Source organism: Streptomyces sp. ASQP_92 (assembly GCF_025399895.1).
GTDB lineage: Bacteria > Actinomycetota > Actinomycetes > Streptomycetales > Streptomycetaceae > Streptomyces.
Genome location: NZ_JAODUA010000007.1, coordinates 230,687 through 288,357, shown reverse-complemented (window position 1 = coordinate 288,357; position 57,671 = coordinate 230,687). Strand labels below are relative to the sequence as shown.

Annotated in this window: 49 protein-coding genes and 1 pseudogene (1 of these 50 cut by a window edge); 33 read left to right on the top strand and 17 right to left on the bottom strand. The window is 71.7% G+C overall.

The features are described 5' to 3' along the window. The first annotated feature begins 150 nt into the window (after positions 1–150). The 9 genes from N4G70_RS18615 (at position 151) to N4G70_RS18575 (ending at position 9,111) form a co-directional block, all read left to right on the top strand. Positions 151–825 carry a two-component system response regulator gene (locus N4G70_RS18615; RefSeq protein WP_261713775.1) on the top strand — a complete coding sequence of 225 codons (675 nt, stop codon included), beginning with the start codon at positions 151–153 and terminating at the stop codon, positions 823–825. Between the two features lie 146 nt (positions 826–971). Further along, positions 972–3,719 (top strand): DNA translocase FtsK, encoded by a 2,748-nt coding sequence (locus N4G70_RS18610; protein ID WP_261713774.1) that lies wholly within the window; start codon positions 972–974, stop codon positions 3,717–3,719. A gap of 270 nt (positions 3,720–3,989) precedes the next feature. Continuing rightward, positions 3,990–4,826, top strand: coding sequence for a helix-turn-helix domain-containing protein (locus tag N4G70_RS18605; RefSeq protein WP_261713773.1), 837 nt, complete (start codon positions 3,990–3,992; stop codon positions 4,824–4,826). A gap of 73 nt (positions 4,827–4,899) precedes the next feature. Further along, positions 4,900–6,369, top strand: a complete 1,470-nt coding sequence (rimO, locus tag N4G70_RS18600; RefSeq protein ID WP_261713772.1) for a 30S ribosomal protein S12 methylthiotransferase RimO — start codon at positions 4,900–4,902, stop codon at positions 6,367–6,369. After that, positions 6,366–7,034: a CDP-diacylglycerol--glycerol-3-phosphate 3-phosphatidyltransferase gene (pgsA, locus tag N4G70_RS18595; protein ID WP_261713771.1), complete on the top strand. Its 669-nt coding sequence runs from the start codon at positions 6,366–6,368 to the stop codon at positions 7,032–7,034. The genes rimO and pgsA overlap by 4 nt, the downstream gene beginning before the upstream one ends. Continuing rightward, on the top strand, positions 7,031–7,540 hold the full coding sequence (locus tag N4G70_RS18590) for a CinA family protein (protein WP_261713770.1): 510 nt from the start codon (positions 7,031–7,033) through the stop codon (positions 7,538–7,540). Before pgsA ends, N4G70_RS18590 begins: the two co-directional genes overlap by 4 nt. A gap of 109 nt (positions 7,541–7,649) precedes the next feature. Then, positions 7,650–8,033: a helix-turn-helix domain-containing protein gene (locus N4G70_RS18585; protein ID WP_120721030.1), complete on the top strand. Its 384-nt coding sequence runs from the start codon at positions 7,650–7,652 to the stop codon at positions 8,031–8,033. Positions 8,034–8,233: 200 nt separating this feature from the next. Continuing rightward, complete coding sequence (locus N4G70_RS18580; protein WP_261713769.1) at positions 8,234–8,704, top strand: Dps family protein; 471 nt, start codon at positions 8,234–8,236, stop codon at positions 8,702–8,704. Between the two features lie 161 nt (positions 8,705–8,865). Continuing rightward, positions 8,866–9,111: a hypothetical protein gene (locus tag N4G70_RS18575; protein WP_399035932.1), complete on the top strand. Its 246-nt coding sequence runs from the start codon at positions 8,866–8,868 to the stop codon at positions 9,109–9,111. Here N4G70_RS18575 and N4G70_RS18570 read toward each other — a convergent pair. The 3 genes from N4G70_RS18570 to N4G70_RS18560 form a co-directional block, all read right to left on the bottom strand. Then, a complete protein-coding gene (locus N4G70_RS18570; RefSeq protein WP_261713768.1) occupies positions 9,059–9,823 on the bottom strand; it encodes an SDR family NAD(P)-dependent oxidoreductase in 765 nt (254 codons plus the stop codon). The genes N4G70_RS18575 and N4G70_RS18570 overlap by 53 nt on opposite strands. Positions 9,824–9,896: 73 nt before the next feature. Beyond that, positions 9,897–10,664 (bottom strand): Fpg/Nei family DNA glycosylase, encoded by a 768-nt coding sequence (locus N4G70_RS18565; protein WP_261713767.1) that lies wholly within the window; start codon positions 10,662–10,664, stop codon positions 9,897–9,899. A 96-nt stretch (positions 10,665–10,760) separates the two neighbouring features. Then, the gene (locus tag N4G70_RS18560) at positions 10,761–15,386 is read right to left on the bottom strand and encodes an ATP-dependent helicase (RefSeq protein WP_261713766.1); all 4,626 of its coding nucleotides are present in this window, start codon (positions 15,384–15,386) and stop codon (positions 10,761–10,763) included. 56 nt (positions 15,387–15,442) lie between these two features. Here N4G70_RS18560 and N4G70_RS18555 point away from each other — a divergent pair, with 56 nt between their 5' ends. From N4G70_RS18555 to N4G70_RS18545, 3 genes are all read left to right on the top strand, one after another. After that, positions 15,443–16,270: an AraC family transcriptional regulator gene (locus N4G70_RS18555; RefSeq protein ID WP_261713765.1), complete on the top strand. Its 828-nt coding sequence runs from the start codon at positions 15,443–15,445 to the stop codon at positions 16,268–16,270. A 125-nt stretch (positions 16,271–16,395) separates the two neighbouring features. Next, positions 16,396–17,214: an AzlC family ABC transporter permease gene (locus N4G70_RS18550; protein WP_261713764.1), complete on the top strand. Its 819-nt coding sequence runs from the start codon at positions 16,396–16,398 to the stop codon at positions 17,212–17,214. Continuing rightward, the gene (locus tag N4G70_RS18545) at positions 17,211–17,519 is read left to right on the top strand and encodes an AzlD domain-containing protein (protein WP_261713763.1); all 309 of its coding nucleotides are present in this window, start codon (positions 17,211–17,213) and stop codon (positions 17,517–17,519) included. The genes N4G70_RS18550 and N4G70_RS18545 overlap by 4 nt, the downstream gene beginning before the upstream one ends. Before the next feature lie 25 nt (positions 17,520–17,544). Here N4G70_RS18545 and N4G70_RS18540 read toward each other — a convergent pair whose 3' ends face one another. Further along, on the bottom strand, positions 17,545–18,477 hold the full coding sequence (locus N4G70_RS18540; protein ID WP_261713762.1) for a hypothetical protein: 933 nt from the start codon (positions 18,475–18,477) through the stop codon (positions 17,545–17,547). A gap of 80 nt (positions 18,478–18,557) precedes the next feature. Here N4G70_RS18540 and N4G70_RS18535 point away from each other — a divergent pair, with 80 nt between their 5' ends. The 4 genes and pseudogenes from N4G70_RS18535 to recX all read left to right on the top strand — a co-directional run. Beyond that, positions 18,558–18,752 carry a DUF3046 domain-containing protein gene (locus tag N4G70_RS18535; protein WP_261713761.1) on the top strand — a complete coding sequence of 65 codons (195 nt, stop codon included), beginning with the start codon at positions 18,558–18,560 and terminating at the stop codon, positions 18,750–18,752. Between the two features lie 384 nt (positions 18,753–19,136). Beyond that, positions 19,137–20,225 (top strand): AI-2E family transporter, encoded by a 1,089-nt coding sequence (locus N4G70_RS18530; protein WP_315904269.1) that lies wholly within the window; start codon positions 19,137–19,139, stop codon positions 20,223–20,225. 192 nt (positions 20,226–20,417) lie between these two features. Next, positions 20,418–21,542, top strand: a complete 1,125-nt coding sequence (gene recA, locus N4G70_RS18525; protein ID WP_261713759.1) for a recombinase RecA — start codon at positions 20,418–20,420, stop codon at positions 21,540–21,542. After that, positions 21,476–22,168, top strand: a pseudogene (gene recX / locus N4G70_RS18520) (recombination regulator RecX); the annotation flags it as partial. The gene recA and the pseudogene recX, both read left to right, overlap by 67 nt. A 73-nt stretch (positions 22,169–22,241) precedes the next feature. Here the strand turns inward: recX and N4G70_RS18515 are convergent. The 8 genes from N4G70_RS18515 to N4G70_RS18485 all read right to left on the bottom strand — a co-directional run bounded on the left by N4G70_RS18515 (position 22,242) and on the right by N4G70_RS18485 (position 28,835). After that, positions 22,242–22,649 carry a rhodanese-like domain-containing protein gene (locus tag N4G70_RS18515; RefSeq protein ID WP_261713758.1) on the bottom strand — a complete coding sequence of 136 codons (408 nt, stop codon included), beginning with the start codon at positions 22,647–22,649 and terminating at the stop codon, positions 22,242–22,244. Then, positions 22,646–23,155: a cysteine dioxygenase gene (locus N4G70_RS18510; protein ID WP_261713757.1), complete on the bottom strand. Its 510-nt coding sequence runs from the start codon at positions 23,153–23,155 to the stop codon at positions 22,646–22,648. The genes N4G70_RS18515 and N4G70_RS18510 overlap by 4 nt, the downstream gene beginning before the upstream one ends. A 150-nt stretch (positions 23,156–23,305) precedes the next feature. Beyond that, the gene (locus tag N4G70_RS37030; RefSeq protein WP_309544753.1) at positions 23,306–23,377 is read right to left on the bottom strand and encodes a putative leader peptide; all 72 of its coding nucleotides are present in this window, start codon (positions 23,375–23,377) and stop codon (positions 23,306–23,308) included. 54 nt (positions 23,378–23,431) lie between these two features. Continuing rightward, entirely contained in the window at positions 23,432–25,129 is a 1,698-nt protein-coding gene (locus N4G70_RS18505) for an FAD-dependent monooxygenase (protein WP_261713756.1), read from the bottom strand. A gap of 143 nt (positions 25,130–25,272) precedes the next feature. After that, positions 25,273–26,187, bottom strand: a complete 915-nt coding sequence (locus N4G70_RS18500; RefSeq protein ID WP_261713755.1) for an amino acid ABC transporter permease — start codon at positions 26,185–26,187, stop codon at positions 25,273–25,275. Next, positions 26,184–26,831 carry an amino acid ABC transporter permease gene (locus N4G70_RS18495; protein ID WP_261713754.1) on the bottom strand — a complete coding sequence of 216 codons (648 nt, stop codon included), beginning with the start codon at positions 26,829–26,831 and terminating at the stop codon, positions 26,184–26,186. Before N4G70_RS18495 ends, N4G70_RS18500 begins: the two co-directional genes overlap by 4 nt. 93 nt (positions 26,832–26,924) lie before the next feature. Then, positions 26,925–27,845 carry a glutamate ABC transporter substrate-binding protein gene (locus N4G70_RS18490; protein ID WP_261713753.1) on the bottom strand — a complete coding sequence of 307 codons (921 nt, stop codon included), beginning with the start codon at positions 27,843–27,845 and terminating at the stop codon, positions 26,925–26,927. 204 nt (positions 27,846–28,049) lie between these two features. Then, on the bottom strand, positions 28,050–28,835 hold the full coding sequence (locus tag N4G70_RS18485; protein WP_261713752.1) for an amino acid ABC transporter ATP-binding protein: 786 nt from the start codon (positions 28,833–28,835) through the stop codon (positions 28,050–28,052). 294 nt (positions 28,836–29,129) lie between these two features. On the opposite strand from N4G70_RS18485, the gene N4G70_RS18480 reads away from it, so the two are divergent. Together N4G70_RS18480 and N4G70_RS18475 are read left to right on the top strand one after the other, a co-directional pair. Next, positions 29,130–29,831 carry a response regulator transcription factor gene (locus tag N4G70_RS18480; protein WP_261713751.1) on the top strand — a complete coding sequence of 234 codons (702 nt, stop codon included), beginning with the start codon at positions 29,130–29,132 and terminating at the stop codon, positions 29,829–29,831. A gap of 15 nt (positions 29,832–29,846) precedes the next feature. Further along, positions 29,847–31,250 (top strand): ATP-binding protein, encoded by a 1,404-nt coding sequence (locus N4G70_RS18475; RefSeq protein WP_261713750.1) that lies wholly within the window; start codon positions 29,847–29,849, stop codon positions 31,248–31,250. Positions 31,251–31,289: 39 nt separating this feature from the next. On the opposite strand, the gene N4G70_RS18470 is transcribed toward N4G70_RS18475, so the two are convergent. Continuing rightward, entirely contained in the window at positions 31,290–32,285 is a 996-nt protein-coding gene (locus tag N4G70_RS18470) for a TAXI family TRAP transporter solute-binding subunit (RefSeq protein ID WP_261713749.1), read from the bottom strand. 69 nt (positions 32,286–32,354) lie between these two features. Here N4G70_RS18470 and miaB point away from each other — a divergent pair, with 69 nt between their 5' ends. Together miaB and N4G70_RS18460 are read left to right on the top strand one after the other, a co-directional pair. Next, positions 32,355–33,842 carry a tRNA (N6-isopentenyl adenosine(37)-C2)-methylthiotransferase MiaB gene (gene miaB / locus N4G70_RS18465; protein WP_261713748.1) on the top strand — a complete coding sequence of 496 codons (1,488 nt, stop codon included), beginning with the start codon at positions 32,355–32,357 and terminating at the stop codon, positions 33,840–33,842. 67 nt (positions 33,843–33,909) lie between these two features. Next, entirely contained in the window at positions 33,910–34,611 is a 702-nt protein-coding gene (locus N4G70_RS18460; protein ID WP_261713747.1) for a class III extradiol dioxygenase subunit B-like domain-containing protein, read from the top strand. A gap of 183 nt (positions 34,612–34,794) precedes the next feature. On the opposite strand, the gene N4G70_RS18455 is transcribed toward N4G70_RS18460, so the two are convergent. Next, entirely contained in the window at positions 34,795–35,082 is a 288-nt protein-coding gene (locus tag N4G70_RS18455; RefSeq protein ID WP_261713746.1) for a hypothetical protein, read from the bottom strand. Positions 35,083–35,264: 182 nt separating this feature from the next. Between N4G70_RS18455 and miaA the strand changes: the two genes are divergently transcribed. The 6 genes from miaA (at position 35,265) to hflX (ending at position 43,341) form a co-directional block, all read left to right on the top strand. Next, positions 35,265–36,203 carry a tRNA (adenosine(37)-N6)-dimethylallyltransferase MiaA gene (miaA, locus tag N4G70_RS18450; protein ID WP_261713745.1) on the top strand — a complete coding sequence of 313 codons (939 nt, stop codon included), beginning with the start codon at positions 35,265–35,267 and terminating at the stop codon, positions 36,201–36,203. Between the two features lie 107 nt (positions 36,204–36,310). Next, positions 36,311–36,889, top strand: a complete 579-nt coding sequence (locus tag N4G70_RS18445) for a hypothetical protein (RefSeq protein ID WP_399035947.1) — start codon at positions 36,311–36,313, stop codon at positions 36,887–36,889. Positions 36,890–36,950: 61 nt separating this feature from the next. Further along, the gene (gene dapF / locus N4G70_RS18440; protein ID WP_261713744.1) at positions 36,951–37,814 is read left to right on the top strand and encodes a diaminopimelate epimerase; all 864 of its coding nucleotides are present in this window, start codon (positions 36,951–36,953) and stop codon (positions 37,812–37,814) included. Between the two features lie 195 nt (positions 37,815–38,009). Further along, positions 38,010–40,094: a bifunctional (p)ppGpp synthetase/guanosine-3',5'-bis(diphosphate) 3'-pyrophosphohydrolase gene (locus N4G70_RS18435; protein ID WP_261713743.1), complete on the top strand. Its 2,085-nt coding sequence runs from the start codon at positions 38,010–38,012 to the stop codon at positions 40,092–40,094. 89 nt (positions 40,095–40,183) lie between these two features. Further along, positions 40,184–41,647, top strand: a complete 1,464-nt coding sequence (locus N4G70_RS18430) for a M1 family metallopeptidase (protein WP_261713742.1) — start codon at positions 40,184–40,186, stop codon at positions 41,645–41,647. Between the two features lie 191 nt (positions 41,648–41,838). Beyond that, the gene (gene hflX / locus N4G70_RS18425) at positions 41,839–43,341 is read left to right on the top strand and encodes a GTPase HflX (RefSeq protein ID WP_261713741.1); all 1,503 of its coding nucleotides are present in this window, start codon (positions 41,839–41,841) and stop codon (positions 43,339–43,341) included. Positions 43,342–43,451: 110 nt separating this feature from the next. Here hflX and N4G70_RS18420 read toward each other — a convergent pair whose 3' ends face one another. Together N4G70_RS18420 and N4G70_RS18415 are read right to left on the bottom strand one after the other, a co-directional pair. After that, positions 43,452–44,621, bottom strand: coding sequence for a serine protease (locus N4G70_RS18420; RefSeq protein ID WP_261713740.1), 1,170 nt, complete (start codon positions 44,619–44,621; stop codon positions 43,452–43,454). 174 nt (positions 44,622–44,795) lie between these two features. Beyond that, positions 44,796–46,019 (bottom strand): serine protease, encoded by a 1,224-nt coding sequence (locus tag N4G70_RS18415; RefSeq protein ID WP_261713739.1) that lies wholly within the window; start codon positions 46,017–46,019, stop codon positions 44,796–44,798. Positions 46,020–46,398: 379 nt separating this feature from the next. Here N4G70_RS18415 and N4G70_RS18410 point away from each other — a divergent pair, with 379 nt between their 5' ends. From N4G70_RS18410 to N4G70_RS18390, 5 genes are read left to right on the top strand one after another with little or no spacing between them, the layout of a single operon-like run. Further along, complete coding sequence (locus tag N4G70_RS18410) at positions 46,399–47,808, top strand: diaminobutyrate--2-oxoglutarate transaminase family protein (protein WP_261713738.1); 1,410 nt, start codon at positions 46,399–46,401, stop codon at positions 47,806–47,808. A 35-nt stretch (positions 47,809–47,843) separates the two neighbouring features. Continuing rightward, positions 47,844–49,709: an IucA/IucC family siderophore biosynthesis protein gene (locus tag N4G70_RS18405; RefSeq protein ID WP_261713737.1), complete on the top strand. Its 1,866-nt coding sequence runs from the start codon at positions 47,844–47,846 to the stop codon at positions 49,707–49,709. Between the two features lie 30 nt (positions 49,710–49,739). Beyond that, entirely contained in the window at positions 49,740–50,675 is a 936-nt protein-coding gene (locus tag N4G70_RS18400) for a GNAT family N-acetyltransferase (RefSeq protein ID WP_261713736.1), read from the top strand. Between the two features lie 57 nt (positions 50,676–50,732). Then, positions 50,733–52,700, top strand: a complete 1,968-nt coding sequence (locus tag N4G70_RS18395) for an IucA/IucC family protein (protein WP_399035911.1) — start codon at positions 50,733–50,735, stop codon at positions 52,698–52,700. Positions 52,701–52,738: 38 nt separating this feature from the next. After that, the gene (locus tag N4G70_RS18390; protein WP_261713735.1) at positions 52,739–54,709 is read left to right on the top strand and encodes an ATP-dependent DNA helicase; all 1,971 of its coding nucleotides are present in this window, start codon (positions 52,739–52,741) and stop codon (positions 54,707–54,709) included. 95 nt (positions 54,710–54,804) lie between these two features. Here N4G70_RS18390 and lexA read toward each other — a convergent pair whose 3' ends face one another. Then, positions 54,805–55,596: a transcriptional repressor LexA gene (lexA, locus tag N4G70_RS18385; RefSeq protein ID WP_261713734.1), complete on the bottom strand. Its 792-nt coding sequence runs from the start codon at positions 55,594–55,596 to the stop codon at positions 54,805–54,807. Positions 55,597–56,153: 557 nt separating this feature from the next. Between lexA and nrdR the strand changes: the two genes are divergently transcribed. After that, positions 56,154–56,675 carry a transcriptional regulator NrdR gene (nrdR, locus tag N4G70_RS18380; protein WP_261713733.1) on the top strand — a complete coding sequence of 174 codons (522 nt, stop codon included), beginning with the start codon at positions 56,154–56,156 and terminating at the stop codon, positions 56,673–56,675. Between the two features lie 154 nt (positions 56,676–56,829). Beyond that, positions 56,830–57,671, top strand: the 5' portion of a protein-coding gene (locus tag N4G70_RS18375) for a vitamin B12-dependent ribonucleotide reductase (protein ID WP_261713732.1). 2,062 nt of this gene lie beyond the right edge of the window; only the first 842 of its 2,904 coding nucleotides appear in the window; its start codon is at positions 56,830–56,832; its stop codon lies beyond the right edge, outside the window.

The window sequence follows — 57,671 nt, the reverse complement described above, 5'->3', positions numbered from 1 at the left end:
CGTTTCTGCTACGTGCACAGTGACATCGCGGTGACAGGGTGTGGCGACCGGCGGGGTGCGGCTACCATGACCGGCACAAGGGCGGGCGGCGCAAGGGAGTCGTCCCCTGGGGCGGCGCCCGGTGCACTGCCGGGACGAGGAGGGCGGGCCATGGTGCAGAAGGCCAAGATCCTCCTGGTCGATGACCGGCCGGAGAATCTGCTGGCGCTGGAGGCCATCCTCTCTGCGCTCGATCAGACACTGGTGCGGGCATCGTCAGGGGAGGAAGCGCTCAAAGCGCTGCTTACGGACGATTTCGCGGTCATTCTGCTGGACGTCCAGATGCCGGGGATGGACGGGTTCGAGACCGCCGCGCACATCAAGCGGCGCGAGCGCACGCGGGACATCCCGATCATCTTCCTCACGGCCATCAACCACGGCCCCCACCACACCTTCCGCGGGTACGCGGCGGGCGCCGTGGACTACATCTCGAAGCCGTTCGACCCCTGGGTGCTGCGCGCCAAGGTGTCCGTCTTCGTCGAGCTGTACATGAAGAACTGCCAACTGCGCGAGCAGGCGGCCCTGCTGCGGCTCCAGTTGGAGGGCGGCGCCCAGGGTGGCGCGGCCAAGGAGTCGGCGGGGCTGCTCGCCGAACTGTCCGCGCGGCTCGCGGCAGTTGAGGAACAGGCCGAGGCGCTGTCCAAGCAGCTCGACGACGACTCGGCGGACGCCGCGGCGGTCGCCACCGCCGCCCACCTGGAGCGCAAGCTCACCGGTCTGCGGCGGGCGTTGGACGCCCTGGAGCCCGGCACCGGCGGCGCGCCCACGCTCCCCTCGCAGAACTGACGCCCCAGGACCTGACGCCGCGTCCACCTGACGTGGCGTCAGCACCCTTGGCGCGCACGGCACCCAACCCCCGGGATGGACGACACGGACGGGTGAAGCCGTAGGCACACGTGTCCACCGGCGCCGACCCAGGTAACCTCAGCACCATGGCCTCACGTACGTCCGGCAAGGGTTCCCAGGGCACGGCGGGCACCGCGAAGCGCACCGGCCGTACCCCGGCGAAGAAGGTCGCGCCCGCGAAGGCCGCGGCCCCCAAGGCACCCGCCAAGAAGACCGCCCCCAGGAGAGCGCCCGCGAAGAAGGCGGCCGCTCCCAGGCCCGCGCCCAAGGCGGCGGCGTCCCCGACCGGAGGCGTGTACCGGCTCGCCCGCGCCGTCTGGCTCGGCGCGGCCCACGCGGTCGGCGCGCTGTTCCGCGGAATAGGACGCGGCGCCAAGGGACTCGACCCCGCCCACCGCAAGGACGGCGTCGCGCTGCTGCTGCTCGGCCTCGCGCTGATCGTCGCCGCCGGCACCTGGTCGAATCTGCGCGGCCCGGTCGGCGAGCTCGTACAGATGCTGGTGACCGGCGCCTTCGGCCGGCTCGACGTGGTGGTGCCGCTGCTCCTCGGCGCCATCGCGATCCGGCTCATCCTCTATCCCGAGAAGCCCGAGGCCAACGGGCGGATCGTCATCGGCCTGTCCGCGCTCGTGCTCGGCGTGCTCGGCCAGGTCCACATCGCGTGCGGCTCGCCGGGCCGCAACGCCGGCACCGACGCCCTGCAGGACGCGGGCGGCCTGATCGGCTGGACCGCGTCCAAGCCGCTCGAATTCACCCTGGGCGATGTGCTCGCCGTGCCCATGCTGGTCCTGCTCACCGTCTTCGGGCTGCTCGTGGTCACCGCGACACCCGTCAACGCCATCCCGCAACGCCTGCGGCTGCTCGGCGTTCGCCTCGGCGTCCTGGAACCCCTCCCGCAGGAGTTCGCCGAGGAGGAGCTGTACGACGACGAGTGGCGCGAGGCCGAGCCCGTCCAGCGCACCCGGCGCCGCCCGGTGGTCCCCGTCGAGGACGACCCGGCGCACGCCGAGGAAGAGGCGCTCTCGCGGCGCCGCAAGCCCCGGAGGGCCTCCGTGCAGCCCGCGTTCGAAAACGGGCTCGACCCCGTGGACGTGGCCGCCGCCGCGGCCGCGGCGCTCGACGGCGCCGTGCTCAACGGCCTGCCCCCCTCGCCCGTCGTCGCCGACCTCACGCAGGGCGTCACCGGCGAACGGGAGAAGGAGCCCACCCCGCTGCCGACCGCCCGGGCCGCCGGGACCGCGCAGCCCAGGGCGCCGAAGGCCACCCCGGGCGCGCCCCCCGTCGTACCGGACCTGACGAAGCCGGCGCGCGAGGCCACCGAGCCGCTGCCGCCGCGCGCCGAACAGCTCCGGCTCGCCGGGGACATCACCTACGCGCTGCCCTCCCTCGACCTCCTGGAGAAGGGCGGCCCCGGCAAGACGCGCAGCGCCGCCAACGACGCGGTCGTCGCCTCGCTGCAGAACGTCTTCATGGAGTTCAAGGTCGACGCGAGCGTCACCGGCTTCACCCGCGGACCGACGGTCACGCGCTACGAGGTCGAGCTCGGGCCCGCCGTCAAGGTCGAACGCATCACCGCCCTCGCCAAGAACATCGCGTACGCCGTCGCCAGCCCCGACGTGCGGATCATCTCCCCGATCCCGGGGAAGTCGGCCGTGGGCATCGAGATTCCCAACACCGACCGCGAGATGGTCAACCTCGGCGACGTACTGCGCCTGGCGGACGCGGCCGAGGACGACCATCCGATGCTGGTGGCGCTCGGCAAGGACGTCGAGGGCGGCTACGTCATGGCCAACCTGGCCAAGATGCCGCACGTCCTGGTCGCCGGAGCCACCGGTTCCGGAAAGTCCTCGTGCATCAACTGCCTCATCACCTCGGTGATGGTGCGGGCGACCCCCGAGGACGTCCGCATGGTGCTCGTCGACCCCAAGCGGGTGGAGCTGACGGCGTACGAGGGCATTCCGCACCTCATCACGCCGATCATCACCAACCCGAAGCGGGCCGCCGAGGCGCTCCAGTGGGTCGTGCGCGAGATGGACCTGCGCTACGACGACCTCGCGGCGTTCGGCTTCCGCCACATCGACGACTTCAACGAGGCCATCCGCAACGGCAAGGTGAAGCTGCCCGAGGGCAGCGAGCGCGAGCTGACGCCGTACCCGTACCTCCTGGTCATCGTCGACGAGCTCGCCGACCTGATGATGGTCGCGCCGCGTGACGTGGAGGACGCGATCGTCCGCATCACGCAGCTCGCCCGTGCCGCCGGCATCCACCTGGTCCTTGCCACCCAGCGGCCCTCGGTCGACGTCGTCACCGGCCTGATCAAGGCGAACGTGCCCTCGCGGCTCGCGTTCGCCACCTCCTCGCTCGCCGACAGCCGGGTCATCCTCGACCAGCCCGGCGCCGAGAAGCTGATCGGCAAGGGCGACGGTCTTTTCCTGCCGATGGGCGCCAACAAGCCGGTCCGCCTCCAGGGCGCCTTCGTCACCGAGGACGAGATCCAGGCCGTGGTCCAGCACTGCAAGGACCAGATGGCGCCGGTCTTCCGGGACGACGTCACCGTGGGGACCAAGCAGAAGAAGGAGATCGACGAGGAGATCGGCGACGACCTCGACCTGCTGTGCCAGGCCGCCGAGCTGGTGGTCTCCACCCAGTTCGGCTCGACGTCGATGCTCCAGCGCAAGCTGCGGGTCGGTTTCGCCAAGGCGGGCCGGCTGATGGACCTGATGGAGTCGCGCAACATCGTCGGCCCCAGCGAGGGCTCCAAGGCCCGCGATGTCCTGGTCAAACCGGACGAACTCGATGGAGTGCTCGCGGTGATCCGCGGGGAGGCTCCCTGAGGGCGCCGGGGAGCCGGCCGTGAGGCGGGCGGGGCTGTTGGGCCCGACTGACCGCCATCCGGCCCAAACAGCACTCGTACGGGATCCCCGAGCAACCGTTTCCCTTGGTCGTACGTCAAGTTGAGGGAGAGGTGGAAGCAAGTGTGGTCCGTTGTCCGGGGTACGGCCATACCGATGGCGTACAAACTCCGCCCCACCGGTTGCCCCACGCTTTCGTACCCCCCCTAGACTGAACATCCAGCAGGTGGCTCACGCTCGAAAGGCGCCCCCGTGTCCATCGGCAACTCTCCCGAAGACGACCGGCCTTCGATCGCAGACGACGGGCCATCGATCGGCCGTGTACTTCAGCAGGCCCGTATCGCCGCCGGACTGACGGTCGACGAGGTCAGTTCCACCACCCGGGTGCGCATCCCCATCGTGCACGCGATCGAGCAGGACGACTTCTCGCGCTGCGGCGGCGACGTATACGCGCGCGGCCACGTCCGCATCTTCGCCCAGGCGGTGGGCCTCGACCCCGCTCCCTTGGTCGAGCAGTACGACGCCGACCACGGCGGCCGTCCCGCACCCACCCCCGCGGCCCCCCTGTTCGAGGCGGAACGTATCCGCCCCGAGGCGCGCCGGCCCAACTGGACCGCCGCGATGGTGGCCGCGATCGTCGTGGTCGTCGGCTTCGTCGGCTTCACCATGTTCAGCGGCGGCAGCGAGAAGAAGAACACCTCCGTCGCCGAGGGCCCCGCCCAGCAGAAGCCCCCGTCGCAGCCCCCGGCCAGCCCCCCTCCGTCCAAGCCCGCCGAACCCAAGCCCACCCCCAGCCCCTCGGACAGCGCCATCGCCGCCGTCCCCGCCGACAAGGTCACCGTCAAGGTCACCGCGGTCAACGACAAGAGCTGGATCTCCGCCAAGGACCACAACGGCAAGATGCTCTTCGACGGCCTGCTCCAGAAGGGCGAGGCCCAGACCTTCCAGGACGGCCAGCAGGTCGACCTGATCCTCGGCAATGCCGGGGCCATCGAGCTCTACGTCAACGGCAAGAAGATCGACAGCAAATTCGAGGACGGCCAGGTGGAGCGCCTGAGCTACACCAAGGGCGACCCTCAGGTCGGCTGAGCCGCAGGCGCCGGGCCCACGCCCACGACCCTCGCGGCGGGGGCGTGGGCCAGGACAAAGTAGTCTTGAGTCCATGCCCGAACGCCGCACCGTCGCCCTTGTCACTCTTGGCTGCGCCCGTAACGAGGTGGACTCGGAGGAGCTCGCAGGCCGCTTGGCAGCGGACGGCTGGGAGCTCGTCGAGGACGCATCGGACGCGGACGTCGCCGTCGTCAACACCTGTGGATTCGTCGAAGCCGCCAAGAAGGACTCCGTCGACGCCCTCCTCGAAGCCAACGATCTGAAGGATCACGGCAGGACCCAGGCCGTCGTCGCGGTCGGCTGCATGGCCGAGCGCTACGGCAAGGACCTCGCCGAGGCGCTGCCCGAGGCCGACGGCGTCCTCGGCTTCGACGACTACGCCGACATCTCCGACCGCCTCCAGACCATCCTCAACGGCGGCATCCACGCCTCGCACACCCCGCGCGACCGGCGCAAGCTGCTGCCGATCAGCCCGGCCGAGCGCCAGGCCGCCCCCGATGTGGCGCTGCCCGGCCACGCCCAGGACACCCCGCCCGAGGACCTCCCCGAAGGCCTCGCGCCCGCCTCCGGGCCGCGCGCCCCGCTGCGGCGCAGGCTCGACACCAGCCCGGTCGCCTCCGTGAAGCTGGCCTCCGGCTGCGACCGCCGCTGCTCGTTCTGCGCCATCCCCTCCTTCCGCGGCTCCTTCATCTCGCGCCGTCCCAGCGACGTGCTCGGCGAGACCCGCTGGCTGGCCGAGCAGGGCGTCAAGGAGGTCATGCTGGTCTCCGAGAACAACACCTCCTACGGCAAGGACCTGGGCGACATCCGGCTGCTCGAAACGCTCCTCCCCGAGCTCGCCGAGGTCGAGGGCATCGAGCGGGTCCGGGTCAGCTACCTCCAGCCCGCCGAGATGCGGCCCGGCCTCATCGACGTCCTGACGTCGACCGACAAGGTCGTGCCCTACTTCGACCTCTCCTTCCAGCACTCGGCGCCCGGCGTGCTGCGCGCGATGCGGCGCTTCGGTGACACCGAGCGGTTCCTCGAACTGCTCGACACCATCCGCGCCAAGGCCCCGACGGCCGGGGTGCGGTCCAACTTCATCGTCGGCTTCCCGGGCGAGACCGAGGAGGACTTCAAGGAGCTGGAACGCTTCCTCACCGCGGCCCGCCTCGACGCCATCGGCGTTTTCGGCTACTCCGACGAGGAGGGCACCGAAGCGGTCGGCTACGAGGGCAAGCTGGACGAGGACACCATCGCCGAGCGCCTCGCCCACCTCTCGCGCCTCGCCGAGGAGCTCACCGCGCAGCGCGCCGAGGAGCGCATCGGCGACACCGTGCGCGTCCTGGTCGAGAGCGTCGACGACGAGGACGGGGCGGTCGGCCGCGCCGAGCACCAGGCGCCCGAGACCGACGGCCAGGTCGTCTTCACCGAGAGCGCCGGACTTGCGCCCGGCCTTATGGTCGAGGCCAAGGTCGTCGCCACCGAAGGCGTCGACCTCGTGGTCGAGTTGGTTGGCGGGGTTGAGGAGGCGGGCAGATGACCGGAGTCCCGGCATCGGCGGCGGGCGGTACCGGCCGGACGCCGGCGCCCGGCGGCAAGCTGGGTGCTGCGGCCGTCAATCAGGCCAGCCTCTGGAACATCGCCAACATCCTCACCATGATCCGGCTCGTGCTCGTGCCGGGCTTCGTCATGCTGCTGCTCGCGGACGGCGGCTACGACCCTGCGATGCGGGCCTGGGCCTGGGCGGCCTTCGCCGTCGCCATGATCACCGACATCTTCGACGGGCATCTGGCCCGCACGTACAACCTGGTCACTGACTTCGGCAAGATCGCCGACCCGATCGCCGACAAGGCGATCATGGGGGCCGCGCTGATCTGTCTCTCGCTGCTCGGCGACCTGCCGTGGTGGGTCACCGGCGTCATCCTGTTCCGCGAACTGGGCATCACGCTCCTGCGTTTCTGGGTCATCCGGCACGGTGTGATTCCGGCCAGCCGCGGCGGCAAGCTGAAGACCCTCGCCCAGGGCACCGCGACCGGGATGTACGTGCTCGCCCTGACGGGGCCGCTGGCCACCCTGAGGTTCTGGGTGATGGCGCTCGCCGTGGTGCTGACCGTCGTCACGGGGCTCGACTATGTGCGCCAGGCGATCGTGCTGAGGCGCCAGGGGCTCGCCGCGCAGCGGGCCGGCGGGGGACCGGCGTTGTGAACGAGGCGGCCCGGCTCCTGCGCCTGCTCACGGAGCGTGACCAGACGCTGGCGGTGGCGGAGTCCCTGACGGGCGGCCTGGTGGCCGCGGAGCTGACGTCGGTGCCCGGCGCCTCGCGCGTCTTCCGGGGCTCGGTGACCGCGTACGCGACCGAGCTCAAGCGGGTCGTCCTGGGCGTGGACGGGACCCTTCTGGCCGAGCGCGGAGCCGTCGATCCCGAGGTCGCGCAGCAGATGGCGGCGGGGGTGCGCGAGCTGCTCGGCGCGAGCTGGGGGATCGCCACCACCGGCGTCGCGGGGCCCGATCCCCAGGACGGAAAGCCGGTGGGAACGGTATACGTTTCGGCCGTTGGCCCCTCGGGATCCAACAAAACGGTCGCGTTGCGGTTGAACGGCGACCGGGCGGAAATCCGTAAGAAGAGTGTACGCAGCGTGCTCGAACTGCTCTCCAGTGAACTGCGCAAGGATGAGCGGGCACAGGATACGGAACAGAACGGGGGGATTTGATGTTTGCAGCCCTGAGTGAACACGACATCGCTCCCCGCACGGCCGCGTCGCGAGGCGGTACGGTGGGGCGAGAAGGATGCGGCTACGCGGTCCGAGGAGGGAGCCACCGATGATTCTGCTCCGTCGCCTGCTGGGTGACGTGCTGCGTCGGCAGCGCCAGCGCCAGGGCCGTACTCTGCGCGAAGTCTCCTCGTCCGCCCGAGTCTCACTCGGCTATCTCTCCGAGGTGGAGCGGGGGCAGAAGGAGGCATCCTCCGAGCTGCTCTCCGCGATCTGCGACGCGCTTGACGTACGGATGTCCGAGCTCATGCGGGAAGTGAGCGACGAGCTGGCACTGGCCGAGCTCGCCGCGTCTGCGGCAGCGAGCGACCCGGTGCGTGCGCCGGTACGTCCGATGCTCAATTCGATCTCCGTGACGTCGGTGACCGGCGTCCCGACGGAACGAGTGACGATCAAGGCGCCCGCCGAAGCGGTGGACGTCGTCGCGGCCTGACACTCGGGCGCGCACCCAGGCTTGTACTGAGCCCCGGCCGGTCACCAGATGACCGGCCGGGGCTCAGCCCTTTTCCGCCGCGCCCGATTCGGGGCTTCTGTGGCAGGGTGGTAGGAGATCGCGCATACGTCCGCATTCGCCGCACGGGTGTTCCTCTCGTGGGTGACGTCGCGGGCGTTCCGTCCGAGTGGAGGAACCGCATGTCCTACATCAAGAGCCCGCTGTCCGACACCGACCTCAAGGTGGTCGGCGACGCTCTGCAGGGCGCGCTCGTCGACCTCGTGGACCTCTCCCTGGTGTCCAAGCAGGTGCACTGGAACGTGGTCGGCCCGCGCTTCCGGTCCGTACACCTCCAGCTCGACGAGGTCGTCGACACCGCGCGGCTGCATTCGGACACGGTCGCCGAGCGGGCCTCCGCCGTCGGCGTCAGCGCGGACGGGCGCGCCGCCACCGTGGCGAAGTCCAGCGCGATCGGCTCCGTCCCGGAAGGCTGGATCAAGGACACCGACGCGGTGAAGATCCTGGTGGACGCCCTCGGTGCGGTCGTGGCCCGGATGCGGGAGCGCATCGAGGCCACCGCGGACCCGGACCCCATCAGCCAGGACATCCTCATCGGACTCACCGCCGACCTCGAGAAGCACGCCTGGATGTTCCAGGCCGAGACGGTCTGAGTCCGGTGTACGCGCCCTCCTCGCGCCGCGTGCGAATACCCCGTGAACGGGCCGGGTCGTACGCGATGACGCGCACGGGGCTCGGAGCGCGCCGGGGTCGTCCCCGGTGCGCCCTCCCGGCGGGTTTTCCGGCGGTCTAGCGTCGGCCCGAGGAGGCGGCCATGACGGTGGCGGTGCGTTGGGTGCCCGCGCTGGTGGTAGCGGCGCTGTGGTGGTGGGCCGTGCTGCGCCTGGTGCTGGTGCCGGCCCATACGGGATTCGTCGAGGGGGCCGTGGTCGCGGGCGGCTGGGGGCTGAGCCTGCTGCCGGTGCACGTGGCGTCCGTGTCGAGCGCGCGGCCGCGGGCCGGGCGCGCTACCAGGGCATGGAGACGCCGCCGTTCGGACGGAGAATCTGGCCCGTCGTGAACTCCGAGGAGTCCGCGGCGAGATACAGCACCGCCTGGGCGACGTCCTCGGGCCGGCCGAGTCGGCCGAGCGGCGAGAGCCGGAGCATCATCGACTCGATCTGCTCCTGCTCCCGGGCGGCGTGCTGGTCGGTCATGGGGGTGCGGATCCATCCGGGGGCGACGGCATTGACGCGGATCCCGTGCGGGCCCAGCTCGCAGGCGAGCGTCCTGGTGAGCTGGACGACCGCGACCTTCGAGACGCTGTAGCAGAACAGGCCCGGCCGCCCGGTGTCCACGGCGCCCGAGGCCATGGTGACGAGGGAGCCCCGGATGCCGTGGGCGATCATCGAGCGCGCGGCATCCTGGCAGGCGTGGAGCACGCCCCGGAAGTTGACCGCGAGCACCCGGTCGAGGTCGGCGTCCTCGGTGTCCAGGACCGAGCCGGTGTGCATGATTCCCGCGATCGCGGCCAGGATGTGCACCGGTCCCGCGGCGTCCAGAGCCGCCTTGACCTGCGCGCGGTCCGAGACGTCCAGCGGATGGAGATGGGCGGTGCCGCCCGCCTTGGCGATCAGCGCCCGGGTCTCGTCCAGGCCCGCCTCGTCGCGGTCCGCGCAGTGCACCGTGGCACCGGCCTCCGCGAGCAGCAGGGCGCTGGCCCGGCCGATCCCGCCGGCCGCGCCTGTGACGAAGGCCGTGCGCTCACTGAGGTCGTACGCCGTGAGGGGCATGCCGGGACGGTACGACCACATCTGACGGGCCGTCAATAACCGTGGGCGGCATTCGTGCGGCGCCTCCAAGTGCTCAAAGAGCGGGCGCCGGCTGGCACTTGGGGCACCAGTACGTGGGCCGCTCCCGGCCCGAGGGGTCGCGCTGCGCGGCGGTGCGGATGGTGGTCCGGCAGCGCGGACACGGCCGGCCGGCCCGGCCGTAGATGTACGCCTGGCGGATCGGGCGGTCCCTGTTGGCTTCCAGGAGCCGCTTCGCGGTGGCCACCAGGCGCTCGGGGGCGGGGAATTCACCGATCGCCAGCCAGGGGACGACCCGGACGGCGAAGCAGATCTCCGACTTGAACACGTTGCCGACCCCGGCGAGGTTGCGCTGGTCGAGCAGGGCTTCGCCGATGGGACGCGCGGGGTCCCGCAGGAGGTTGCGCAGGGCCACCTCCGCGTCCCAGTCCGGGCCCAGCAGATCGGGGCCCAGATGGCCGACCACCGTGGACTCGTCCTGGGTGCGGACCAGTTCGAGCACGGGCAGCCGATACCCGACGGCCGTGTGCGAGGCGTTGCCGAGGATCGCCCGGATCTGGTGGGAGGGGCCCCCGTTCCAGCGCTGCCCGGGCTCGAAGATCCGCCAGGACCCGTCCATCCGCAGATGGGAGTGCAGGGTGAGGCCGCCCTCGATACGGGTCAGGAGGTGCTTTCCGCGCGGGGTCACCTCCAGCACCGACGACCCGGTCAGGTCGGCCGTGGCGAAGCGCGGCACCCGCAGATCGGACCGGGTGAGGACCTGACCGGCCAGCGCCGTGTGCAGCCGCCGCGCGGCCTGGTAGACGGTGTCACCTTCGGGCATGGGCCAATTGTGCCGGGCTGGGCGTCGGATTGCCGCCGGGAGGGCGGACGGGCGGGTCGAGGTGGAGCGGGGCGGGCTGGGGCCCGGGCGGCCGCGTCACGGTCTCAGGCGCAGCCCCCTCGGGGTGGGGACGAAGCCCGCTGTCTCCAGGGCGCGGGCGAGCGGCGAGGTCAGGGCGGGGTCGCCGTTGGCGCGCTCCACGGTGATCGAGCCGAGCCGGCCGGCCCGCGCGGCGCCCGCGAGGGCCCCCGAGGCGGCCGTCAGCGCAGGATCGTCGGGCTCGGCGGCCCAGGCGAGCAGGGACTTGCCGCCGCGCTCCAGATACAGGACGAGCTCGCCGTCGACCAGCACCACCACGGAGCCCGCCTTGCGGCCCGGCTTGTGCCCCGCGCCGTTGGGCGGCTCCGGCCACGGCAGCGCCGCGCCGTAGGCATTGGCGGGGTCGGCGGCCGCCAGGACGATCGCCTGCGGGGCGCTGTTCGCGTCGGCCCCCCGGTCCCGGGCGGTGGCGGCCGCCCGCAGCCGGTCGACCGCGCCGTCCATCGCGAACTGGGCCGCACCGAGCCCCTCGACCACATAGCCGCGCCGGGCCTGCCCGCTGTCCTCGAACGCGGCGAGGATCCGGTACGTCGCCGAGAAGCCGCCCTCGACGCCCTCGGCCTGCACCGCGCCCCGGGTGACCACGCCGTGCCGGTCCAAAAGGGTGCGGGCCAGGGCGTGGGCGCGGTGGGTCGGGTCGGGCTCGTGGGCGGGCAGCAGGGACCAACGGCCCGAGACGGTGGGCGGGCCGGTACGCGAGACCGGGCGGGCCCCGCCGGTCAGCGTGCCGTACCGGCCGCGCGGCACGGCCCGCTTGGCGCGGTGCGCGGTGGAACCCGCGGTGCGGCCCGACCCGAGCAGGGCGCGCAGCGGCGCCAGGGTGTCGTTGGTGAGCCGTCCCGACCACGCCAAGTCCCATACGGCGTCGGCGAGTTGGGGGTCGGTGGCCGCGGGGTGGGTGGTGGCCCGGACCTGATCGGCGAGCTGACGGAAGAACAGGCCGTAGCCGGGGGCCAGTGCGGTGAGCACCGACTCGTGGAGCGCGGTCAGTTCCAGCGGGTGCGGCGGCGGCAAGAGCAGCGGGGCCGCGTCGGCGACATACAGGGAGACCCAGCCGTCCTTGCCGGGCAGCGCCCCGGCCCCCGCCCAGATGACCTCGCCGGTCGTGGTGAGCTCGTCCAGGAACGCGGCGCCGTAGTCCGACACCCGGGACGGCAGGACCAGCCGCTCCAGGGCCGAGGCGGGCACGGCGGCTCCCTGCAACTGCTCGACGGCGCGGGCCAGTCCGTCGATACCGCGCAGTTTGTTGGACCCCAGGTGCTGCCACTGGGGGAGGAAGGTGGCGAGCGCGGCCGGCGGCACCGGCTCCAGCTCCTGGCGCAGCGCGGCGAGCGAACGCCGCCGCAGCCTGCGCAGGATCGTCGCGTCGCACCACTCCTGGCCGATGCCCGCCGGATGGAACTCGCCCTGGACGACCCGCCCCGAGGCCGCCAGGCGCTGAAGCGCCCCGTCCGTGACCGAGGCGCCCAGGCCGAAGCGGGCCGCGGCGGTCGCCGACGTGAACGGGCCGTGGGTGCGCGCGAACCGGGACAGCAGATCCCCGAGCGGGTCCTTGACCGGCTCGGTGAAGGCTTCGGGCACCCCGACCGGCAGGGCGGTGCCGAGCGCGTCGCGCAGTCGTCCCGCGTCCTCGATCGCCGCCCAGTGGTCGGCTCCGGCGATACGGACCCGGATGGCGCGGCGCGCCGTTTCCAGCTCGGCGGCCCAGCCCGGCTCGGCACCGCGCAGCGCCAACTCGGCCCCGGTGAGCGGCCCGAGGACCCGCAGCAGGTCGGCGACGCCCTCGACGTCCTTGATGCGGCGGTCCTCGGTGAGCCACTGGAGCTCCTGCTCCAGCTCGCTCAGGACCTCCGCGTCGAGCAGTTCGCGCAGCTCGGCCTGGCCCAGCAGCTCCGCCAGCAGACGCGAGTCGAGGGAGAGCGCCGCGGCCCGCCGCTCGGCGAGCGGCGAATCACCCTCATAGAGGAACTGGGCGACATAGCCGAACAGAAGAGAGCGGGCGAACGGGGACGGCTCCGCCGTGGTGACCTCCACCAGGCGCACCCGGCGCGCTTCGAGGTCGCCCATCAACTCCGTCAGGCCGGGGACGTCGAACACGTCCTGAAGGCACTCGCGGACCGCTTCGAGGACGATCGGGAAGGACCCGAACTCGCTGGCCACCTGGAGCAGTTGGGCCGCCCGCTGGCGCTGCTGCCACAGCGGTGTGCGCTTGCCCGGGGTGCGCCGGGGCAGCAGCAGGGCGCGCGCGGCGCACTCGCGAAAACGCGAGGCGAACAGCGCGGAGCTGCCGACCTGGTCGGTGACGATCTGCTCGATCTCGCCCTTGTCGAAGACCGCGTCCGCGGCCCCCACCGGCGCCTGTTCGCTGTCGTACGTCGAGTCGAGATGCGCGGGGTCCTGGTCCAGCAGGTCCAGACCCATCAGATCCGCGTCGGGCAGCCGCAGCACGATGCCGTCGTCGGCATGCATGACCTGGGCGTCCATGCCGTACCGCTCGGCCAGGCGGGCGCCAAGAGCCAGCGCCCACGGGGCGTGCACCTGGGCACCGAAGGGGGAGTGGATGACCACGCGCCAGTCGCCCAGCTCGTCCCGGAACCGCTCGACCAGGATCGTGCGGTCGTCCGGCAGATGGCCGCAGGCCTGGCGCTGCTCGTCGAGATAGCCGATCACATTGTCGGCCGCCCAGGCGTCGAGGCCCGCGGCGCGCAGACGCAGCCGGGCGTCGTCGGGCGAGAGCGCGCCGACCTCGCGCAGGAACGCGCCGAGCGCGCGGCCCAGTTCGAGGGGACGGCCCAGCTGGTCGCCCTTCCAGAACGGCAGCCGGCCCGGCACCCCGGGCGCGGGCGAGACGAGGACCCGGTCGCGGGTGATGTCCTCGATCCGCCACGAGGTGGTGCCCAGGGTGAAGACATCACCCACGCGCGACTCGTACACCATCTCCTCGTCGAGCTCACCGACCCGGCCGCCGCCCTTCTTCGGGTCGGCCCCCGCCAGGAAGACACCGAACAGGCCGCGGTCGGGGATGGTGCCGCCCGAGGTGACGGCGAGCCGCTGGGCGCCGGGCCGGCCGGTGACGGTGCCCGCGATCCGGTCCCACACCACGCGCGGGCGCAGCTCGGCGAAGGCGTCCGAGGGATAGCGGCCCGCCAGCATGTCCAGGACCGCGGTGAACGCCGACTCCGGGAGCGCGGCGAACGGCGCGGCCCGCCGCACCAGCGCCATCAGGTCGTCGACCTGCCAGGTGTCGAGCGCGGTCATCGCGACCAGCTGCTGCGCCAGCACGTCCAGCGGGTTGGAGGGAATGCGCAGCGCTTCGATCGCCCCCGTACGCATCCGCTCGGTGACCACCGCCGACTGCACCAGATCCCCGCGGTACTTGGGGAAGACGACGCCGGTGGAGACCGCGCCCACCTGATGCCCCGCGCGGCCCACGCGCTGGAGCCCGGAGGCGACGGACGGCGGCGACTCGACCTGGACCACCAGGTCCACCGCGCCCATGTCGATGCCCAGTTCAAGGCTGGAGGTGGCCACCACCGCCGGAAGCCGGCCCGCCTTCAGGTCCTCCTCCACGATGGCCCGCTGCTCCTTGGACACCGAACCGTGGTGCGCCTTGGCGAGCAGCGCGGGGGCGCCCGCGGCCGCTCCCGAACCGCCCATCAGATCCGCCGGCGTGTGTGTCTCGGGCAGCGGCTCACCCATTGCGCGCTCGTACGCGATCTCGTTGAGCCGGTTGCACAACCGCTCGGCCAGGCGGCGGGAGTTGGCGAACACGATCGTCGAACGGTGCGCCTGCACCAGGTCGACGATGCGCTCCTCGACATGCGGCCAGATCGACGGCTTCTCGGCCCCCTCCTGCGCGTCGGCCGCGGGGGAGCCGGCCAGCTCGCCCATGTCCTCCACCGGCACGACCACCGACAGGTCGAACTCCTTGGCGGAGGGCGGCTGAACGATCTCGACCTTGCGCTGCGGGGAGAGATAGCGCGCCACCTCGTCCACCGGGCGGACCGTCGCCGACAGGCCGATCCGGCGGGCCGGCCTCGGAAGCAGTTCGTCCAACCGCTCCAGGGACAGCGCCAGATGGGCGCCCCGCTTGGTGCCGGCCACCGCGTGCACCTCGTCCAGGATCACCGTCTCGATGCCCGCGAGCGCCTCACGCGCGGCGGAGGTCAGCATCAGGAACAGCGACTCGGGTGTGGTGATCAAAATGTCCGGCGGGCGTGTGGTCAGCGCCCGGCGCTCGGCGGGCGGGGTGTCACCGGAACGGATGCCGACGCGGACCTCCGGCTCGGGCAGCCCGAGCCGCACCGACTCCTGACGGATCCCGGTCAGCGGAGAGCGCAGATTGCGCTCCACATCGACCGCGAGAGCCTTGAGCGGCGACACGTACAGGACCCGGCAGCGCTTCTTCGCCTCGGCGGGCGGAGGCGTGGCGGCCAGCCGGTCGAGCGCGGCGAGGAAGGCGGCGAGTGTCTTGCCCGAGCCGGTCGGCGCGACGACCAGGACGTCGGAGCCCTCCGCGATCGCCCGCCAGGCACCCTCCTGCGCGGCGGTGGGCGCGGTGAAGGCCCCCGTGAACCAGCCGCGCGTCGCGGGCGAGAAGGAATCCAGCGCTGTCCGTGCCATGGTCCCCATCGTGCACCCACCCACTGACAATGGCCCGGAGCTGCGAGAATGGGAGGGTGGCAGGAGTCGAGGAATGGGCACGGCACTGGCAGTATCCCGAGCTGCCCGGCCTCGACCTGCTCCGCGCCCGGTACGTCAGCCACTCCTTTCCGCGCCACGCCCATGAAGGGTTCGTGTTCGGCGCGGTGCGCACCGGGATCGAGGACGTGGTCCTGCCCGGCGGGACCATCCGGGCGCGCCCCGGCACCGTCGTCATGATCAACCCCGAGGTGCCGCACGCCGCCCACGCCGGAGTCCCCGAGGGCTGGACCTACGCCACGCTCTACCCCTCGGCGCACCTGGTCGCCGACATCGCGGCGGACACCACCACACTGCGCGGTACCGCCGGATTCGCCGAAACCATCGTCGAGGACCCCGACACCGCCCTGCTCATCCAGGACGTCCACCGCGCGGCCGAACAGGGCAACGCGCTCGCCGCCGACACCGTGTTCCGGATCGCCGTCGCCCGGCTGCTGCGCCGGCACGGCCACGCCCTGCCCGAACGCACCCCGAGGTCGGCGGGCGCCCGCGCCGCGGCCGCCGCACGCCTCCTTCTGACCGAGCGCCTGGCGGAGCCGCCGTCCCTGGAAGCGCTGGCCAAGGAGCTGGACACCAGCCCGTTCGCGCTGCTGCGCGCCTTCAAAGCGGAATACGGGCTGCCGCCGCACGCCTGGCTGACCGGCGAACGCGTCCGCCGGGCCTGCCGCCTCCTGGACGGCGGAACACCCCCCGCCGACGCGGCCGTCGCGGTGGGCTTCAGCGACCAGCCGCACCTCAACCGCCACTTCACCCGCATCGTCGGCGTCACCCCCGGCGCCTACCGCCGCGAGCGCGCCGGGACGTAACCGCCGGGCGCCGGGCCGGTGAGACGCAGCACAGGCGCGGCAGCAGGAGCGCGTCCGGGAGCGCGGGCGCGGGCGCGCAAGAACGTACAAGAACCGGCGCGCGGCCCGCACCTACCGTGCACGGCGTGGCAACGGAACAGACAGCACCCCCAGACATACGCCCCGACGCCGGGGACAGGCCCGACGCGGCCGTCGTCCGCGACGCCCTGGGCGTCGGCGTCGCCGTGGGGCTCTCCGGGTTCGCCTTCGGAGTGACCTCCGCCGGATCGGGACTCGGCCTCCTCCAGACGTGCGCGCTCAGCCTGCTCGTGTTCACCGGGGCGTCGCAGTTCGCGCTCGTCGGCGCGCTCGCGGCCGGCGGAAACCCCTTCACCGCGGCGGCCGGCGCCTTCTTCCTCGGCGTCCGCAACGCCTTCTACGGGCTGCGCCTGTCCCAACTGCTCGCGCTGCCGCGGGCGGTGCGCCCCTTCGCCGCCCAGTGGGTCATCGACGAGACGACCGCCGTCACCCTGGCCCAGCCGACCCGGCGGGCCGCACGCATCGGCTTCACCGTCACCGGACTCACCCTGTACGTGCTGTGGAACCTGACCACGCTCGCCGGGGCGCTCGGAGCGCGCGCCCTGGGCGACACCGACGCCTGGGGACTCGACGCCGCCAGCCCCGCCGTCTTCCTCGCCCTTCTCGCCCCCATGCTCACGACCGCCACCGAGCGCGTCACCGCCGCCCTCGCCGTCCTCCTAGTCCTGGCGCTGCTCCCGGTGCTGCCCGCCGGCGTACCCGTCCTCGTCGCGGCGCTGGCCGCGCCCGTCGTCCTGTTCCTCAAGGGCCGCGGCGGGCGCGGAGGGGACAAGGACGATGGGCCGGGGCCGGGCCGCCCCCACGGCATCACCGATCCGGGGCCGGCCGGCCGGACCGGGAACTCCCCGAAGGGACAAGCACGTTGAACGTCTGGATCGCCATCGCGGCCACCGCCCTCGGCTGCTACCTCGTCAAACTCCTGGGCCTGCTCGTCCCCGCCGGCGCCCTGGAACGCCCCCTCGTCAAGCGACTCTCGGCGCTGCTGCCGGTGGCCCTGCTGGCCGCGCTCACCGCGCAGCAGACCTTCAGCACCGGCCACCAGGTGCTGCTCGACGCCCGGGGCGCGGGGCTCGCGGCGGCCGCCGTCGCCCTGGTGCTGCGCGCCCCGCTCCTGGTGATCGTGGCGGCCGCCGTCCTCGTCACGGCCGCCGTACGCGCCCTGGGCGGCTGACAGGGCGCCCGCCGTCGCGTTCGCGTCACCCGATGGCACGGCCATGGGCGCGCAGCGTACGCAGCGCCTCGATCGTCACCATCGGGCGGCACTCCAGGGCCGTGCCGGGCGCCCACGCCCGCCAGCGGATCGGCCAGCCGCCGTCCTCCCGCTGCTCCGCCTCCAGGTGATCCAGCGAGCGCCGCATCTCCTCGTCGGTGAACCAGCGCCGCGCCAGGGACTCGGGAGCGGGCGCGTAGTCGTGCGGGAAGTGGTGCTCGCCCGGGGCGTACCCCTCGGCGACGGGAAAGTCGTCGATCCGCGCCGGGTCGAGCACCGCGAGCCCCTGCTCCCTGACCAGCCGGCCCAGCCGGTCCGCGGCCGCCTGCGCCCGCGGACGGTCCGGGGCGCCGTTCAGGAAGGCGACCGCGGCCTCGACCTCGTACGGATGCGACGTCTCCAGCGCGTCCACCGCCGCCCAGCAGAAGTCGGTGGCCCTGAACAGCCACGCATGCCACACCTGGTTGCGGTGGAGCAGCCCGACCACGGGACCGGTGGCCAGCAGGGCGCTGGGCGGGTCGTCCACCACGGGGACGAACGGTGCCGCCGGATAGCCGCGCTGTGAGGAGTGCAGCGCGGGCAGCGCGCCGTCCTTGGTGGAGACGTCCGTCAGATAGCGGCACACCCGCTCCACCCGCTGCCCGCCGAGCCGCCCCACCGAGTCCAGGACCCGCAGCGCGTGCGCGGTGTGCAGGGGCTGGCTGACGGGGCCGCGCAGATCGGGTTCCAGGGCGTGGCCGTACCCGCCGTCGTCGCCCTGATAGGCGCGGAGCGCCGCCTCGACGGCGTCGGCGTCCCCGCCGAGGAAGTGGTAGGCGAACCGGCGCTGCTCCAGCACCCTGGCCGTCAGCCAGATGAAGTGCTCGGCGCGCGCCAGCGGGGAGTCGGGGGAGTGGGGGGATGCTCCTGAACCAGCCATGTTTCAGACGGTAGGGCCCACAGAGCCGTGGACAAGCCCGACGGACGGGGCTGCACTCTCAGGGGCGGGATACTCGAGTCATGCGGTTGACGATTTTCTGGGAGCGGATGGCCGACCACTTCGGCGCCGCCTACGCGGACTCCTTCGCGCGCGACCATGTGATGACGGAACTGGGCGGGCGCACCGTGCACGAGGCCCTCGACGCGGGCTGGGAGGCGAGGGACGTCTGGCGGGCGGTCTGCGCGGCCATGGACGTGCCCGCCGACCGGCGGTGACGACAGCCCGCCCCGCACGCACGACGACCGCACCCCGCACGCACGACGACCGCACCCCGCACGCACGACGACCGCACCCCGCACGTACGACGACCGCACGACACGGAACGGCCCGGCCGCCCACCGAGCGGGTCACCGGGGCACCGGCGGGTCCTCCCCGGAGCAAAGAACACGGCCGGCCCTGATGTTCCGGTCCTTCGGTCGGCGGCCGGGACGGGTTGGGCGCTCACGGCCGGACGCATGGGCGAGACTTGCCCCGTGGCCCCGACTGATGAGATCAACACCGACGACCGCGAAGCAGACGGGGCGGACGGCCCGCGCGGCGCTTCGCCCGGCTCCGGGCGGCCCCCGGCACACCCCCTGGGGACCGGCGGCCCCGCCCGCATGCCCCGCTGGCTGCCGCGCGCCGTGGTGCTCGTGCTCGCCCTGTACGCCTGCTTCCAACTGGGCAGCTGGGCCTTCCACCAGCTCATCGGGCTGCTGATCAACATCCTGATCGCCTTCTTCGTCGCGCTCGCCATGGAGCCCGCCGTCGGCCGGATGGCGGCTCGCGGCATGCGCCGGGGCCTGGCGACCTTCCTGGTCTTCCTCGCCCTGATGATCGCGACGGTCGGCTTCGTGGTGCTGCTCGGCTCGATGCTGGCGGGCCAGATCGTCGACATGGTCGAGCAGTTCCCCAAGTACCTCGACTCAGTGATCAACTGGGTCAACCACAGCTTCCACACCGAACTCTCCCGGGTCGAGGTGCAGGACAGCCTGCTCCACTCCGACTGGCTGCAGAAGTACGTGCAGAACAGCGCCACCGGCGTCCTCGACGTCTCCACGACCGTGCTGGGCGGCCTCTTCCGGCTGCTGACGATCTTCCTGTTCGCGTTCTACTTCGCCGCCGACGGACCCCGGCTGCGCCGGACCATCTGCTCCGTGCTGCCGCCCGCCCGCCAGGCGGAGGTGCTGCGGGCCTGGGAGATCGCCGTCGACAAGACGGGCGGCTACCTCTACTCGCGCGGCCTCATGGCGCTCATCTCCGGCGTCGCCCACTACGTCCTGCTCCAGATCCTGGGCGTGCCCTACGCGCCGGCGCTGGCCGTCTGGGTGGGCCTGGTCTCCCAGTTCATCCCCACCATCGGCACGTACCTGGCGGGCGCGCTGCCCATGCTGCTCGCGTTCACCGTGGACCCCTGGTACGCGGTGTGGGTGCTCGGATTCGTGGTGATCTACCAGCAGTTCGAGAACTACATGCTCCAGCCCAAGCTCACCGCGAAGACCGTGGACATCCACCCGGCCGTCGCCTTCGGCTCGGTGATCGCCGGCACCGCCCTCATGGGCGCGGTCGGCGCCCTCATCGCCATCCCGGCCGTCGCCACCCTCCAGGCGTTCCTCGGCGCCTATGTGAAGCGGTACGACGTGACCGACGACCCCAGGGTGCACGGCAGGCACCAGCCGCGCGGCCAGGACTCCACCGACGCCGCCTGACCCCGCGTGGTGCGCTTGACACCAAAATCGAACATCCATTCTGATGGGACTCCGGCCCTGTGTTCCCAAGGGTTCCACCGCGTTTCCGGTGGAGTTATCCACAGGCTGGAAGGACGCCGGGGCCCATTGTCAGTGGCAGGGGTTAGCGTCTTTCACGTGAAGCGATCGACTCAAGCAAATCGGGTGGAACCCATGGCAGGTACTGACCGCGAGAAGGCGCTCGACGCCGCGCTCGCACAGATTGAACGGCAATTCGGAAAGGGCGCGGTGATGCGCCTGGGCGAGCGGCCGAATGAGCCCATCGAGGTCATCCCCACCGGGTCGACCGCGCTCGACGTGGCGCTCGGCGTCGGCGGCCTGCCGCGCGGCCGCGTCGTGGAGGTGTACGGCCCGGAGTCCTCCGGCAAGACGACCCTGACCCTGCACGCGGTGGCCAACGCGCAGAAGCTCGGCGGCTCGGTGGCCTTCATCGACGCCGAACACGCCCTCGACCCCGAGTACGCGAAGAAGCTCGGCGTCGACATCGACAACCTGATCCTGTCGCAGCCGGACAACGGCGAGCAGGCGCTGGAAATCGTCGACATGCTGGTCCGCTCCGGCGCCCTCGACCTGATCGTCATCGACTCCGTGGCGGCCCTGGTGCCGCGCGCGGAAATCGAGGGCGAGATGGGTGACTCGCACGTCGGCCTCCAGGCCCGTCTGATGAGCCAGGCGCTCCGGAAGATCACCAGCGCGCTCAACCAGTCCAAGACCACCGCGATCTTCATCAACCAGCTCCGCGAGAAGATCGGCGTGATGTTCGGCTCCCCCGAGACCACCACCGGTGGCCGGGCGCTGAAGTTCTACGCCTCCGTGCGCCTCGACATCCGCCGCATCGAGACGCTCAAGGACGGCACCGACGCGGTCGGCAACCGCACCCGCGTCAAGGTCGTCAAGAACAAGGTCGCGCCGCCCTTCAAGCAGGCCGAGTTCGACATCCTCTACGGCCAGGGCATCAGCCGCGAGGGCGGCCTGATCGACATGGGCGTCGAGCACGGCTTCGTCCGCAAGGCCGGCGCCTGGTACACGTACGAAGGCGACCAGCTCGGCCAGGGCAAGGAGAACGCCCGCAACTTCCTCAAGGACAATCCGGACCTCGCCAACGAGATCGAGAAGAAGATCCTCGAAAAGCTCGGCGTCGGAGTCCGTCCCGAGGCCCCGGCCGCCGAGCCCGCCAAGGACGCCGCGGGCGAGACGGCCCCGGCGGCCGACACGGCCGCGGTGCCCGCCCCGGCCACCAAGGCCAAGACGGCCAAGGCCGCCGCCGCCAAGAGCTAGCGGTGACCCGCAGGACCGAATGGGCCGACCCCGAGGAGCCGAGCCCCCAGCGGGCCCGCTCCCGGCGGGGCGGCCCGGACCGACCGGGCGACGGCACCGACTCGTCGAGGGCCGAGAAGGAGCCGCCGCCGCAGGACCCGGCTGAGCGGGCGCGGGCGATCTGCCTGCGCCTGCTCACCGGGACCCCCCGAACCCGCAAACAACTCGCCGACGCCCTCAAGAAGCGGGAGATCCCCGACGAGATCTCCGAAGAAGTCCTGTCCCGCTTCGAGGAAGTCGGCCTGATCAACGACGCGGCCTTCGCCGACGCCTGGGTGGAGTCCCGCCACCACGGACGCGGACTGGCCCGCCGCGCCCTGGCACGCGAACTGCGCACCAAGGGCGTGGACTCCACGGTCATCGACGAGGCCGTCGGCCGGCTCGACTCCGACCGGGAGGAGGAGACCGCGCGCGAACTGGTGGCCCGCAAACTCCGCACCACCCGCGGCCTCGACCGCGACCGCCGGATCCGCCGCCTCGCCGGCATGCTCGCCCGCAAGGGCTACCCGGAAGGCCTCGCCCTGAGGGTCGTCCGGCAGGCATTGGAGCAGGAAGGCGAGAACGCGGACGACCTGTACGAGACGTGAGCCGTACGCGGCCCCGCCCGCCGCCGGCCCGCCAGGCAACAGCGGCGTCCGGGGCCGGCAGCGACGGCGACCGTCACTCCACCGCGGCCGAGACCGGCAGGCCCTCCGCACGCCACGCCTGGAAACCGCCCACCAGATCCGTCGCCCGGTACAGCCCCAACTGCCGCAGCGACACCGCCGCGAGCGACGACGCGTAGCCCTCGTTGCAGACGACCACCACACGCAGGTCGTGGCTGGTCGCCTCCGCGGCGCGGTGACTGCCCAACGGGTCGAGCCGCCACTCCAGTTCATTGCGCTCGACGACCAGGGCGCCAGGAATCACACCATCCCGCTCGCGCAGCGCGGCGTACCGGATGTCCACCAGCAGCGCCCCCTCGCAGACCTCGGCGAACGCCTCCTTCGCCGTCACCCGGTCCAGACCGGCCCGGACCCGGTCAAGAAGTTCGTCGATCCCCACCGGTCGCGTACGGTCCGTGCTCACTGCCAGTCCTCCGGACGCTCGACCTGCTCGACACGGAGCACCGCGCCCGTCCGGCTGTAACGCCGAATGAGCGGAAGCGGCGGCCAGTAGGCATGCACCGAGATCGCGTGCTCGGTCTCCGACTCGTTCCTCACCTCATGCACATGGTGCGGCCCGAAAGCGCGACCATCCCCGGGCCCCAACTGCCGTGAACGGTCGACCCCTTCGGCGAGCTCCAGGGTCTTCCAGCCCTCGGTGGGCAGCCGTGCCGCGAGGGAATCCTCGCGCAGCACCCCGGACGCGGTGGCGAACGCGCCGTGCGAGCCACCATGGTCGTGCCAGCCCGTACCGGTGCCGGGCGGCCACCCGATCAACCAGGCCTCACTGCCGCCCGGGCCGTCCAGCCGGACCCAGGTACGCCCCTGCGCGTCCAGCGGCAACGACGCGACCAGCGGGGCGTCCTCGGCGATCCGGCGGGCGAAGTCGAGAAGCTCGGCCTGGCTGGGCCCAACCTCGTTTCTCTGCACGGGAGTTGAGGCCGGGGCGGGCGCGGCCGAAGGGACAGAAATGCTTGCGGAGAGCGACACGGCAGACCATCCTGAGGAAGTTCGCGAATGCGCGCGTACGGCCGGCGGCGACACAAGGGCGCGGCGGCACGGCGCGAAGGAAAAGGCGAATCAGCAGGACGGGCGACACACGCAGCCCGCATAGCGGACGAGGTCCATATGGACCCTCCGCCACAGGCGCACATCGGTGTCGGTCACGTTCCGGAGTAGACCATGCGCGCCTGCGTCGGTCAACCGTCACTTAACGTCAGCTGTCCGCTCCTCCACCGCCGCCTCCGCAACCCCACCCGTACCGCCCACACCCTCGGCGCCACCATCGCCCCCCGCACCACGACCGCCCCCGTCGCCGACCCCGCCACCCGCCCCGCTCCGGCTCGTCCCTCCCCGTACCGACTCCGCCGCCGCGCGCATGTCCACGGGATGGACACCGTTGAACGCCGCGACCAGATGGCCATCGGGGCGAACGAGCAGGACGGCATGGGCCGGGGCACCCGGGTAGGCCTCGGCGACCAAAAGCTCCGCCTCCAGCGGCAGAGCACTCACCGCGGCGTCCAAGCTGGGCATGACACCCGCCGTCAGCCAGTGCCGGCGGTCCCAGACACCGGTACCCGGAGCGACCAGGACCACCAGCAGACGCCCCCTGCCCAGACGGCCCCGCAACGCCACGACCGAACCGTCGGGGGCCGTGACGGGCACATCGGCGACCGGAGCGCCCGGCTCCGTACCCACCGGGATGTGCGAGGCCGCCGGCTCGGGAGCCAGCGGCGACAGCGGGTAGGCCGGCGGCGCACCGAGCGGGCCGCGGCCCAGGTGGCCGTCGGTCACCAGCGCGTCGTGACCGCGCACCGCACCCGGAACCCAGCCGCGCAGACCCGCCCCGCCCCGCAGGACCGGCAACGACTGGTCGGCCGCCCGCAACCGGGTCGCGACCGCCGAGCGCCGCTCCGTCTGATAGCTGTCCAGAAGCACCTCACCACCACCGTGGTGCCACGCCCGCGCGAGCTTCCAGGACAGGTTCTGGGCGTCCCGCAAACCCTCGTCCAGAGCCTGGGTGCCGAGCGCGCCCAGCAGATGCGCCGCATCCCCGGCGAGAAAGGCGCGGCGCACCCGCCAGCGCCGCGCCAGCCGATGGTGCACGGTGTGCACACCGGTGTCGAGGAGCTCGTACGGCGGCGTCGCACCGCACCAGCCCGCGAGCGTGTCCCGGATGCGCCCCACCAGGGCGTCCGGCGTCACCAGATCGGCGCGCGGCGGAAGCAACCAGTCCAGGCGCCACACACCGTCCCGGAGCGGACGCGCCGTCACCTCGTCGCCACCGGCCCGCCACGGAGGCAACCGATGCAGCAACCCCTCACCCGGCCACGGCAGTTCAGTACGCAGAGCCACCACCGCCTGGCGCTCCACCGCCGTACGACCCGTGAAGCGGACATCGAGGAGCTTGCGGACCGTCGAGCGCGCCCCGTCGCACCCCACCGCGTAACTGCCCCGCCACCACGTCCCACCGGGCCCCGACGTATGCAGGGAGACGCCCTTCGCGTCCTGCTCCAGCGTGTCGACCCGGCTGTGCGCCACGATCCGCACGAGACCGGAGGCGGCCAGCGCGTCACGCAACCCGCGCGACAGGGCGTGCTGCGCCAGATGCACCGGCGACGGCCCGCCCTCCGCGTCCTCGCCGAACTCGACGCGACGCAGCAGACGGCCCCGCCTCATGGACCGCCAGCCGACCCAGCGGGCACCGTCGTCGCGCACCGTCGCACAGCCGAGATCACTCACGAACGAGGCGATGTCCGGACGCAGGACCACCGTGCGCACCGGACGCGGCTCGTCCTTGCCGGGCCCCTCGTCGAGGACCACGGACGGCACGCCCTGGGACGCCAGCGAGAGGGCCAGCGCCAGCCCCACCGGACCGGCGCCGACGACGATCACCGGGTCCACGACGTGGCCCCCCAGGCGCGTCGGGACGGCTGGCAGGTGGCGCGAGGAACCCGGTGCACGATCACAGAACGTATGCAACCCACTGCGCGTGCTTGCGTCAAGTGACGGAGGCAGCGACGCGAACGCCACTGCCTCATATGCCGTCAGATCGTCGTGCTGGACGCCCCATCGGCACCGTCGGAGCCGGTGACGGCCACGACGGACGCGGGCCCGTCGGCCGTGATGGGAGCGACGGCCGTCCCCATGGCGATCCCCGTCTTCGCCCGGCGACCGCGCTTCTCGATCCACGTGGCGAGGGCGGACAGCACCAGACACATCGCCACATAGATGCTGCCGATGACCACGATGGTCGACACATACGGATACTCGCCGTTGACCTGGGTGTTGCTCGCGATCAGACGGGCCGTCTGGAGCAGCTCCGGGTACAGGATGATGAAACCGAGCGAGGTGTCCTTCAGGGTGACGACGAGCTGGCTGATGATCGTCGGCAGCATCGCCCGGACGGCCTGCGGCATCAGGACACTGACCATCACCTGCGTCTTGCTCATCCCGAGGGCGTACGCCGCCTCACGCTGGCCCTTGGGAACCGAGTTGACGCCGGCGCGCAGCACCTCGGCCTGGACGCAGCCGTTGTAGATCGACAGGCCGAGCGCCAGCGCCCACATCGAGTAGTCGGTGAGGAAGCCGACCCAGACCGCGTAGATCGTGATGAGCAGCGGGATGGAACGGAACAGCTCGATGAACGTGGTCGCCGCCCAGCGGACCGGCTTGTGGTCGGAGAGCCGGGCGACCGCCAACAGCACGCCCAGCACCAGCGAGCCGACGGCCGCGAGGCCGAACGCCTTGAGGGTGGCCAGCACGGCATCCGCGATGTTCTGCCGGATGCCCGAGTAGTTGAAGATGTCCCACATCGCGTAGTCGAGGTGCCCCTTGTCCGCGAGCCGGACGATCGCGAGGGCGATCAGGGCGAGCAGCGCGAGGGAACCGGCCACGGCGTAGATCCGGTTGCGTACGACAGCCTTCGGGCCGGGGGCGTCGTAGAGAACGCTGGCGCTCATCGGGCGACCTCCATGCGGCGCTCGAGAAGGCGGAAGAGACCGCTCATCGCGAAGGTGACGATCAGATAGCCGAGGGCGACCCAGAGGAAGACGGGGACGATGTCATATCCCTGGTCACTCATCAGTTTCTGCCAGCCGAACAGTTCGGTGACGCTGAAGGCTCCGGCGATCGCCGAGTTCTTGGTGAGCGCGATGAAGATCGAGCTCAGCGGCGGAATGACGGTCCGGGTGGCCTGCGGCAGCACGATCATGCGCAGGGTCTGCGTGAAGCTCATGCCGATCGAGCGGGCGGCCTCGGCCTGACCCAGCGGCACCGTGCTGATACCCGACCTGACGGCCTCGCAGACGAACGACGCCGTGTAGAAGCCGAGCGCGAGCGAACCGAGCAGGAACGGGCTCATCCCGGGAAAGAGGATCTCCGGCACGACGAAGAAGAAGACCAGGAACAGCAGGGTCAGCGGCGTGTTGCGCAGCAGCGTCACCCAGGCGGTGCCGAAGAAGCGCAGCGGCGGCACGGGGGAGACCCGGAAACCGGCGAGCAGCAGTCCGAGGACCAGGGCGATGACCGAACTGACGGCGGTGATCTCCACAGTGCCTATGAAGCCGTCGCGGAACTCCGCGAAATGGTCGAGCAGTACGTTCATGAGGTCTCCGCGTCGGCGGGCAGCGGCTGGGGGATCGGGCAGGCGGGGCCGTGGCGCCCCGTACTCGGTACGGGGCGCCACCAGCGGGGTCGATCAGTAGCGGGCGACGGCCGGCGGAGCCTGGTAGGTGGAGCCGGACAGGCCGAGCGTGGCGTCGTAGATCTTCTTGTAGGTGCCGTCCTGCTCGTGCTTCTCGAGCGAGGAGTTGACGAAGTCGCGCAGCGCCTTGTCGTCCTTGTTCATGCCGATGCCGTACGGCTCCTGGGTGAACGGCTTGCCGACGACGCGGAGCTTGCCGGAGTTCTTGGCGGCGTAGCCCTTGAGGATCGCGTCGTCCGTGGTGACGGCGTCGACCTGCTTGGACAGCAGCTGCTGCACGCAGTCCGAGTACTTGGACAGCTCGACGACGGACGCGCCGTACTCGGGCTTCTTGATCTCCTGGAGCGGCGTGGACCCGACGATCGAGCAGACCTTCTTGCCCTTGACGGCGTCCTTGCCGGTGATGGAGGTGTCGTCCTTGCGGACGAGCAGGTCGGCACCGGCCTTGTAGTACGGGCCGGCGAAGCCGACGAGCTTCTTGCGCTTGTCGTTGATCGTGTAGGTGCCGACGTAGTAGTCGACCTGGCCCTTGGAGATCGCCGTCTCACGGACGCCGGAGTCGACGGTCTTCCACTCGATCTGGTCGGGCTTGAAGCCCAGGTCGGCGGCGATCATCTTGGCGATCTCGACGTCGAAGCCGGAGCGCTCCTTGGTCGACTGGTCCTCGAAGCCGAGGTAGGGCTGGTCGGCCTTGGAGCCGATGATCAGCTTGCCGCGCTCCTTGGCCGCCTTGAAGGTCGGCGAGTCCAGGGTGACGTTCGAGGCGACGGTGTACGACGGCAGCTTCGGCGCGTCGGCGGCGCCCGGCTGGGCGGACTGCTTGTCACCTGCGGAGCCGGACTTGCCGCCACAGGCGGTCGCGGTCAGGGCGAGCACAGCGATCGCCGCGACGGCGGCGGACTTGCGGAGCATCATGGCGAAGGTTCCTTGCGTCGTTGGTCTGTGGTCGTCATCGGTCGGCCGACAACTGCCGGGCGCTGATGGTCAGTTGACAAGAGCCAGTTGACATCGGATCTCTGTCATCTGTCAGCCGATATCCACCGGCCGTCCACCACCGGCAGCCCCGGCGGTCCGGAACGGCGGCCGGGCGCCCGTCGGGCGGCAGTCGGGCGGCAGTCGTCAGTGGTGCAGGATCTTCGACAGGAAGTCCTTGGCCCGGTCGCTGCGCGGGTTGCTGAAGAACTGGTCCGGCGTTGCCTCTTCGACGATCTTGCCGTCGGCCATGAAGACGACGCGGTTGGCCGCCGAGCGGGCGAAGCCCATCTCGTGGGTGACCACGACCATGGTCATCCCGTCCCGCGCCAACTGCTGCATGACTTCGAGGACCTCGTTGATCATCTCGGGGTCGAGCGCCGAGGTGGGCTCGTCGAAGAGCATCACCTTCGGGTCCATCGCCAACGCCCGTGCGATCGCCACGCGTTGCTGCTGGCCACCGGAGAGCTGTGCCGGGTACTTGTCGGCCTGGGTGCCGACGCCGACCCGGTCGAGCAGCGTACGGGCCTTCTGCTCGGCGGTCTGCTTGTCGGCCTTGCGGACCTTCACCTGGCCCAGCATGACGTTCTCCAGCACCGTCTTGTGCGCGAAGAGGTTGAACGACTGGAAGACCATGCCGACATCGGCACGCAGCCGCGCCAGCTCCCTTCCCTCCTGGGGCAGCGGTTTGCCGTCGATCGAGATCGCTCCGGAATCGATCGTCTCCAGGCGGTTGATGGTGCGGCACAGCGTGGACTTCCCGGACCCTGAGGGCCCGATGACGACGACGACCTCGCCACGGGCGATGGTCAGGTCGATGTCCTGGAGCACATGCAGCGCGCCGAAGTGCTTGTTGACGTTGTTCAGCACGACCAGGTCACCCGACGCGGGTACGGCGTCCTCGGTCCCCTTGGCCACTGATACTCCGCTCATCGGCTTCTTGCTCCGTCCTCCTCGGTTGGGGAGGACCGTAGTGGTCGGTTGTGACCAGCGTCATTACATCTGAGCGGAACTTGAGCATAACGATCCGGTTGCGTGGAAGCACGCTGGGTGAGCGCGTAGCTCCACCCAATACCGGCTCCGTAACGGATGATGCGCAGGGGCGGGCGCCCCCTTGACCGAAGTGGCGCCCATGGGCGTGGATTCGGGGGTACGTGCCGTGATGCGGCCGATGAACATCGTGTGCCAGGGCCCTGAAGGGCCGGCGGCCATTCAGGGAGGGGGCTCGTGAGACTGCTGCTCGTCGAGGACGACGACCATGTCGCCGCAGCCCTGTCCGCCGTGCTCGCCAAGCACGGCTTCGAGGTGAAGCACGCCCGCAGCGGGGAAGAGGCGCTCCAGGCCCTCCTTCCTGACGAGCGCTGCGCCAAACCGCCCTTCGGGGTGGTCCTGCTCGACCTCGGGCTGCCCGACCAGGACGGCTACGAGGTCTGCGGCAAGATCCGCAAGCGCACCGCCACCCCGGTGATCATGGTGACGGCCCGTGCGGACGTCCGCTCGCGCATCCACGGGCTGAACCTGGGCGCCGACGACTACGTGGTCAAGCCGTACGACACCGGTGAACTCATCGCCCGTATCCACGCGGTCATCCGGCGTCCGCCTCCGGGTGCGCGGCCGGAGTCGGCCGACACCGAACTGCGGCTCGGGCGGCTGGGGATCGAGCTTTTGACCCGCCGGGTCAGCGTCGACGGCAAGGACGTGCAGCTCACCCGCAAGGAGTTCGACCTGCTCGCCCTGCTGGCCCAGCGCCCCGGCGTCGTCTTCCGCCGGGAGCAGATCATCAGCGAGGTGTGGCGCACCAGTTGGGAAGGGACCGGCCGCACCCTCGAAGTGCATGTGGCCTCCCTGCGCTCGAAGTTGGGGATGCCCGCGCTGATCGAGACCGTACGCGGCGTCGGCTACCGGCTCGTCGCGCCGGCCGCCCTCTGAGGTCCGCGAAGCCCGGTGCGCACCCGACTCCTCCCGCTCCTGATCTTCCTGCTCGCGCTCGTCCTGGTCGCGTTCGGGTTCCCGCTGGCGCTGAGCGTGGCCCACGCCCAGCAGCAGCGGGTGGTCGTGGACCGCATCGACGACACGGCCCGCTTCGCCGCGCTGGCCCAGTTCGTCACAGCAACCGACGGCAACGACACCAACAGCGCGGAGCGGCTCACCACCCTGGAGGAGGAGCTGGCGCGCTACTCCTCCTTGTACGGGATCGAGGCGGGCGTCTTCTTCCGCAACGGCAGCGCCATGGCGAGCGCCCCCAAGGGGTGGCAGGTGCCCGCCAAGGGGCAGGGGTATCTGGCCTTCCACGAGGCGCTCGCCGGTCGCCGCAGCCACGACCCGGCGCAGGTCTGGCCGTGGCAGCGGGGCCGTCTGGTGGTGGCCTCGCCGGTCGTGCGCGAGGGCGATGTGATCGCGGTCGTGGTCACCGACTCGCCCACCGGGGGCATGCGCTCCAACACCCTGCGCGGCTGGCTGCTCATCGCGGCGGGCGAGCTGGCGGCGATGCTGCTCGCGGTCGGCGCGGCGTTCCGGCTGACCGGCTGGGTGCTCAGGCCCGTGCGCGTCCTGGACGCCGTCACCCACGACATCGCGACCGGGCGCATGAACTCGCGGGTCGCGGCCGCCGGAGGGCCCCCGGAACTCCAGAGGCTGGCCCGCTCGTTCAACGAGATGGCGGACAACGTCGAGGAGGTCCTGGACCAGCAGCGTGCCTTCGTCGCGGACGCCTCGCACCAGTTGCGCAATCCGCTGTCCGCCCTGCTGCTGCGCATCGAACTCCTCGCTCTCGAACTCCCCGAGGGCAACGAGGAGATCGCCTCGGTGCGTACCGAGGGCAAGCGCCTGGCCCAGGTGCTCGACGACCTTCTGGGTCTGGCGCTGGCCGAACACGCCGCGGCCGACCTCCAGCTCACCGACATCGGGGCGCTGGCGGGGGAGCGCGTCGCCGCCTGGCGGCCGCTCGCCGAGGACAAGGGCGTGCGGCTGCTCGCGGACGGGGCCGGCGCCGCCACCGGCTGGGCGGACCCGGTGGCGCTGTCCAGCGCGCTGGACGCCGTCATCGACAACGCGCTGAAGTTCACCCCGGCGGGCGAGGAGGTGCGGGTCACCGTCGGAGTGGAGGGTTCCAGGACCTGCGTCACGGTGACCGACCGCGGCCCGGGCCTCTCCGACGAGGAACTGGGCCGGGTCGGCGACCGCTTCTGGCGCGCGGGCCGTCACCAGAACGTCAAGGGTTCCGGCCTCGGCCTCTCCATCTCCCGCGCCCTGCTCGCGGCCGGCGGGGGCACCATCGCCTTCGGCCACCACGAGCCGCGCGGTCTGCGCGTGACCGTCACGGTGCCGCGTACGCAGCCGGAGCCGTGAGCGGCCCCGGAGCTCCCGCGCGTCGCCGGGTCTCCTTCGTCAGGGCTTGACCGACCGGTAGTAGTCGCGCGCCCCGTCGTGCAGCGGCAAGGGGTCCGTGTAGATCGCGGTCCGCAGGTCCACGAGCTGGGCCGCGTGGACTTCCCGGCCGATCCGGTCGCGGCTGTTTATCACCGTGCGGGTGAAGCCCTCGGTCAGGTTCGCGTCGGTACGGTCCGTGGTGACCAGCAGGTTCGCCACGGCGATGGTCGGCACCGGCACACCCCGCTGGGCCTTGGGGTAGGCGTCGGCGGGCATGGTCGCCGCCCGGTAGTAGCCGGTGCTGCCGTCCGCCCTGTGCAGGGCGGACACCAGGCCGGCGAGCGGCACGAGCCGGATCGGGTAGGACTCCGACAGCCTGAGGACCGCGGTGGTGGGCAGCCCCCCGGACCAGAAGAACGCGTCGATCTGCTTGTTCCGCAGCAGGTCGGGCATGGTGTCGATGCCCGCGGACACGGACGTGATGTCGTTGTGCGGATCCAGCCCGGCGGCCGGGAGCAGCCGGCTCGCGAGCAGCCGTACCCCGGAGCCCTCCTGCCCGACGGCGACCCGCTTGCCCCGCAGATCGGCGACCGAGCGCACGGTCGAGTCCTGGGGCACCACCAGTTGGACGTAGTCGTCGTACAGCCGGGCGCAGCCGCGCAGCCGGTCCGCGCCGGGGCTGTTGTCCTTGCGGAACTTGTCGACGGAGTCGGCCGTGGCGATGGTGAAGTCGGAGATGCCGTCGGCCAGGCGCTGGAGGTTCTGCTGGGAGCCCTGGCTGGTGCGGAGGTTGACGTGGACGTCCGGCAGATCACTGGCCAGCGCCTGTTGCAGCAGTTCGCCGTAGCGCTGGTAGACCCCGGTGCGTACGCCCGTACTGAAGTCGATCTTCCCGGCGGGGGCCCGGCCGCCGAACGGCGTCAGCCACCACAGGAGCAGCCCGAGGACCACCGCGAGGGCCGCGGCGGCCGTGAGGGCGCGGCGGCGGCCGGGCCGGGACAGGGCGGGGAGCATGGCTGGATCCTGCCAGTTCATCGCCCGCGAGGACCAGGGGGTGGCGGGCCCCGTACCCTGGTGTGCGAGATGAGTGCGAAGACCTACGAGGTGCGCACCTACGGGTGCCAGATGAACGTCCACGACTCCGAGCGGCTGTCCGGCCTCCTTGAGGGAGCCGGTTATGTCCGCGCGCCCGAGGGCGCCGACGGGGATGCCGACGTCGTCGTCTTCAACACCTGCGCGGTGCGGGAGAACGCCGACAACAAGCTGTACGGCAACCTCGGCAGGCTCGCCCCGATGAAGACGAAGCGGCCCGGCATGCAGATCGCCGTCGGCGGCTGTCTCGCGCAGAAGGACCGCGACACCATCGTGCGGCGGGCCCCCTGGGTGGATGTCGTGTTCGGCACGCACAACATCGGCAAGCTGCCGGTGCTGCTGGAGCGCGCCCGCGTCCAGGAGGAGGCGCAGGTCGAGATCGCCGAGTCCCTGGAGGCGTTCCCCTCCACGCTGCCGACCCGGCGGGAGTCCGCGTACGCGGCCTGGGTGTCTATTTCGGTGGGCTGCAACAACACGTGCACCTTCTGCATCGTTCCGGCGCTGCGCGGCAAGGAGAAGGACCGCCGGCCCGGCGACATCCTGGCCGAGATCGAGGCGCTCGTCGGCGAGGGCGTCAGCGAGATCACGCTGCTTGGGCAGAACGTCAACGCCTACGGCTCGGACATCGGGGACCGCGAGGCCTTCAGCAAGCTGCTGCGCGCCTGCGGGAGCATCGAGGGTCTGGAGCGGGTCCGCTTCACCTCGCCGCACCCGCGCGACTTCACGGACGACGTGATCGCCGCCATGGCCGAGACCCCGAACGTGATGCCGCAGCTCCACATGCCGTTGCAGTCCGGTTCGGACACGGTCCTCAAGGCGATGCGCCGCTCCTACCGGCAGGAGCGTTTCCTCGGGATCATCGAGAAGGTGCGCGCCGCCATTCCGCACGCGGCGATCTCCACCGACATCATCGTGGGCTTCCCCGGCGAGACCGAGGAGGACTTCGAGCAGACGATGCACACGGTCCGCGAGGCCCGCTTCGCGAACGCGTTCACCTTCCAGTACTCCAAGCGCCCCGGAACGCCGGCGGCGACCATGGAGGGGCAGATCCCCAAGGAGGTCGTGCAGGACCGCTACATGCGCCTATCCGCCCTTCAGGAGGAGATCTCCTGGGAGGAGAACAAGAAGCAGGTCGGCCGGGTCCTGGAGGTCATGGTCGCCGAGGGCGAGGGCCGCAAGGACGGCTCCACGCAGCGCCTGTCCGGCCGGGCCCCCGACAACCGTCTGGTCCACTTCAGCAAGCCGGACCAGGAGGTGCGCCCGGGCGACGTGGTGACCGTGGAGATCACCTACGCGGCCCCGCACCACCTCCTCGCCGAGGGCCCGACGAACGGCGTGCGTCGCACGCGCGCGGGAGACGCCTGGGAGAAGCGCAACGCCGAGCCCGCGAAGAAGCCCGCCGGTGTGCTGCTCGGCCTGCCCTCGATCGGCGTCCCGGCGCCGCTGCCGGAGCCCACGGGCGGCTGCTCGGTCCTCTGAGTCCGTCTCCCCGCCGCCGCACCGGGCGGCGGGGCCGGGCCGCCGGAACGCGGCTAGGCTGCGGATCATGCTCGTAGCCGCCGCCTTCTGTCCCTGTCCGCCGCTTCTCGTGCCCGAGGTGGCCGCCGGTGCCGCGCCGGAACTCGACGCGGCACGCGACGCCTGCGCCGATGCCGTCGGTGTGCTCGCCGCGTCCCGGCCCGACCTCCTCGTCGTGGTCGGCCCCGCCGAGGAGGGCGGCTCCTACCGGCAGGGCGCGGTCGGCTCGTTCGCCGCGTTCGGCGTGGACGTCTCGGTACGCCTGGGCCCGGGCCGGCCGGTGGCGCAGCGGCTTCCGCTGTCCCTGACGGTCGGCGCCTGGCTTCTGGAGCGGGCCGGGTGGGCGGACGCGCCCGTCGAGGGGCTCGCCGTCGCCGAGCGGCTGGAACCCTCGCTCTGCGCCGCTGCGGGGGAGGAACTCGCCGCCCGGGCCGACCGGGTCGCCCTGCTCGTCCTGGGCGACGGCAGCGCCTGCCGCACCCTCAAGGCGCCCGGTTACCTGGACGAGCGGGCCGCGGGCTTCGACGAGGTCGCCTCGGCCGCTCTCGGCTCCGCCGACATCCCCACCCTGCTGGGCCTCGACGACGGCTTGGCGTACGAGCTGAAGGCGGCGGGACGCGCGGCCTGGCAGGTGCTGGCCGGCGCGGGCCGGGGCGCCGGCCTCGCGGGACGGCTGCTCCATGAGGAAGCGCCTTACGGAGTCGGCTACTTCGTCGGCGTCTGGTCCTGAAACGCGGCGGGGGCGCTTTTTCCCCGCCTCTCGCCGGAACACGCCGGAGGGCCGTGGAACAGAAGCTGTTCCACGGCCCTCCGGCGCGCGTGGTTCACGACGCGGACGCGAGCGGGGCGCCGCCCCTGTGTCCCCGGTGGGACGAGAGGTCCGGGGAACGTGTGGGGCGCCTTGCCCGCGCGACTACTTGCGCGCGCCTTCGCCGGCCTCGCTGTCCGCCGCCGCCTCGGCCGACTGCTGCTTGGGGATGTCGACCCCCTCGGCAGCGGAGGGCTCGGCACCCTGGGCCGTCGCTCCGCTCTCCGTCACGCCCTCGGACGCCTCCTGGGCCGCGGCCGCCGGGGCCTCGGCCGCGGTCCCGCCTTCGCCCCCGGCCTCGGGCTCGGCCGTCGGCGTCTCAGCCTTCGCGCCCTCGGACGACTCCGCGACGGCCTGCTCGGCCTTACGGCGAAACATTGAAAAAACGCCCATATCTACTCCATAGCGTGCTCGTGTGGGCGAAATCCCGTGCCGACCGGAGCGCCTCATTGCGTCGCCCGGCGGCACCGGTCGGCAAACCGGCGTTCGGAACCTCGCAACAGGCAACGAAGCCGGCCGTGCCCCGTCACGTAGCTCGTTCGAGGACGAGCCCCGAGGTTTGCGAGACTGTGAACGTGAGAAGTGCAGCTCCCGCACCGCGGGTCATCGCCGTCGTCGGTCCGACAGCGGCCGGAAAGTCCGATCTGGGCGTCTTCCTCGCCCAGCAGCTCGGCGGCGAGGTCGTCAACGCCGACTCCATGCAGCTCTACCGGGGGATGGACATCGGCACCGCCAAGCTGACGCCCGACGAGCGCGGCGGCGTCCCGCACCATCTCCTCGACATCTGGGACGTCACGGAACCGGCCAACGTGGCGACCTATCAGAAACTCGCCCGCGCCGAGATCGACCGCCTGCTCGCCCAGGGGCGTACCCCCGTCCTCGTCGGCGGATCCGGACTCTATGTGCGCGGCGCGCTCGACGTCCTCGACTTTCCCGGCACCGACCCCGAGGTGCGCGCCCGCCTGGAGGGCGAGTTGGAGGAGAGCGGCCCCGGTGCGCTGCACGCCCGCCTCGCGGCCGCCGACCCCGAGGCGGCCCGTGCGATCCTGCCCGGCAACGGCCGCCGCATCGTCCGCGCCCTCGAAGTGATCGAGATCACCGGCCGCCCCTTCACCGCCAACCTCCCCACCCACGAATCGGTGTACGACACCGTGCAGATCGGCGTCGATGTCGGCCGCCCGGAGCTCGACGAACGCATCACCGTGCGCGTCGACCGGATGTGGGAAGCGGGACTCATCGACGAAGTGCGAGCTCTGGAGGAGCACGGACTGCGCGAGGGGCGCACCGCTTCCCGCGCCCTCGGCTACCAGCAGATCCTCGACGCGTTCGCCGGTGAGTGCACCGAGGACGAGGCGCGCGCCGAAACGGTGCGCGCCACCAAGCGCTTCGCGCGCCGCCAGGACTCCTGGTTTCGACGCGATCCCCGCGTCCACTGGTTGAGCGGCGCGATGGAGGACCGGGCGGAACTCCCGCGCCAGGCGCTGGCGTTGGTCGAACGAGCGGTCACAGCCTGATCACGTGATGGCATCGGGACGCTCCGCGGGTCATTGCGGCACCGCTGCCCGTGCCATCATCAAACGTCGATCGACCAGTGGAGTCCGAGTTGGGAGGGCGCGTGGCGATGGAGGCCGGCCCTCGAGACAGAGAGCAAGGATCGCGCGAGCACACCGCGCGTCCCGGCTCGACGGACCCCGGTTGCGTGGTGCCGCACCCCGCACAAGCGGAATCCGCCGAGAGCGCCGCCGACGGCGTGCGCGCCGCGGATTCGCCGCCCTCGGCGCTCGGTTCCGCGGCGCTCGGCGCCTCGGGGCTGAGCCCGGACGGGCCGGAGGACGGCTCCGTCGGGGCGGTCGCCGACGGCGGTGAGGTCGAGGTCGAACTGCGCCCGCAGCGCCGCCTCAGGATCTGGCAGCTCGCCCCCATCGTGATGCTCGCCGCGCTCGGCTCGCTCATGTTCGCCTTCCCCCTCGCCTTCGAATTCGGCGACGGAGGGCCGGTCGTGGCCATGCTCGGGCTCCTCATCAGCTGCTGCGCCGCGGGCTGGGGCATGATGGCCGCGCGCCGCGTCGGCCACACCTGGCCCGGGCTGCCCGGCAGGGGCTCGGGGGAACGCCCGGACTGGCGGGTGCTGGCCCTGTATGTGGGCGTCGCCGGGGTGCTGGTCGCGCTCGCCGTCTGGCGGGTGGCCCGGCTCCGCTGAGCGGGGCCGACCGTGCGGGGTGTCCCGTCCGGCTGTCGGTGTGCCCCCGTACGATTGACGCGTGAACACTTCGCCGATCGCCTTCCTCAAGGGTCACGGGACCCAGAACGACTTCGTGATCCTTCCCGACCCGGACAACGCCCTCGACCTGCCGGCGTCCGCGGTCGCCAGGCTCTGTGACCGCCGGGCCGGGATCGGCGGCGACGGGGTGCTCCACGTGGTGCGCAGCGCGGCGCACCCGGAGGCGAAGGCCATGGCCGGCGAGGCCGAATGGTTCATGGACTACCGCAACGGCGACGGCAGCATCGCCGAGATGTGCGGCAACGGCGTACGCGTCTTCGCCGGCTACCTGGTGCGCGCCGGGCTCGCCGAAGAGGGCGACCTGGCCGTCGCCACCCGCGGCGGCGTCAAGAAGGTGCACATCGCCAAGGGCGGCGACATCACCGTTTCGATGGGGCGTGCCGCGCTTCCCGAGGCCGGGGTCACCGTGAGCGTGGACGGCAGGAGCTGGCCCGCGCGCAACGTGAACATGGGCAACCCGCACGCCGTCGCCTTCGTGGACGACCTGGCGCACGCCGGGGAACTGCGCTCGGCGCCCCCGTTCAGCCCCGAGGCCGTCTATCCGGACGGGGTGAACATCGAGTTCGTCGTGGACCGCGGCCCCGGCCATGTGGCGATGCGGGTCCACGAGCGGGGCGCGGGCGAGACCCTGTCCTGCGGCACCGGCGCCTGCGCGGTCGCCGTCGCCGCCGCCCGCCGCGACGGCGTGGACCCCGCGGTCACCGGCACCCCGGCCACGTACACCGTCGACCTTCCCGGCGGGACCCTGGTCATCACCGAGTACCCGGACGGCGAGATCGAGATGACCGGGCCCGCGGTGATCGTCGCCGAAGGTGTCGTCGACCCGGCCCTCCTGGCCGGCTGACGGAGGCCGCCCGGCTCTGACCGAAACGGCCGGGGCCGAAACGCTCATGGCCAAAACCTTCGCTCGAATGGGTGATCCGGTTCACGCTGGGCGAGAGCGGGACTGCGCCACGTGGTGGGGTCGGTAGCATCAAGCACCGGTCCAAGGGGGCACGCCAGTCCCTCCACCGCCGGTCGATGCCGCCGGAGGTACCCCATGAGTGCAGAGGCCACGAATCCTGGTGCTCAGAGCCGCCGTCGCGGCCGCCCCCGGATCGACCTCCGCCGACTGGGCCGCGCGGCACTGCTCGGCCCGGTCTCCCGGGACCGGCTGCCCGACGCCATCGGCCACGTCGCCGACGCCCACCGGGCCCACCACCCCGACGCCGACCTGGCCGTGCTGCACCGGGCGTACGTCCTGGCCGAGGCCTCCCATCGCGGCCAGTTCCGCAAGAGCGGCGAGCCGTACATCACGCACCCCCTCGCGGTGACCCTGATCCTGGCCGAACTGGGCGCCGAGACAACGACGTTGACCGCCTCCCTCCTCCACGACACGGTCGAGGACACCGAGGTGACGCTCGATCAGGTGCGGGCCGAGTTCGGCGCGGAAGTCACCTATCTGGTGGACGGCGTCACGAAATTGGAGAAGGTCGACTACGGCGCCGCCGCCGAACCCGAGACCTTCCGCAAGATGCTGGTGGCCACCGGCGACGACGTACGCGTGATGTCGATCAAACTCGCCGACCGGCTGCACAACATGCGCACCCTCGGCGTGATGCGCCCCGAGAAGCAGGCCCGGATCGCCAAGGTGACCCGGGACGTGCTGATCCCGCTCGCCGAACGCCTGGGCGTGCAGGCCCTCAAGTCCGAACTGGAGGACCTGGTCTTCGCGATCCTGCACCCCGAGGAGTACGAACGCACCAGGATCCTCATCGCCGCCAACTCCGGCACCGTCGACCCCCTCACCGGCATCGCCGACGGCGTGCGCGGGGTGCTCCGGGAGGCCGGGATCAGCGCCGAAGTCCTCATCAGGCCGCGCCACTTCGTGTCGGTGCACCGGGTGCAGCTCAAGCGGGGCGAGCTGCGCGGGAGCGACTTCGGGCGGCTGCTCGTGCTGGTCGCCGAGGACGCCGACTGCTACGCGGTCCTGGGCGAACTGCACACCTGCTTCACGCCCGTCGTCTCCGAGTTCAAGGACTTCATCGCCTCACCCAAGTTCAACCTGTACCAGTCGCTCCACACGGCCGTCGTCGGCCCGGGCGGCGAGGTCGCCGAAGTCCTCATCCGCACGCACCAGATGCACAAGGTCGCCGAGGCCGGGGTCATCGCGCTGGGCAACCCCTATGCGGGAGGAATCGGCGACGGAACGCAGCAGACGGGCGACGAGCGCGAGGACCCCACCCGGCCCGGCTGGCTCTCCCGGCTCCTGGACTGGCAGCAGAACGCCCCCGACCCCGACACCTTCTGGTCGTCCCTGCGCGAGGAACTCGCCGGGGACAGCGAGATCACCGTCTTCTGCGCCGACGGCCACACCCTGGTCCTGCCGGCCGGGGCGAGCTGTGTGGACGCCGCGTACGCGCAGTACGGCGAGGTCGCCCACGGCTGTATCGGCGCCCGCGTCAACGGCCGCCTCGCGACGCTCAGTACGGTCCTGAACGACGGCGACACGGTGCAGCTCCTGCTGGCCCAGGACGCCACCTCGGGGCCCTCGAGCGACTGGCTCGACCACGCCAGGACCCCGGCCGCCCGGATCGCGATCAGCGGCTGGCTCGCGGCCAACCCCGAGGGCGGCAAGGTGCCGGCGGCCGCGCCGCGCCCCCAGGTCAACGTGCCGGCCGACCGGCGCAGCGCCACCAACGCGGTGACCGACCTGCCCGATGTGACCGTACGGCTCGCCGGCTGCTGCACCCCGGTTCCGCCCGACGCGGTGACCGGCTTCCCGGTCCGCGGGGCCGCGGTGACCGTCCACCGTCACGAATGCCCCGCCGTCGCCCGCATGAAGGCCGTCGGGCGAGCACCCGTCGAGGTGCGCTGGGGGGACACGGCCGCCTGCCGGGTCACCCTGGTCGCCGAGGCCTTCGGCCGGCCCCGCCTCCTCGCCGACCTCACGGAAGCCATCGCCGGCGCGGACGCGGCCGTCATCTCGGCCACCGTGGAGCCCCCCAGCGAACAGCGCGTGCGGCACACCTACACCCTCCAACTCCCCGACGCCGCCGGGCTGCCCGCCCTCATGCGGGCCATGCGGGACGTCGCGGGCGTCTACGACGTCAGCCGGGCCCAGCATCCGGCGGCCGCGGGCTGACGCCGGACCGCCCCGCTCACCACCCCCGTTCGAGTGGCCCCCACGCGAGTCGGCCCGGTGGTGCCCCGTCCCGCTGATAGCGGTAGTCCATGCCGCTCACCCCCCGCCGCCCCCGCCCCCGCCATCTGCGTGCCGTGCTGCTGGTCGCAGCCGCGGCCTCCGTGGTCGCCGCGGCCCTGCCCGCCCCGGTGCCGCTGGGCATCGGGGACCCGTTGTTCCCGCAGTTGGGCAACCCCGGGTACGACGTCCTCTCGTACGACATCGGATTCTCCTACTCGGGGAACAACAGCAAGCCGATGGAGGCCGTCACCACCATCGACGCCGTCTCGACCGACGCCCTGGAGCGGATCAACCTCGACTTCGCGCGGGGCACGGTGCACGGCGTCGAGGTCAACGGCCGGGCGGCGCGATTCGCCAGTGCCGAGGAGGACCTGGTGATCACCCCGGAGAGCCCCGTCCACGCCGGTGAGGCGCTGCGGATCACGGTGCGGCACACCAGCGACCCGAACGCGGCACTCGACGGCGGCTGGGTGCGCACCACCGACGGCCTGGTGATGGCCAACCAGGCCGACGCCGCCCATCGCGTGTTCCCCTGCAACGACCATCCCTCGGACAAGGCGTTCTTCACCTTCCACGTGGCCGCCCCCGAGAACGTGACGGTCGTCGCCAACGGGGTCCCGGTCGCGCGCGAACGCCAGGGCACCCGGATCGTCTCCACGTACCGCAGCAGCCACCCCATGGCGACCGAGCTGGCCCAGGTGTCCATCGGGCGCTCGGCGGTGGTGCACCGGGAGGGGCCGCACGGGCTGCCGATCCGCGATGTGGTCCCGGCGGTCGACAAGGACAAGCTGGAACCGTGGCTGGCGAAGACACCCGGGCACATCGAGTGGATGGAGCGGCAGGTCGGGCGCTACCCGTTCGAGACGTACGGGGTGCTCATCGCGGGAGCCGAGACCGGCTTCGAGCTGGAGACGCAGACCCTGTCCCTGTTCGAGCGGTCCCTGTTCGTGCGGCCGGAGTTCCCCGCCTGGTACATCGACTCGGTCATGGTCCACGAGCTGGCGCACCACTGGTTCGGCGACAGCGTCTCGCCCCGCGCGTGGTCGGACCTGTGGCTGAACGAGGGACACGCCACCTGGTACGAGGCCCGGTACGCGGAGGAGTTCGGCAAGCGGTCCCTGGAGCAGCGGATGCGCGCCGCCTACGCCCTCTCCGACGGCTGGCGCGCCGCCGGCGGACCGCCGGCCGCGCCCCGGGCGGCCGGGCCCGGACAGAAGATCGGCATCTTCCGGCCGATCGTCTACGACGGCAGCGCCCTCGTCCTGTACGCCCTGCGCGAGGAGATCGGCACGAAGGCCTTCGAGCGCCTGGAACGGCGCTGGGTGCGCGACCACCGCGACTCCACCGCCACGACCGCCGACTTCGCCGCGCTGGCGTCCCGGGTCTCCGGCCGCGACCTGTCCGCCTTCTTCAAGGCGTGGCTGTACGGAGAGAAGACGCCGCCGATGCCCGGACACCCCGACTGGCACACCCAGGCACCCAAGCGCGGCTGACCGCTCCCCTTGGCGGGGCCGGAAAACCGGGATGACGGCCCCGGAGGCACCGTGCGACCATCGGGGATGTCGGCGGCGCCGCCGGGCCGATTCCGTCCGGGAATCATTGGGGCCCATAACGCGTTGTGACCGACACAGCCGGAATTCCCTCGGGGACTCCGGTCCGGAATTCCAACGACGTAAAGGATCCAATGACCTCCTCTTCATCCCCTTCCCAGGACGAGCAGAGCTTCGCGGACACGCCCCGCACCGAGAGCCTTCGGGCCGATGCCCTGATGGAAGAGGACGTCGCCTGGAGCCACGACATCGATGGAGCGCGGGACGGCGATCAGCTCGACCGCTCCGAGCGTGCCGCGCTGCGGCGCGTGGCGGGCCTGTCCACCGAGCTCGAGGACGTCACCGAGGTCGAGTACCGGCAGCTGCGCCTGGAGCGCGTGGTGCTGGTCGGCGTATGGACCACGGGGACGCTCCAGGACGCGGAGAACTCGCTCGCGGAGCTCGCGGCCCTCGCCGAGACGGCGGGCGCCCTGGTGCTCGACGGCGTCTACCAGCGCCGTGACAAGCCCGACCCGGCCACCTACATCGGCTCGGGCAAGGCGCAGGAGCTGCGGGACATCGTCCTGGAGACCGGCGCGGACACGGTGGTGTGCGACGGTGAGCTCAGCCCCGGCCAGCTCATCCACCTCGAAGACGTCGTCAAGGTCAAGGTGGTCGACCGGACCGCGCTGATCCTCGACATCTTCGCCCAGCACGCCAAGTCCCGTGAGGGCAAGGCGCAGGTCTCGCTCGCGCAGATGCAGTACATGCTGCCGCGCCTGCGGGGCTGGGGTCAGTCCCTGTCCCGTCAGATGGGCGGCGGCGGGTCCAGCGGTGGCGGCGGCATGGCCACCCGCGGTCCCGGTGAGACCAAGATCGAGACGGACCGCCGGCGGATCCGCGAGAAGATGGCGAAGATGCGCCGGGAGATCGCGGAGATGAAGACGGGCCGCGAGATCAAGCGCCAGGAACGGCGCCGCAACAAGGTGCCCTCGGTCGCCATCGCCGGCTACACCAACGCCGGAAAGTCCTCGCTGCTCAACCGCCTCACGGGCGCGGGCGTCCTGGTGGAGAACTCCCTGTTCGCCACCCTGGACCCGACGGTGCGCCGGGCCGAGACGCCCAGCGGTCGGCTGTACACGCTGGCCGACACCGTCGGATTCGTACGGCATCTGCCGCACCACCTCGTCGAGGCGTTTCGCTCCACGATGGAGGAGGTCGGCGACTCCGACCTGATCCTGCACGTGGTGGACGGATCGCACCCGGCGCCGGAGGAGCAGCTCGCCGCCGTGCGCGAGGTGATCCGTGACGTGGGCGCGGTCGACGTGCCGGAGATCGTGATCATCAACAAGGCGGACGCGGCGGACCCGGTCGTCCTGCAGCGCCTGCTGCGGATCGAGCGGCACTCCATCGCGGTCTCGGCCCGCACCGGTGAAGGCATCGAGGAGCTGCTCGCGCTCATCGACACCGAACTGCCGCGCCCCGCGATCGAGATCGAAGCGCTGGTGCCCTACACCCACGGGCAGTTGGTGGCGCGGGCGCACGCCGAGGGCGAGGTGATCTCCGAGGAGCACGTCGCGGAGGGCACCGTGCTCAAGGCCCGGGTGCACGAGGCGCTCGCCGCCGAGCTGGCGCCCTATGTGCCGGCCGCGCACTGACGCCGGCGTCAAGTACCGCCGCTGAACGGGCAGTTCACGCGGCCGCACGGTGAAAGGCCCGCTCCCCTCGCAGAAGGGGGGCGGGCCTTTCGCCATGCCGGGCGGGCCGGTTACCGGCCGCCGTACTTCGCGCTCATCGAGTCGAAGAGCGCCTTGGCGCCCGCGCCGAGCTGCGGGCCGGCCAGCCAGCCCGAAGTGACCGGGCCGATCGAGGTGTTGGAGACGAGCTGGGACTTGCCGTCGGGGCCGTTCATGAACCAGCCGCCACCGGAGGAGCCGCCCGTCATGGTGCAGCCGATGCGGTACATCGGGGGAGTGCCGGGGCTGATGGAGAGCTGGCCCGGGCGGTCGACGCACTTGAACATCTGAAGGCCGTCATAGGGCGGCGCCGCCGGGTAGCCCCAGGCGCCCATCGCGCCGACGGAGTGGGCGCTCGGCGCGGAGAAGTTGACGGTCAGCGCGTTGCCGACGGTCTCTTCGAGGGACTTGGTGCCGTTCTCCGGCTTCACGTGCAGCACCGCGTAGTCGTAGGGCGCGCCGGTGCCTCCGGTCGGGCCGCCGTCCTGGATCCACTCGCCCGACGTCGAGGCCCAGTCGGCCCAGAACACGCCGTAGGGGGCGATCTCCTGCGGCCGCGCGTTGTTGAGCGCCGCCGACGACTTGCCCTTGTCGTTGTAGGAGGGGACGAAGGCGATGTTGCGGTACCAGCCGCCGGAGCCGCCCTGGTGCACACAGTGGCCCGCGGTCCACACCATGTTGGACCTGCCGGGGTGGGCCGGGTCCTTCACGACGGTGCCCGAGCACACCATGGAGCCCTTGGGGGAGTCGAAGAACACCTTGCCGACGGGCGCCGCGTAGTTGTGGTACGGCAGCCTCTCCTGGACGGCCTTGACGGGCGCGGGCTCCGGGTCGGAGACGCCGGTGCCGCCGTTGAGGTCGCCCGTCGCCATGGTCTTCTGAGGGTCCTTGGCGGACTTCATCCGGTCCGGCTTCCACAGGCCGTCGATCACCGGGTTGACGAAGTCCTTGGCCTCACGCAGCCAGGTGTCCTTGTCCCAGTTCTGCCAGCCGCCGTTCTTGTACTTGTCCAGGTCCACCCCGTGCTTCTTGAGGGTGTCGGCCACGTCGGCGGGGGCGGTGGAACCGCCCTTGGCGGAGGCGGAGTTCGAGGCGGACGGCTTGCTGTCGGCCTCGTCCCCGCCCGGGCCGCACGCGGTGGCGGTCAGTGCGAGAGCCGCGGCCAGGCCGGTGACGGCAAGCAGCGGACGTATGGATCGCATGAGAAACGATTCCCCCTGATGAGCCTGCCCGCACCGGGCAGGTTTTGCCATGTACTTGTCATTGCGGTGGGCTGTCGTGCACTCGGCCGCCCACTGTGCGGCCCCCCACTATGCCTGTGTGGCGCGGGGGGCGATCACGGGGGTCCCGGCGTTCACAGGACCCCCGCAAGCCACTTACCGCCCGGCGTACTTGGTGCTCACCGAGTCGAAGACGCCCTTGGCCTCCGGGCCCAGGCGCGGCCCGGCCAGCCAGCCCGCGGTGACCGGGCCGATGGAGGTGTTGGAGACCAGCGACGGCTTGCCGTCCGAACCCGTGGCGATCCAGCCGCCGCCCGAGGAGCCCCCGGTCATGGTGCAGCCGATGCGGTACATCGTCGGCATGCTCGTGGCGAGCGAGAGCCGCCCCGGCTTGTCCTTGCACTGGTACAGCTTCTGGCCGTCGTACGGCGGCGCGGCCGGGTAGCCGTTGGCCGTCATCGCGCTGATCTTCGGCACGGCCGGCGCGTTGAAGTCCACCGGGAGCGCCCCGCCGACCGTCTCCTCCAGGGACTTGCCGTTCGAGCCCTTCTCCGGCGTCATGTGCAGCACCGCGAAGTCATAGGGCGCGCCCTTGCCGCCGGTCGGGCCGCCGCCCTCGATCCACTGCTGCGAGGTCTGTGCCCAGTCCGCCCAGTAGACGCCGTAGGGCGCGATCTGCGGCTTGGTGGCCTTCTGCAACTGGGCCGTCGGCAGGTTGGTGTTGTTGTACGAGGGCACGAAGGCGATGTTGCGGTACCAGCCGCCCTTGGCGCCCGCGTGCACACAGTGGCCCGCGGTCCACACCAGGTTGGACTTGCCGGGGTGCGCCGGGTCCTTGACCACGGTCGCGGAGCACACCATGGAGCCCTCGGGGCCGTCGAAGAACAACTTGCCCAGCTCCGGCAGGCTCTGGTGGTACGGGGCCTTCACCGCGGCGGCCTTCACGGGCGCCGGCACCGGGTCCGTGACGCCCTTGTCGCCGGAGATGTCATTGGGAACGGTCTTCTCCGGGGGCTTGTCCGCCTTGCGCATCCGATCCGGGTCCCACAGGTCCTGGATGATCGGGTTGACGTACTCCCTGGCCTCACGGAGCCATGTGGCCCGGTCCCAGTTCCGCCACTCGCCGTTCTTCCACTTGTCCAGGTCGAACCCGTGCTTCTTGAGCCGCTCCTTGACGTCGTCCGGTATCTGGAGCTGGTCGGCGCCGCTCGCGGTCGCCGAGGCCGTCGGCTTGCTGTCGGCACTGGAATCGCCGGGACCGCAGGCGGTGGCGGTCAGCGCGAGCGCGGCCGTCAGGCCGAGGGCCGCGACCACGGGCCGAACCCCGCGCCGCGCTCCCCTCCCCGTGCGCTCGGCGCTGGACGGGCGTGTCGGTCGCATGTCGAATTCCCCCTGGAACTTCGTCTTCACAGCGTCTTCGTCTTCTGAACTCGTAGAACTCGTAGAACTCGTGTGGCGCGTGCAACGCGTCGAACTCGCACCGCGACTCCGAGGACCGGTGTCGCGGTGCGGCCCCCACTATGCCGGTGACGCCGTGGGCGGTACGCGGCAGGGCCGCGGTCGCGCCCCGCCGGGACCCGTCGACCAGCCCGGGTAAGGCGAACCTTGCTTTCGGGCAAGGAACTTCCGGGCAGGCCGTGATCCCGCGGTGCCGGCGTCGTTGGTACGTACGGGGGACATCAGGACAGCGTTCAGCGTGGGCGTACGCGCCGCGCAACGGACGCGATACGGAACCGTCACAGCGGGAGGACCAGCAGTAGTGGCCGTGACCGAACCAGCTCCGACGGCCCTGTCCGGCGCCCACGAGGGGATCCTGCGCAGGCAGTCCCTCCGGGAGTCGGCGGCCCGCACCTACGCCCGTTCGCTGCCCATCGTGCCCGTGCGGGCGCGCGGGCTGACGATCGAGGGCGCGGACGGACGGCGCTATCTCGACTGCCTCTCGGGCGCCGGGACGCTGGCCCTCGGCCACAACCACCCCGTCGTCCTCGAAGCTATCCGCAAGGTCCTCGACTCGGGGGCCCCGCTGCACGTCCTCGACCTCGCCACCCCGGTCAAGGACGCCTTCACCACGGAGCTCTTCGCCACCCTGCCGCGCCAACTCGCCGACCACGCGCGGATCCAGTTCTGCGGCCCGGCCGGCACGGACGCCGTGGAGGCCGCTCTGAAGCTGGTGCGCACGGCCACCGGACGCACCGGCATGCTCGCCTTCACCGGCGCCTACCACGGCATGACCGCGGGCGCCCTCGCCGTCTCCGGCGGCGCGCGCGACGTCGAGGTGACCCGGCTGCCCTACCCGCACAACTACCGCTGCCCCTACGGAGTCGGCGGCGAACGCGGGGCGGAGCTCGCCGCCCGCTGGACCGAGAACCTCCTCGACGACCCCAAGGGCGGTGTGCCCGCCCCGGCCGGGATGATCCTCGAACCGGTGCAGGGCGAGGGCGGGGTGAACCCGGCGCCCGACACCTGGATGCGCCGCATGCGCGAGATCACCGCGAGCCGCTCCATCCCGCTGATCGCCGACGAGGTGCAGACGGGCGTCGGCCGCACCGGCACCTTCTGGGCCGTCGAGCACAGCGGTGTGGTGCCCGATGTGATGGTGCTCTCCAAGGCCATCGGCGGCTCGCTGCCGCTGGCCGTGATCGTGTACCGGGACGACCTCGACACCTGGAAACCCGGCGCGCACGCCGGCACGTTCCGCGGCAACCAGCTCGCCATGGCGGCCGGCGCCGCCACCCTCGCCCATGTCCGGGAGAACCGGCTCGCCGACCGCGCGGCCGTCCTCGGGGCCCGCATGCTCGGCCAGTTGCAGGGGCTCGCCGCCGAGCACCCCTGCGTCGGCGACGTACGCGGCCGGGGCCTGATGATCGGCGTGGAGCTCGTCGACCCCGAGCGCGAGGACCTCGGCTCCGGCAGCCCGCCGCCGCCCGCCCCCGCGCTCGCCGCCGTCGTCCAGCAGGAGTGCCTGCGACGCGGCCTCATCGTCGAACTCGGCGGCCGCCACTCCAGCGTCGTACGCCTGCTGCCCCCGCTCACCCTCACCGACGAACAGGCCGTGGCCGTCCTCGACCGGCTCGCCGACGCGGTGGCCGCCGCCGCCCGCGCCCCGCATCCGCGAGCCGACCCGGGGGCCGGTGTGCGCCACCGGGCCGGGACCGGACCGGCCCACTGATCCCGGACCACCCCCAGCCCCCAAGGAAGACCGCCGTGAACCCCACCCCCGCCCCTGAAGCGCACGAGGCCGACGGCCCCGTCGGCGCCCACCGCGGCCCGGCCGCCGAGCCGACGACGGTGCCGCGCCAGAAGGCCGGGATCCACGGCGAACGCCTGACCCCCCGCGACGAACGGGACCCGCTCGACGCCGCCGACCCCGGGGCGGCCGCCGAAGCGGCCGCCGTAGAGAACCTGCTGCGCTGCTGGGTGCGCGAGAACGACCTGCCCGCGCCCGACGGCCCGCTCCTGCGCATCGCGCTGCCCGCCAGCGGCACCGCCCTGCTCGTGCCCGTCCGGTACTGGTCGCCCACCGGCTGGCACCGGTTCGCCCGGCCCGCCCTGCACGGCGCCCGCGCCGACGCCCCGCCCGCCGACGCCGTCACCGTCGCCGCCCTCCTCGGCCGCGAGGCGGGCCTGAGCGAGAGCGCCGACCTGGTGGGGCGCGTCGCGGACTCGGTACGCCGCACCGCGGACTTCATCGCCGACCGGCGCGAACGCCCCGGCCCGCGCGAAAGCGCCGACCTCTTCCTCACCGCCGAGCAGTCCCTCCTCCTCGGCCACCCGCTGCACCCCACCCCGAAGAGCCGCGAAGGGCTCTCCGAAGCGGAAGTGCGCAGCTACTCGCCCGAGTTGTACGGCTCCTTCCCCCTGCACTGGATGGCCGTCGACCCCTCCGTCCTCGCCACCGACTCCGCCTGGACCGAGAACGGCCGCACCGTCCCCGCCGCGGAACTGATGCTCCGCTTCGCGAACGGCCTCCAACTCCCGCCCGGGGCGGCCCTGTTGCCCCTGCACCCCTGGCAGGCCCGCGACATCGTCCAGCGCCCCGCCGTCGCCGCGCTGCTCGACGCCGGCCTGCTGCACGATCTGGGCCCGCACGGTGAGCACTGGCACCCCACGTCGTCCGTGCGCACCGTGCACCGCCCCGGCGCCGACGCCATGCTCAAGCTGTCCCTCGGCGTACGCATCACCAACTCCCGCCGGGAGAACCTCCGCAAGGAACTCCATCGGGGCGTCGAGGTCCACCGCCTGCTGCGCTCCGGGCTCGGCGACGAGTGGCGGGCCGCCCACCCCTGCTTCGACATCGTCCGCGACCCCGCCTGGCTCGCCGTCGACACCCCGGGCGGCGAGGCGGTGCCCGGGCTCGACGTCATGGTCCGCCACAATCCGTTCGCCCCCGGCGACGACGCGGTCTGCATCGCCGCCCTCACCGCACCCCGGCCCATGCCGGGCCGCGCCGGAACGCACTCGCGCCTCGCCGACGTGGTGTTCCGGCTCGCCGCCCGCACCGGCCGGCCCGCCCCCGCCGTCTGTGCCGAGTGGTTCCTGCGCTACCTCGACCAGGTCGTAGGCCCACTGCTCTGGCTGGACGGCACGGCGGGCATCGCCCTGGAGGCCCACCAGCAGAACACCCTGGTCCTGCTCGACCCCGACGGCTGGCCCGTCGGCGGCCGCTACCGCGACAACCAGGGCTACTACTTCCGCGACTCCCACCGTGCAGCCCTGGAGCGCCGGCTGCCGGGCATCGGCGCCACCAGCGACACCTTCGTGCCGGACGCCGTCACCGACGAACGCTTCGCCTACTACCTCGGCATCAACAACATCCTCGGCCTCATCGGAGCGTTCGGCGCCCAGCACCTCGCCGACGAGCGGGTCCTGCTCGCCGCCCTGCGCCGGTTCCTCGCCCGGGCCACCGACCTCGGCTCGCCGCTGCCCGCCCACCTGCTGGACAGCGCGACGCTGCGCTGCAAGGCCAATCTGCTGACCCGGCTGCACGGCCTCGACGAACTCGTCGGCCCGGTCGACACCCAGTCCGTCTACGTCACCATCACCAACCCCCTTCACATCCACGGAACGTGACCCGTACGAACTGTTGAGAGGAGCGTCGCCGTGCCTCCCACCGATGCGAGCACCGACGCCGGCGCAGGCCCCGCCGCCCCCCGGGGGGAGGCGGCCGAGGACACCCTCGACCTCCAGCTGCCCGAGGAACTGGTCGCCCTGCTCGACGAGCCGGGCGCCGCCGGGCCCGGCGGGCCGGGGCCGCACGAGGCGCGGTCCGACGAGGCGGGGCGGCCGGGCGGCCCGAACTCCCGCTCCGGCGAGCCGAGTTCGGACAGCCCCGGCCCGGGCCGCCCCGCAGTGCCTGCCGTGCCCCCGGCCCCGGGCAGCCCGGACGTCACCCGTGCCCCCGCGGCCGGCCCACTGCCGGGGCCGGGCACGGGCGGGGGCTCCCGAAGGGCCCGTCCCGTCGGGGAGGCCCTGCTCGACTCCCCCAGGGACTGGGCGCCCGCCGCGACGCCGCTCGGCGCGTTCGACCTCGTACCCGTGCGTCTCGAACGTGACCTCGCCCTCCTGGCGCAGTGGATGAACGACCCCGCCGTGGCCGCCTTCTGGGACCTGGCGGGACCCGACTCGGTCACCGCCGCCCATGTCCGCGAACAGCTGGACGGCGACGGCCGCAGCGTGCCCTGTCTGGGCGTCCTCGACGGCACCCCCATGAGCTACTGGGAGATCTACCGGGCGGACCTGGACCCGCTGGCCCGGCACTATCCGGCCCGCCCCCACGACACCGGTGTCCATCTGCTCATCGGGGGCGTCGCCGACCGCGGCCGGGGCCTCGGCACCACCCTGCTCAGGGCCGTCGCCGACCTGATCCTCGACAACCGTCCGCACTGCCCCCGTGTGATCGCCGAACCCGACCTGCGCAACACCCCCTCCGTCTCCGCGTTCCTCAGCGCGGGCTTCCGCTTCCACGCGGAGGTCGACCTGGACGACAAGCGGGCCGCCCTGATGGTCCGCGACCGCGCGCTCAGGAACGTGCTGTGAACGCCCCGCTCCGCATACCCCACCAGCCCCGAATCGGTTCCACCCCGAGGAGTCTTTGTGCCGAACCCTCCTTCCCCCCGTGACTCCCGCGGCCTGCTCGACACCGAAGCCCCGTCCCGGCTCCTGGCGCCGCCCGAGCTGAACCGCGAGGCCTGGGACCGTGCGGGACGCCTCCTCCTCGCGAAGATGATCGGCGCCTTCGCGTACGAGGAGATCGTGCGTCCCAGTGTGGAACCCACCACTGACAATGCCGGTCGGCCCGGAAAAACCCCAGGTCAGTACGGTTTCACCGGCCACTACGGGTTCGCCCTGGATGACGGCAGCACCCTCACCTTCCTGGCCCGGCGCGGTGCGTACGGCGGCTGGCAGGTCGACCCCGACTCCCTCCGGCGGACCGAGCGGGCCGGGGGCGTCCGCGGGGCTAAGGGAGTCGAAGGGGCGGAGGGAGTCAAGGGCCCGCACGCGTCCGGCTCCCCGCTCACGCGGCCCGAACCGTTCGGCGACCCCATCCGCTTCCTCGCGCTCGCCCGCCGCACCCTCGGCGTCGACGGCGCGACCTTCGGCCACCTCGTACGGGAACTCACCGCCACCCTCGCCGCGGACACCCGTCTGCACTCCACCGCCCTGCCCGCGGCCCGCCTCGCGGACCTCGGCTACGCCGACCTCGAGGGCCACCAGAGCGGTCACCCCTGGCTCGTCCTCAACAAGGGACGACTGGGCTTCTCCGCCGACGACGCCGCGCGCTGGAACCCGGAGGCCCGCACTCCGGCCGCGCTGCCCTGGATCGCGGTCCGCACAGACCTCGCCGCCTACCGCGGCGTCGCCTCGCTCGCCACCCCGGACCGGCTCTACGCGCGCGAACTCGACGCCACCGTCCGTGCGGCGTTCGCCGCCGCGCTGCGGGCCCGGGGCCTCGATCCGGCGGCCTACCTCTATCTGCCCGTCCACCCCTGGCAGTGGACGGAAATGATCCTTCCGCTCTTCGCCCCCGCCGTCGCCGACAACGCCATCGTGCCGCTCCCCACCGACGGCGACGTACGGCTGCCCCAGCAGTCCATCCGCACCTTCCTGAACCTCACGAGGCCCGAGCGGCACACGGTGAAACTGCCGCTGTCCATCCTCAACACCCTGGTCTGGCGCGGTCTGCCGACCGAACGCACCGTCGCCGCGCCGGCCGTCACGGCCTGGGTGCAGGGCCTGTGCGCGAAGGACCCCTTCCTGCGGGACGAATGCCGGGTGATCCTCCTCGGCGAGGTCGCCTCCGTCGCGGTGGAACACCCGGTGTACGACCAGATCGGTGAAGTCCCCTACCAGTACAAGGAGTTGCTCGGAGCGATCTGGCGCGAGCCGCTGCCGCCGAAGCTCGCGCCGGGCGAACGGGCCCGCACCCTGGCCGCGCTCCTGCACACCGACCCCGAGGGCCGCGCCTTCACGGCCGAACTCGTCGCCCGCTCGGGCCTTGCGCCCCAGGTGTGGCTGCGCCGGCTCTTCGGCGCCCTGCTGCCGCCGCTGCTGCGCTTCCTGTACCGCTACGGCACGGTGTTCTCGCCGCACGGGGAGAACGCCATCGTCGTCTTCGACGACCGGGACGTGCCCGTACGTCTCGCGATCAAGGACTTCGTCGACGACATCAACGTGAGTGCCGAGCACCTCCCCGAGCACGACTCGATGCCCGAGGACGTGCGGAACATCCTGCTCACCGAGCGGCCCTCCTTCCTCACCCAGTTCATTCATTCGGGGCTCTTCGTCGGTGTCTTCCGCTTCCTGGCCCCACTGTGCGAGGACCAACTGGGCGTTCCCGAGGCCGACTTCTGGGCCCTGGTGCGCGACGAGATCCTGCGCCACCAGACCCGCTTCCCCGACGACAAGGACCGCTACGAGACGTTCGACCTGCTCACGCCCGTCGTCGACCGGCTCTGTCTGAACCGGAACCGCTTGCACACCGACGGCTACCGGGACCGCCCCGAGCGGCCGCACGCCACCGTGCACGGCACCGTGGCGAACCCGCTCGCACCGATGGAGTGAATCGGATTGTCAGTGGCGCGCCGTAGGGTGGTCTGGCTATGACAAAGCCTTCACTCCCCGAGCTCCTGCACGCCGCCGTGACCGCCGTCGGCGGCGTGGAGCGGCCTGGCCAGGTCACCATGGCCACCGCTGTCGCCGACGCCGTCGACGACAGCTCCCACCTGCTGGTCCAGGCCGGAACGGGCACCGGAAAGTCCCTGGGCTATCTGGTGCCGGCCCTGGCGCACGGGGAGCGCGTCGTGATCGCCACCGCGACGCTGGCGCTCCAGCGCCAGCTCGTGGAGCGCGACCTGCCGCGCACCGTGGAGGCGCTGCACCCGCTGCTGCGGCGCCGCCCGCAGTTCGCCATGCTCAAGGGCCGCTCCAACTACCTGTGTCTGCACCGCCTCCACGAGGGCGCTCCCCAGGACGAGGACGAGGGCCTCTTCGACCAGTTCGAGTCGGCCGCGCCCACCAGCAAGCTGGGCCAGGACCTCCTCAGGATGCGGGACTGGGCCGACGAGACGGAGACGGGTGACCGGGACGACCTGACCCCGGGCGTCTCGGACAAGGCGTGGAGCCAGGTCTCGGTGTCCTCCCGCGAGTGCCTGGGCGCCTCGAAGTGCGCGTACGGGGCGGAGTGCTTCGCGGAGACGGCTCGCGAGCGCGCCAAGCTCGCCGATGTCGTCGTCACCAACCACGCCCTGCTCGCCATCGACGCGATCGAGGGCGCCCCGGTCCTGCCGCAGCACGAGGTGCTGATCGTCGACGAGGCGCACGAGCTGGTCTCCCGGGTCACCGGCGTCGCCACCGGCGAGCTCACTCCCGGCCAGGTCAACCGGGCGGTGCGGCGCAGCGCCAAGCTGGTCAACGAGAAGGTGGCCGACGGCCTCCAGACCGCCGCCGAAGGCTTCGAGCGGATCATGGAGCTGGCGCTGCCGGGACGTCTCGAGGAGGTCCCGGAGGACCTCGGTTACGCACTCATGGCGCTGCGCGACGCCGCCCGCGAGGTCATCTCGGCGCTCGGCTCCACCCGCGACAAGTCCGTCCAGGACGAGGACGCCGTGCGCAAGCAGGCGCTCGCCATGGTCGAGACGGTGCACGGCGTGGCGGAGCGCATCACCAACGGCTCCGAATGGGACGTCGTCTGGTACGAGCGCCACGACCGCTTCGGCGCGTCGCTGCGGGTCGCCCCGCTGTCGGTGTCGGGCCTGCTCAGAGAGAAGCTCTTCACGGACCGCTCGGTCGTCCTGACCTCGGCCACGCTCAAGCTGGGCGGGGACTTCAACGGGGTGGGCGCCTCCCTCGGCCTCTCCCCGGAGGGCACCGCCGGCGAGGACGTCCCGCAGTGGAAGGGCCTGGACGTGGGCTCGCCCTTCGACTACCCCAAGCAGGGCATCCTGTACGTCGCGAAGCACCTGGCCACGCCCGGCCGCGAGGGTTCGCGGGGCGACATGATGGACGAGCTGGCCGAGCTGGTGGAGGCGGCCGGGGGCCGCACCCTCGGTCTCTTCTCCTCGATGCGAGCCGCCCAGGCCGCCGCCGAGGAACTGCGCGGGCGCCTCGACAACCCGATCCTGCTCCAGGGCGAGGAGACGCTGGGCGAGCTGATCAGGAACTTCGCCGCCGACCCGAAGACCTGTCTGTTCGGCACGCTGTCGCTGTGGCAGGGCGTGGACGTGCCGGGTCCGAGCTGTCAGCTGGTGGTCATGGACCGCATCCCGTTCCCGCGCCCCGACGACCCGCTGATGAGCGCCCGCCAGAAGGCGGTCGAGGAGGGCGGTGGCAACGGCTTCATGGCCGTGGCCGCGACCCATGCGGCACTGCTGATGGCCCAGGGCGCGGGCCGGCTCGTGCGGGCGACGGGCGACCGGGGCGTCGTCGCGGTGCTCGACCCCCGGCTGGCCAACGCCCGCTACGGCAGCTATCTGCGGGCCTCGCTGCCCAACTTCTGGTACACCACGGACCGCAACCAGGCGCGCCGCTCGCTGGCGGCCATCGACGCTGCGGCCACGGCCGAGGGCAAGTAGCGCGCTCGGGCCGCTTGTGGGGCTGGGTGGGGACACAGCAGGGCCCCGGGACCGGCGCAGAGGGTCCCGGGGCCCGGTCAGGGCCGGCGGAGGGGTCAGACTCGCCGGAGTACCGCCACGACCTTGCCCAGGATGGTCGCTTCGTCGCCGGGAATCGGCTGGTAGGCGGCGTTGTGCGGGAGCAGCCAGATGTGGTTGTCCTCGCGCTTGAAGCGCTTGACGGTGGCCTCGCCGTCCAGCATCGCGGCGACGATGTCGCCGTTCTCGGCCACCGGCTGGCGGCGGACGGTGACCCAGTCCCCGTCACAGATGGCGGCTTCGATCATCGAATCGCCGACGACCTTGAGAACGAACAGCTCGCCGTCGCCCACCAGCTGGCGGGGGAGCGGGAAGACGTCCTCGACCGACTCCTCCGCCAGGATCGGGCCACCGGCGGCGATCCGGCCGACCAGCGGCACATAGGAGGCGGCGGGCTTGCCCGCGGTGTCGGTGGCCTGGCTGCTCGGCTGGTCGGAGCCGCGGACCTCGTAGGCGCGCGGCCGGTGCGGGTCGCGGCGCAGGAAGCCCTTGCGCTCCAGGGCCATGAGCTGGTGGGCGACGGACGAGGTGCTGGAGAGGCCGACGGCCTGACCGATCTCCCGCATGGACGGCGGGTAGCCGCGCCGCTGCACGGAGTCCCGGATGACTTCGATGACCCTCCGCTGACGGTCGGTGAGGCCGGAACTGTCCGCCCTGATCCCTGGGGGCCGGCCTGGCAGCGAGCGGGCGGGCCGCGTGGCGTCCGCCCCCTGGTTCGCGACTGCGTCGTTCATGGCATGCACCGGCTCACGTCGGGTCTGGGAGCGATCCTGGGCAGTGATGGTGGCACTGTCTGCGGTGGTGGTCACGTCGGCCCCTCTCGAATTGGTCTCCCTAGCTGGACAACGGTAGTGGCTTTCGAAAGGTTGCGCCAAACACACGTTCGAGTGAAAAATCGAGGAACGCGCTACGCGGCCTTATCGGCGGGTGTATGTGCGAGTCCCGATTGGGGGCCCGTCGAACGGCAATTCGGGCCATTACGGTACCCTTCACCGCTGAGGCGGGCGCCCGGCGGACTCCTCCCGGGGTCCCTTCGAGGTGGCCACCGCGTGTCGCGTGCGACGGCGGCGTACCGGCGCCAGTCTGTCACCCGGCACCCCGCGATCCACCACCGCGACGCGCTTCCCGTAAGGTCTTGGGCGGCCGGAAATCGCCGGGCCCGAGCGGGGAGCCGCCGACACGCGGTAGGGGCCGGATAAGCGGCAAAACCCTAGATCTAGTGGTTGGATTGGTACAGCCACCCAGAAGTTGTGGTCCATGGTCCATCAAGACCCCGGCCATCGCCTATGCTTGTGGTCGCTTCGCGGGCGGATTCCAGGCCTGGTGAGGCTATTCAGTCGTGCTTGTGAAGGAGGGTTGGGAATCCATGCACTGCCCCTTCTGCAGGCACCCCGACAGCCGTGTCGTCGACAGTCGTACGACCGACGACGGCACGTCGATCCGGCGGCGCCGCCAGTGCCCCGACTGCTCCCGTCGCTTCACGACGGTGGAGACGGCCTCGCTGATGGTCATCAAGCGCTCCGGCGTGACCGAGCCCTTCAGCCGCACCAAGGTCATCTCCGGCGTCCGCAAGGCGTGCCAGGGCCGGCCGGTCACCGAGGACGCCCTCGCCCAGCTCGGCCAGCGCGTCGAGGAAGCGGTGCGGGCCACCGGCAGTGCCGAGCTGACCACCCATGACGTGGGCCTGGCCATACTGGGCCCGTTGCAGGAGCTCGACCTCGTCGCGTACCTGCGCTTCGCGTCCGTGTACCGGGCGTTCGACACGCTCGAAGACTTCGAGGCGGCCATCGTGGAACTCCGCGAGCGGCAGCCTCTCGGGAATCCATCAGACGAGTGCGTGGCCGGCGCGACCCCCGAGGTCCCCGTGCCCGCCACCGCCGCCGACTGACCGAAGGGCCCGAGAGGGCCCGCGGTCGCCGATCGGCGGCAATCCAGACCTGTCAGGGGTGCGCTTCGGCTGCGCCCATGGCAACAGACAAACACCGTGCCTTGGGAACATTCAGGCACTTTTGGGCGTTTTTGCCCGCGTATGGGAGGCGGCAATGACAGAGACGGCGAGCGGCCCGGCACGAGGCTCCCGAGCCAAGGGATCCAAGGCCACCAAGGGTCTGCGCATCGAGCGCATCCACACCACCCCCGGCGTGCATCCGTACGACGAGGTGGCGTGGGAGCGCCGTGACGTCGTCATGACCAACTGGCGCGACGGCTCGGTCAACTTCGAGCAGCGTGGCGTCGAGTTCCCCGACTTCTGGTCGGTGAACGCGGTCAACATCGTCACCAGCAAGTACTTCCGCGGGGCCGTCGGCACCCCGCAGCGCGAGACCGGTCTCAAGCAGCTCATCGACCGGATCGTGAAGACCTACACGAAGGCCGGCGAGGAGTACGGGTACTTCGCCTCGCCCGCCGACGCCGAGATCTTCGAGCACGAGCTGGCGTACGCCCTCCTGCACCAGATCTTCAGCTTCAACTCACCGGTGTGGTTCAACGTCGGCACGCCCCAGCCGCAGCAGGTCTCGGCCTGCTTCATCCTGTCCGTCGACGACTCCATGGAGTCGATCCTCGACTGGTACAAGGAAGAGGGCATGATCTTCAAGGGCGGCTCCGGCGCCGGCCTGAACCTCTCCCGCATCCGCTCCTCCAAGGAGCTCCTCTCCTCCGGCGGCAACGCCTCGGGCCCCGTCTCCTTCATGCGCGGCGCCGACGCCTCGGCCGGCACCATCAAGTCCGGTGGCGCGACCCGCCGCGCGGCCAAGATGGTCATCCTCGACGTCGACCACCCCGACATCGAGAACTTCATCGAGACCAAGGTGAAGGAGGAGGAGAAGATCCGCGCGCTGCGCGACGCGGGCTTCGACATGGACCTGGGCGGCGACGACATCACGTC

What these genes read in the sequence shown, in the direction of transcription:
- N4G70_RS18615 (WP_261713775.1), top strand. Translation starts at nt 151, where the DNA reads ATGGTGCAGAAGGCCAAGATCCTCCTGGTCGATGACCGGCCGGAGAAT.
- N4G70_RS18610 (WP_261713774.1), top strand. Translation starts at nt 972, where the DNA reads ATGGCCTCACGTACGTCCGGCAAGGGTTCCCAGGGCACGGCGGGCACC.
- rimO (WP_261713772.1), top strand. Translation starts at nt 4,900, where the DNA reads ATGCCCGAACGCCGCACCGTCGCCCTTGTCACTCTTGGCTGCGCCCGT.
- pgsA (WP_261713771.1), top strand. Translation starts at nt 6,366, where the DNA reads ATGACCGGAGTCCCGGCATCGGCGGCGGGCGGTACCGGCCGGACGCCG.
- N4G70_RS18585 (WP_120721030.1), top strand. Translation starts at nt 7,650, where the DNA reads ATGATTCTGCTCCGTCGCCTGCTGGGTGACGTGCTGCGTCGGCAGCGC.
- N4G70_RS18580 (WP_261713769.1), top strand. Translation starts at nt 8,234, where the DNA reads ATGTCCTACATCAAGAGCCCGCTGTCCGACACCGACCTCAAGGTGGTC.
- N4G70_RS18575 (WP_399035932.1), top strand. Translation starts at nt 8,866, where the DNA reads ATGACGGTGGCGGTGCGTTGGGTGCCCGCGCTGGTGGTAGCGGCGCTG.
- N4G70_RS18570 (WP_261713768.1), bottom strand. Translation starts at nt 9,823, where the DNA reads ATGCCCCTCACGGCGTACGACCTCAGTGAGCGCACGGCCTTCGTCACA.
- N4G70_RS18565 (WP_261713767.1), bottom strand. Translation starts at nt 10,664, where the DNA reads ATGCCCGAAGGTGACACCGTCTACCAGGCCGCGCGGCGGCTGCACACG.
- N4G70_RS18560 (WP_261713766.1), bottom strand. Translation starts at nt 15,386, where the DNA reads ATGGCACGGACAGCGCTGGATTCCTTCTCGCCCGCGACGCGCGGCTGG.
- N4G70_RS18540 (WP_261713762.1), bottom strand. Translation starts at nt 18,477, where the DNA reads ATGGCTGGTTCAGGAGCATCCCCCCACTCCCCCGACTCCCCGCTGGCG.
- N4G70_RS18535 (WP_261713761.1), top strand. Translation starts at nt 18,558, where the DNA reads ATGCGGTTGACGATTTTCTGGGAGCGGATGGCCGACCACTTCGGCGCC.
- N4G70_RS18530 (WP_315904269.1), top strand. Translation starts at nt 19,137, where the DNA reads ATGCCCCGCTGGCTGCCGCGCGCCGTGGTGCTCGTGCTCGCCCTGTAC.
- recA (WP_261713759.1), top strand. Translation starts at nt 20,418, where the DNA reads ATGGCAGGTACTGACCGCGAGAAGGCGCTCGACGCCGCGCTCGCACAG.
- N4G70_RS18500 (WP_261713755.1), bottom strand. Translation starts at nt 26,187, where the DNA reads ATGAGCGCCAGCGTTCTCTACGACGCCCCCGGCCCGAAGGCTGTCGTA.
- N4G70_RS18495 (WP_261713754.1), bottom strand. Translation starts at nt 26,831, where the DNA reads ATGAACGTACTGCTCGACCATTTCGCGGAGTTCCGCGACGGCTTCATA.
- N4G70_RS18490 (WP_261713753.1), bottom strand. Translation starts at nt 27,845, where the DNA reads ATGATGCTCCGCAAGTCCGCCGCCGTCGCGGCGATCGCTGTGCTCGCC.
- N4G70_RS18485 (WP_261713752.1), bottom strand. Translation starts at nt 28,835, where the DNA reads ATGAGCGGAGTATCAGTGGCCAAGGGGACCGAGGACGCCGTACCCGCG.
- N4G70_RS18470 (WP_261713749.1), bottom strand. Translation starts at nt 32,285, where the DNA reads ATGCTCCCCGCCCTGTCCCGGCCCGGCCGCCGCCGCGCCCTCACGGCC.
- miaB (WP_261713748.1), top strand. Translation starts at nt 32,355, where the DNA reads ATGAGTGCGAAGACCTACGAGGTGCGCACCTACGGGTGCCAGATGAAC.
- N4G70_RS18460 (WP_261713747.1), top strand. Translation starts at nt 33,910, where the DNA reads ATGCTCGTAGCCGCCGCCTTCTGTCCCTGTCCGCCGCTTCTCGTGCCC.
- N4G70_RS18455 (WP_261713746.1), bottom strand. Translation starts at nt 35,082, where the DNA reads ATGGGCGTTTTTTCAATGTTTCGCCGTAAGGCCGAGCAGGCCGTCGCG.
- N4G70_RS18445 (WP_399035947.1), top strand. Translation starts at nt 36,311, where the DNA reads ATGGAGGCCGGCCCTCGAGACAGAGAGCAAGGATCGCGCGAGCACACC.
- N4G70_RS18435 (WP_261713743.1), top strand. Translation starts at nt 38,010, where the DNA reads ATGAGTGCAGAGGCCACGAATCCTGGTGCTCAGAGCCGCCGTCGCGGC.
- N4G70_RS18430 (WP_261713742.1), top strand. Translation starts at nt 40,184, where the DNA reads ATGCCGCTCACCCCCCGCCGCCCCCGCCCCCGCCATCTGCGTGCCGTG.
- hflX (WP_261713741.1), top strand. Translation starts at nt 41,839, where the DNA reads ATGACCTCCTCTTCATCCCCTTCCCAGGACGAGCAGAGCTTCGCGGAC.
- N4G70_RS18420 (WP_261713740.1), bottom strand. Translation starts at nt 44,621, where the DNA reads ATGCGATCCATACGTCCGCTGCTTGCCGTCACCGGCCTGGCCGCGGCT.
- N4G70_RS18415 (WP_261713739.1), bottom strand. Translation starts at nt 46,019, where the DNA reads ATGCGACCGACACGCCCGTCCAGCGCCGAGCGCACGGGGAGGGGAGCG.
- N4G70_RS18390 (WP_261713735.1), top strand. Translation starts at nt 52,739, where the DNA reads ATGACAAAGCCTTCACTCCCCGAGCTCCTGCACGCCGCCGTGACCGCC.
- nrdR (WP_261713733.1), top strand. Translation starts at nt 56,154, where the DNA reads ATGCACTGCCCCTTCTGCAGGCACCCCGACAGCCGTGTCGTCGACAGT.